The 56,558-nt window shown below is 33.1% G+C and carries 61 protein-coding genes and 2 pseudogenes; 20 read left to right on the top strand and 43 right to left on the bottom strand.

Annotated elements, in window-relative coordinates:
* Window positions 1-112: 112 nt before the first annotated feature.
* From EAI80_RS02425 to EAI80_RS02400, 6 genes are all read right to left on the bottom strand, one after another.
* Window positions 113-331: a DUF6465 family protein gene (locus tag EAI80_RS02425; RefSeq protein ID WP_022425172.1), complete on the bottom strand. Its 219-nt coding sequence runs from the start codon at window positions 329-331 to the stop codon at window positions 113-115.
* Between the two features lie 87 nt (window positions 332-418).
* Window positions 419-1,306 carry an FUSC family protein gene (locus tag EAI80_RS02420; protein ID WP_129980819.1) on the bottom strand — a complete coding sequence of 296 codons (888 nt, stop codon included), beginning with the start codon at window positions 1,304-1,306 and terminating at the stop codon, window positions 419-421.
* A gap of 46 nt (window positions 1,307-1,352) precedes the next feature.
* The gene (gene typA, locus EAI80_RS02415) at window positions 1,353-3,179 is read right to left on the bottom strand and encodes a translational GTPase TypA (RefSeq protein WP_129980818.1); all 1,827 of its coding nucleotides are present in this window, start codon (window positions 3,177-3,179) and stop codon (window positions 1,353-1,355) included.
* 126 nt (window positions 3,180-3,305) lie between these two features.
* Complete coding sequence (locus EAI80_RS02410; RefSeq protein ID WP_129980817.1) at window positions 3,306-4,049, bottom strand: alpha/beta fold hydrolase; 744 nt, start codon at window positions 4,047-4,049, stop codon at window positions 3,306-3,308.
* A 2-nt stretch (window positions 4,050-4,051) separates the two neighbouring features.
* Complete coding sequence (locus EAI80_RS02405; protein ID WP_129980816.1) at window positions 4,052-4,786, bottom strand: copper homeostasis protein CutC; 735 nt, start codon at window positions 4,784-4,786, stop codon at window positions 4,052-4,054.
* Complete coding sequence (locus EAI80_RS02400) at window positions 4,779-5,381, bottom strand: DUF4230 domain-containing protein (RefSeq protein ID WP_238634361.1); 603 nt, start codon at window positions 5,379-5,381, stop codon at window positions 4,779-4,781. Before EAI80_RS02400 ends, EAI80_RS02405 begins: the two co-directional genes overlap by 8 nt.
* A 114-nt stretch (window positions 5,382-5,495) precedes the next feature.
* Between EAI80_RS02400 and EAI80_RS02395 the strand changes: the two genes are divergently transcribed.
* A complete protein-coding gene (locus EAI80_RS02395) occupies window positions 5,496-5,975 on the top strand; it encodes a DUF1836 domain-containing protein (protein WP_238634359.1) in 480 nt (159 codons plus the stop codon).
* A 17-nt stretch (window positions 5,976-5,992) separates the two neighbouring features.
* On the opposite strand, the gene EAI80_RS02390 is transcribed toward EAI80_RS02395, so the two are convergent.
* From EAI80_RS02390 to EAI80_RS02305, 17 genes and pseudogenes are all read right to left on the bottom strand, one after another.
* Window positions 5,993-6,262, bottom strand: coding sequence for a type II toxin-antitoxin system RelE/ParE family toxin (locus EAI80_RS02390; protein WP_006505231.1), 270 nt, complete (start codon window positions 6,260-6,262; stop codon window positions 5,993-5,995).
* The gene (locus tag EAI80_RS02385; protein WP_022425189.1) at window positions 6,259-6,579 is read right to left on the bottom strand and encodes a type II toxin-antitoxin system RelB/DinJ family antitoxin; all 321 of its coding nucleotides are present in this window, start codon (window positions 6,577-6,579) and stop codon (window positions 6,259-6,261) included. Before EAI80_RS02385 ends, EAI80_RS02390 begins: the two co-directional genes overlap by 4 nt.
* 126 nt (window positions 6,580-6,705) lie before the next feature.
* Entirely contained in the window at window positions 6,706-8,217 is a 1,512-nt protein-coding gene (locus EAI80_RS02380) for a carbamoylphosphate synthase large subunit (RefSeq protein WP_129980813.1), read from the bottom strand.
* 14 nt (window positions 8,218-8,231) lie between these two features.
* Window positions 8,232-8,984: an alpha/beta hydrolase-fold protein gene (locus tag EAI80_RS02375; RefSeq protein ID WP_129980812.1), complete on the bottom strand. Its 753-nt coding sequence runs from the start codon at window positions 8,982-8,984 to the stop codon at window positions 8,232-8,234.
* Between the two features lie 54 nt (window positions 8,985-9,038).
* Entirely contained in the window at window positions 9,039-9,995 is a 957-nt protein-coding gene (locus EAI80_RS02370) for an MmcQ/YjbR family DNA-binding protein (protein ID WP_161220269.1), read from the bottom strand.
* Between the two features lie 21 nt (window positions 9,996-10,016).
* A pseudogene (locus EAI80_RS02365) lies at window positions 10,017-10,963 on the bottom strand (CapA family protein).
* Between the two features lie 135 nt (window positions 10,964-11,098).
* Entirely contained in the window at window positions 11,099-11,587 is a 489-nt protein-coding gene (locus EAI80_RS02360) for a deoxyuridine 5'-triphosphate nucleotidohydrolase (protein ID WP_129980810.1), read from the bottom strand.
* Window positions 11,588-11,641: 54 nt separating this feature from the next.
* A complete protein-coding gene (locus EAI80_RS02355; protein WP_129980809.1) occupies window positions 11,642-12,169 on the bottom strand; it encodes a hypothetical protein in 528 nt (175 codons plus the stop codon).
* Between the two features lie 104 nt (window positions 12,170-12,273).
* A complete protein-coding gene (locus tag EAI80_RS02350; protein WP_129980808.1) occupies window positions 12,274-12,426 on the bottom strand; it encodes an Ltp family lipoprotein in 153 nt (50 codons plus the stop codon).
* 132 nt (window positions 12,427-12,558) lie between these two features.
* Entirely contained in the window at window positions 12,559-12,999 is a 441-nt protein-coding gene (locus tag EAI80_RS02340; RefSeq protein ID WP_129980807.1) for a hypothetical protein, read from the bottom strand.
* Window positions 13,000-13,128: 129 nt separating this feature from the next.
* Window positions 13,129-14,811, bottom strand: a complete 1,683-nt coding sequence (locus tag EAI80_RS02335) for an ATP-binding protein (protein WP_129980806.1) — start codon at window positions 14,809-14,811, stop codon at window positions 13,129-13,131.
* Window positions 14,811-15,488 (bottom strand): response regulator transcription factor, encoded by a 678-nt coding sequence (locus EAI80_RS02330; protein ID WP_006507030.1) that lies wholly within the window; start codon window positions 15,486-15,488, stop codon window positions 14,811-14,813. Before EAI80_RS02330 ends, EAI80_RS02335 begins: the two co-directional genes overlap by 1 nt.
* 14 nt (window positions 15,489-15,502) lie before the next feature.
* Window positions 15,503-16,159, bottom strand: coding sequence for a phosphate signaling complex protein PhoU (phoU, locus tag EAI80_RS02325; protein ID WP_022425337.1), 657 nt, complete (start codon window positions 16,157-16,159; stop codon window positions 15,503-15,505).
* 46 nt (window positions 16,160-16,205) lie between these two features.
* Complete coding sequence (gene pstB, locus EAI80_RS02320) at window positions 16,206-16,958, bottom strand: phosphate ABC transporter ATP-binding protein PstB (protein WP_129980805.1); 753 nt, start codon at window positions 16,956-16,958, stop codon at window positions 16,206-16,208.
* A gap of 14 nt (window positions 16,959-16,972) precedes the next feature.
* Window positions 16,973-17,836, bottom strand: a complete 864-nt coding sequence (gene pstA, locus EAI80_RS02315; RefSeq protein WP_129980804.1) for a phosphate ABC transporter permease PstA — start codon at window positions 17,834-17,836, stop codon at window positions 16,973-16,975.
* Window positions 17,837-17,889: 53 nt separating this feature from the next.
* Complete coding sequence (gene pstC, locus EAI80_RS02310; protein WP_129980803.1) at window positions 17,890-18,807, bottom strand: phosphate ABC transporter permease subunit PstC; 918 nt, start codon at window positions 18,805-18,807, stop codon at window positions 17,890-17,892.
* On the bottom strand, window positions 18,797-19,633 hold the full coding sequence (locus tag EAI80_RS02305; RefSeq protein ID WP_129980802.1) for a phosphate ABC transporter substrate-binding protein: 837 nt from the start codon (window positions 19,631-19,633) through the stop codon (window positions 18,797-18,799). The genes pstC and EAI80_RS02305 overlap by 11 nt, the downstream gene beginning before the upstream one ends.
* Window positions 19,634-19,828: 195 nt before the next feature.
* Between EAI80_RS02305 and EAI80_RS02300 the strand changes: the two genes are divergently transcribed.
* The gene (locus tag EAI80_RS02300) at window positions 19,829-20,710 is read left to right on the top strand and encodes a YitT family protein (RefSeq protein WP_129980801.1); all 882 of its coding nucleotides are present in this window, start codon (window positions 19,829-19,831) and stop codon (window positions 20,708-20,710) included.
* 47 nt (window positions 20,711-20,757) lie between these two features.
* Here the strand turns inward: EAI80_RS02300 and EAI80_RS02295 are convergent, their stop codons facing one another.
* From EAI80_RS02295 to serC, 4 genes are all read right to left on the bottom strand, one after another.
* Complete coding sequence (locus tag EAI80_RS02295; protein WP_161220268.1) at window positions 20,758-21,537, bottom strand: inositol monophosphatase family protein; 780 nt, start codon at window positions 21,535-21,537, stop codon at window positions 20,758-20,760.
* A gap of 672 nt (window positions 21,538-22,209) precedes the next feature.
* Window positions 22,210-23,610, bottom strand: a complete 1,401-nt coding sequence (locus tag EAI80_RS02290) for a PTS transporter subunit EIIC (protein ID WP_238634356.1) — start codon at window positions 23,608-23,610, stop codon at window positions 22,210-22,212.
* A gap of 82 nt (window positions 23,611-23,692) precedes the next feature.
* Window positions 23,693-24,859, bottom strand: coding sequence for a phosphoglycerate dehydrogenase (locus EAI80_RS02285; protein ID WP_006507039.1), 1,167 nt, complete (start codon window positions 24,857-24,859; stop codon window positions 23,693-23,695).
* 1 nt (window position 24,860) lies between these two features.
* Window positions 24,861-25,946 carry a 3-phosphoserine/phosphohydroxythreonine transaminase gene (gene serC, locus EAI80_RS02280; RefSeq protein ID WP_129980798.1) on the bottom strand — a complete coding sequence of 362 codons (1,086 nt, stop codon included), beginning with the start codon at window positions 25,944-25,946 and terminating at the stop codon, window positions 24,861-24,863.
* A gap of 186 nt (window positions 25,947-26,132) precedes the next feature.
* Between serC and EAI80_RS02275 the strand changes: the two genes are divergently transcribed.
* Window positions 26,133-28,238, top strand: a complete 2,106-nt coding sequence (locus EAI80_RS02275; protein ID WP_129980797.1) for a SulP family inorganic anion transporter — start codon at window positions 26,133-26,135, stop codon at window positions 28,236-28,238.
* A gap of 52 nt (window positions 28,239-28,290) precedes the next feature.
* Here EAI80_RS02275 and EAI80_RS02270 read toward each other — a convergent pair whose 3' ends face one another.
* Together EAI80_RS02270 and EAI80_RS02265 are read right to left on the bottom strand one after the other, a co-directional pair.
* Window positions 28,291-28,587 (bottom strand): PTS sugar transporter subunit IIB, encoded by a 297-nt coding sequence (locus EAI80_RS02270; protein WP_022424927.1) that lies wholly within the window; start codon window positions 28,585-28,587, stop codon window positions 28,291-28,293.
* A gap of 147 nt (window positions 28,588-28,734) precedes the next feature.
* Window positions 28,735-29,526 carry a histidinol-phosphatase HisJ family protein gene (locus tag EAI80_RS02265; RefSeq protein ID WP_129980796.1) on the bottom strand — a complete coding sequence of 264 codons (792 nt, stop codon included), beginning with the start codon at window positions 29,524-29,526 and terminating at the stop codon, window positions 28,735-28,737.
* A 116-nt stretch (window positions 29,527-29,642) separates the two neighbouring features.
* Here EAI80_RS02265 and EAI80_RS02260 point away from each other — a divergent pair, with 116 nt between their 5' ends.
* From EAI80_RS02260 to EAI80_RS02225, 8 genes are all read left to right on the top strand, one after another.
* Window positions 29,643-30,062, top strand: coding sequence for a hypothetical protein (locus tag EAI80_RS02260; RefSeq protein WP_129980795.1), 420 nt, complete (start codon window positions 29,643-29,645; stop codon window positions 30,060-30,062).
* Between the two features lie 2 nt (window positions 30,063-30,064).
* The gene (locus EAI80_RS02255) at window positions 30,065-30,868 is read left to right on the top strand and encodes an HAD family hydrolase (RefSeq protein ID WP_129980794.1); all 804 of its coding nucleotides are present in this window, start codon (window positions 30,065-30,067) and stop codon (window positions 30,866-30,868) included.
* A gap of 75 nt (window positions 30,869-30,943) precedes the next feature.
* A complete protein-coding gene (locus EAI80_RS02250; RefSeq protein ID WP_129980793.1) occupies window positions 30,944-32,068 on the top strand; it encodes a GTP-binding protein in 1,125 nt (374 codons plus the stop codon).
* Between the two features lie 3 nt (window positions 32,069-32,071).
* The gene (locus tag EAI80_RS02245) at window positions 32,072-33,022 is read left to right on the top strand and encodes a GTP-binding protein (RefSeq protein ID WP_129980792.1); all 951 of its coding nucleotides are present in this window, start codon (window positions 32,072-32,074) and stop codon (window positions 33,020-33,022) included.
* A gap of 102 nt (window positions 33,023-33,124) precedes the next feature.
* A complete protein-coding gene (locus tag EAI80_RS02240) occupies window positions 33,125-33,322 on the top strand; it encodes a hypothetical protein (RefSeq protein ID WP_129980791.1) in 198 nt (65 codons plus the stop codon).
* 231 nt (window positions 33,323-33,553) lie between these two features.
* Window positions 33,554-34,687 (top strand): tRNA guanosine(34) transglycosylase Tgt, encoded by a 1,134-nt coding sequence (tgt, locus tag EAI80_RS02235; RefSeq protein ID WP_022424920.1) that lies wholly within the window; start codon window positions 33,554-33,556, stop codon window positions 34,685-34,687.
* Between the two features lie 4 nt (window positions 34,688-34,691).
* Window positions 34,692-35,717 carry a tRNA preQ1(34) S-adenosylmethionine ribosyltransferase-isomerase QueA gene (queA, locus tag EAI80_RS02230; protein WP_055234297.1) on the top strand — a complete coding sequence of 342 codons (1,026 nt, stop codon included), beginning with the start codon at window positions 34,692-34,694 and terminating at the stop codon, window positions 35,715-35,717.
* A complete protein-coding gene (locus tag EAI80_RS02225; protein WP_129980790.1) occupies window positions 35,717-36,346 on the top strand; it encodes an epoxyqueuosine reductase QueH in 630 nt (209 codons plus the stop codon). The genes queA and EAI80_RS02225 overlap by 1 nt, the downstream gene beginning before the upstream one ends.
* On the opposite strand, the gene EAI80_RS02220 is transcribed toward EAI80_RS02225, so the two are convergent.
* Both EAI80_RS02220 and EAI80_RS02215 read right to left on the bottom strand, forming a co-directional pair.
* On the bottom strand, window positions 36,343-37,521 hold the full coding sequence (locus EAI80_RS02220; RefSeq protein WP_022424917.1) for an aminotransferase class I/II-fold pyridoxal phosphate-dependent enzyme: 1,179 nt from the start codon (window positions 37,519-37,521) through the stop codon (window positions 36,343-36,345). The two genes, EAI80_RS02225 and EAI80_RS02220, sit on opposite strands and share 4 nt — an antisense overlap.
* 1 nt (window position 37,522) lies before the next feature.
* Window positions 37,523-38,014, bottom strand: a complete 492-nt coding sequence (locus EAI80_RS02215; RefSeq protein WP_006506908.1) for an Lrp/AsnC family transcriptional regulator — start codon at window positions 38,012-38,014, stop codon at window positions 37,523-37,525.
* Between the two features lie 127 nt (window positions 38,015-38,141).
* On the opposite strand from EAI80_RS02215, the gene EAI80_RS02210 reads away from it, so the two are divergent.
* The gene (locus tag EAI80_RS02210) at window positions 38,142-39,176 is read left to right on the top strand and encodes a lactonase family protein (RefSeq protein ID WP_129980789.1); all 1,035 of its coding nucleotides are present in this window, start codon (window positions 38,142-38,144) and stop codon (window positions 39,174-39,176) included.
* A 76-nt stretch (window positions 39,177-39,252) separates the two neighbouring features.
* Window positions 39,253-39,435, top strand: a complete 183-nt coding sequence (locus EAI80_RS02205) for a hypothetical protein (RefSeq protein ID WP_129980788.1) — start codon at window positions 39,253-39,255, stop codon at window positions 39,433-39,435.
* 3 nt (window positions 39,436-39,438) lie between these two features.
* On the opposite strand, the gene noc is transcribed toward EAI80_RS02205, so the two are convergent.
* The 3 genes from noc to mnmG are packed head-to-tail and all read right to left on the bottom strand — an operon-like array spanning window position 39,439 to window position 42,785.
* Window positions 39,439-40,248 (bottom strand): nucleoid occlusion protein, encoded by an 810-nt coding sequence (noc, locus tag EAI80_RS02200; RefSeq protein WP_129980787.1) that lies wholly within the window; start codon window positions 40,246-40,248, stop codon window positions 39,439-39,441.
* On the bottom strand, window positions 40,220-40,924 hold the full coding sequence (gene rsmG / locus EAI80_RS02195; RefSeq protein WP_006505089.1) for a 16S rRNA (guanine(527)-N(7))-methyltransferase RsmG: 705 nt from the start codon (window positions 40,922-40,924) through the stop codon (window positions 40,220-40,222). The genes noc and rsmG overlap by 29 nt, the downstream gene beginning before the upstream one ends.
* A gap of 1 nt (window position 40,925) precedes the next feature.
* The gene (gene mnmG, locus EAI80_RS02190) at window positions 40,926-42,785 is read right to left on the bottom strand and encodes a tRNA uridine-5-carboxymethylaminomethyl(34) synthesis enzyme MnmG (RefSeq protein ID WP_129980786.1); all 1,860 of its coding nucleotides are present in this window, start codon (window positions 42,783-42,785) and stop codon (window positions 40,926-40,928) included.
* A gap of 145 nt (window positions 42,786-42,930) precedes the next feature.
* Here mnmG and EAI80_RS02185 point away from each other — a divergent pair, with 145 nt between their 5' ends.
* Window positions 42,931-43,311 carry a CoA-binding protein gene (locus EAI80_RS02185; RefSeq protein WP_129980785.1) on the top strand — a complete coding sequence of 127 codons (381 nt, stop codon included), beginning with the start codon at window positions 42,931-42,933 and terminating at the stop codon, window positions 43,309-43,311.
* Here EAI80_RS02185 and EAI80_RS02180 read toward each other — a convergent pair.
* The gene (locus tag EAI80_RS02180; protein WP_022424909.1) at window positions 43,291-43,920 is read right to left on the bottom strand and encodes a hypothetical protein; all 630 of its coding nucleotides are present in this window, start codon (window positions 43,918-43,920) and stop codon (window positions 43,291-43,293) included. The genes EAI80_RS02185 and EAI80_RS02180 overlap by 21 nt on opposite strands.
* Window positions 43,921-44,081: 161 nt before the next feature.
* Here EAI80_RS02180 and EAI80_RS02175 point away from each other — a divergent pair, with 161 nt between their 5' ends.
* From EAI80_RS02175 to EAI80_RS02155, 6 genes are all read left to right on the top strand, one after another.
* Window positions 44,082-44,726, top strand: coding sequence for an ABC transporter ATP-binding protein (locus EAI80_RS02175; RefSeq protein WP_330041966.1), 645 nt, complete (start codon window positions 44,082-44,084; stop codon window positions 44,724-44,726).
* A 1-nt stretch (window position 44,727) separates the two neighbouring features.
* A complete protein-coding gene (locus tag EAI80_RS13735) occupies window positions 44,728-45,999 on the top strand; it encodes an ABC transporter permease (protein WP_238634352.1) in 1,272 nt (423 codons plus the stop codon).
* Window positions 45,903-47,018, top strand: coding sequence for an FtsX-like permease family protein (locus EAI80_RS13730; protein WP_238634350.1), 1,116 nt, complete (start codon window positions 45,903-45,905; stop codon window positions 47,016-47,018). Before EAI80_RS13735 ends, EAI80_RS13730 begins: the two co-directional genes overlap by 97 nt.
* Window positions 47,019-47,029: 11 nt before the next feature.
* Window positions 47,030-47,668, top strand: coding sequence for a hypothetical protein (locus EAI80_RS02165; protein WP_129980784.1), 639 nt, complete (start codon window positions 47,030-47,032; stop codon window positions 47,666-47,668).
* A 2-nt stretch (window positions 47,669-47,670) separates the two neighbouring features.
* On the top strand, window positions 47,671-48,387 hold the full coding sequence (locus EAI80_RS02160) for a hypothetical protein (protein WP_129980783.1): 717 nt from the start codon (window positions 47,671-47,673) through the stop codon (window positions 48,385-48,387).
* Window positions 48,388-48,523: 136 nt separating this feature from the next.
* Window positions 48,524-49,939 carry an ROK family protein gene (locus tag EAI80_RS02155; protein ID WP_161220267.1) on the top strand — a complete coding sequence of 472 codons (1,416 nt, stop codon included), beginning with the start codon at window positions 48,524-48,526 and terminating at the stop codon, window positions 49,937-49,939.
* Here EAI80_RS02155 and EAI80_RS02150 read toward each other — a convergent pair.
* The 8 genes and pseudogenes from EAI80_RS02150 to EAI80_RS02115 all read right to left on the bottom strand — a co-directional run.
* Window positions 49,921-50,328, bottom strand: a complete 408-nt coding sequence (locus EAI80_RS02150; RefSeq protein WP_161220266.1) for an SIS domain-containing protein — start codon at window positions 50,326-50,328, stop codon at window positions 49,921-49,923. The genes EAI80_RS02155 and EAI80_RS02150 overlap by 19 nt on opposite strands.
* Window positions 50,329-50,382: 54 nt before the next feature.
* The gene (locus EAI80_RS02145; RefSeq protein WP_129980780.1) at window positions 50,383-50,760 is read right to left on the bottom strand and encodes a MurR/RpiR family transcriptional regulator; all 378 of its coding nucleotides are present in this window, start codon (window positions 50,758-50,760) and stop codon (window positions 50,383-50,385) included.
* A gap of 42 nt (window positions 50,761-50,802) precedes the next feature.
* Entirely contained in the window at window positions 50,803-51,564 is a 762-nt protein-coding gene (locus EAI80_RS02140; RefSeq protein WP_129980779.1) for a TatD family hydrolase, read from the bottom strand.
* A 149-nt stretch (window positions 51,565-51,713) separates the two neighbouring features.
* Entirely contained in the window at window positions 51,714-52,091 is a 378-nt protein-coding gene (locus EAI80_RS02135) for a YcxB family protein (protein WP_129980778.1), read from the bottom strand.
* Between the two features lie 376 nt (window positions 52,092-52,467).
* The gene (locus tag EAI80_RS02130) at window positions 52,468-52,974 is read right to left on the bottom strand and encodes a hypothetical protein (protein ID WP_129980777.1); all 507 of its coding nucleotides are present in this window, start codon (window positions 52,972-52,974) and stop codon (window positions 52,468-52,470) included.
* Window positions 52,975-53,030: 56 nt separating this feature from the next.
* Window positions 53,031-55,307, bottom strand: coding sequence for a glycoside hydrolase domain-containing protein (locus EAI80_RS02125; protein WP_129980776.1), 2,277 nt, complete (start codon window positions 55,305-55,307; stop codon window positions 53,031-53,033).
* 112 nt (window positions 55,308-55,419) lie between these two features.
* The gene (locus EAI80_RS02120) at window positions 55,420-56,262 is read right to left on the bottom strand and encodes a GH25 family lysozyme (RefSeq protein ID WP_129980775.1); all 843 of its coding nucleotides are present in this window, start codon (window positions 56,260-56,262) and stop codon (window positions 55,420-55,422) included.
* Window positions 56,255-56,422 (bottom strand): annotated as a pseudogene (locus tag EAI80_RS02115) (phage holin family protein); the annotation flags it as partial. The gene EAI80_RS02120 and the pseudogene EAI80_RS02115, both read right to left, overlap by 8 nt.
* Window positions 56,423-56,558 lie beyond the last annotated feature (136 nt).

Genomic DNA, 56,558 nt, shown 5'->3' with positions numbered 1-56,558 from the left:
TGTGGTTCACTACACTTGGCGGTAAATACCTGTGGTCAGACTATCTCCGACTGAATTAGTGCCATGCCCGGCACACGCAACAAAAAAAGGCCTTATAAAGGCCTCTTTTACATTAAATATGTAATGGATCGTTGTTTACACCATAAACCTTTTTATCTTTTGTAGTTGCTACATAATACACTGCGCTATCTTCAGGTTTATAGTAAACTTCTAAAGTTTCAAGAGTGTTAAGCTTGATTCCGTTAGCTTTGATATCTTCTTTAACTAATTTTTCGATATCAGACACATTAACATCTTTATTCATGAACTGTACTTCAATTTTTGTTTTCATGTTTGTATCCTCCATTTCCTAGTATGATAAAAACCACCTTTAATATAACACTTTTCCTTTTACAATCAACCATTTTTCTTGAAAATATCAACTATTTTCACCATTTATACATTTATATGTAAAATAGTAACTGTTTTTACGCTTGTCATATATAAACAAAATAATCAAAGTAATGATCATCAAAATAAGACCATAAAGTAAATACACAAGAAGTAATCCTATCAGACTTGAATCAAACATCATCCCTGGTACAACAACTAATGCCTGAATAAATGAAACACTTGATGTACCAATACGTTTAAAGGCTGCCTGAACAGAGAATGCACATGAAGCATATTGCGCAAAGAATAATACAAGAATATCTATTAAAGAAATAATAATCTTTGCCTTTTGATCAATATAGTGTCCTAGCTTCTTATATCCAATAAAGCTAAGCAATGATAATAGTATGGCATCTAGACAGATGATATAACCTAGGTTATAACCAAAAGCCCATATAATACCTCCAATGACTGCACCAATAAAAGCACCAAGTATTCCAAGTGGTGAAGCAGTGTGTTTGGTAATACGTTCATGTTTTTTAAAGCAGTCAGAACATAATATATCTATTTCATCATCTAATAAATAGACATTTAATGATTTGCTTTGATGACAGTGATGACATTGTGGTGACTGATTAATTTCTTTCTTGAGTGTTAAGATAATATTCTCTAACTCTTCTTTTTTAATGCGCTTAGATAAAACAAGTCCTGCACCTTTCTCATTAGAATATATACGTTCTACATCATCTCTTTTAATAAAGAGTTGTTCTAGTATATCTCTTTGATGCTTACTATCTTCTGTAGTCAATAATAAAGCTATTTTATGATGAGGTAATACCTGTAATAATAAATAAAAATGATCTTGAATGTAGTAATAATAGTCTTTTTTAGGGGTTGGTTTAAAACCAATAGTTGTGAGTTCTTTAATTTTCATAACGTACTCCTGTTAAAAAAAGAGAGAGTAATTCTCATTACTCCCCTTATTCTGATGCTGAATTTTTAGATCTATAAGCTCTCTTACGATCAAGTTCAGAAAGATATTTCTTTCTTAAACGGATATTGTTTGGAGTGACTTCTACTAATTCATCTTCATTAATATAGTCAAGACAAGCTTCTAGGTTGAAGTGTCTAGGTCTCTTTAATACAACTGTTGTATCTTTTGTAGATGAACGTGTATTTGTCTGCTGTTTACCCTTAGTAACGTTTACTACTAAGTCATTGTCCTTTGCATGTTCCCCAACAATCATACCTTCATATACTTCTACACCTGGACCAACAAACATCACACCACGGCTTTCTACACCACCAAGTGCATAAGCAGTAGTCTGTCCTGTTTCAATAGAAATAAGAACACCTAACTGTCTTTCACCTACTGCTTCACCTTCTAATGGGCGATATTCTAAGAATGAGTGGTTAATAATACCATAACCCTTAGTCATTGTTAAGAAGTTAGTCATGAAACCAATTAAACCTCTAGAAGGTACAATATAATGAACCTTAGTCATACCTTCCATAGAATCCATGTTTTCCATGATACCTCTTCTTAAACCTAATGATTCAATAACTGAACCAATACAATCATCTGGTGCTTCGATTTCTACATCTTCATATGGTTCACATGTTACACCATCGATTTCCTTTAAGATAACATGAGGTCTAGATACCTGTAATTCATATCCTTCTCTTCTCATTGTTTCAATTAAGATAGATAAGTGTAATTCACCACGACCACTTACCATCCATTCTTCTTTATTCTGAATACGTTCTACTTTTAAAGATACATCCTTGTTTGTTTCTTTGAATAAACGTTCTTCAATCTTAGATGCAGTCACAAACTTACCATCCTGACCAGCAAATGGTGAAGTGTTTGTACCAAAAATCATCTGGATTGTTGGTTCATCTACATGAAGTAATGGTAATGCTTCTTCACAGCTTGGTTCACAGATTGTTTCACCAACACCAATGTCAGCTAAACCTGCAACAGCCACGATATCACCAGCACTTGCTTCTTCTACTTCAAATCTATGCATACCTAAATAACTGAATAACTTCTGAACACGGAACTGTGTCTTAGAACCATCTGCTCTTAAACATACAACATTTTCATTTACTTTAATAGAACCTCTCTGAATTCTACCAATACCAATTCTTCCTACATAATCATTGTAGTCTAATAAAGCTGGCTGTAACTGTAAACCACCTCCAACATCTACTGCTGGTGCAGGAATTTCATTGATAATCATATCAAATAAACAGTCCATATTAGGAACCTGAGTACTAATATCAGGATCTAATGAGCTTGTACCATTTAATGCTGAAACGAAAACAGTTGGGAAATCAAGCTGATTATCATCAGCACCTAATTCCATAAATAATTCAAGAACTTCATCCATAACTTCCTGAATTCTTACAACTGGACGGTCAACCTTGTTGATAACAACGATAGGTTTAACATGAGCAGCTAATGCCTTCTTTAATACGAAACGAGTCTGAGGCATTGTACCTTCATAAGCATCAACTACAAGTAAAACACCATCCACCATGTGCATGATACGTTCTACTTCTCCACCAAAGTCAGCATGGCCTGGTGTATCCATGATGTTGATCTTATAGTCTTTATAATGAATAGCTGTATTCTTTGCTAAAATAGTAATACCACGTTCTCTTTCTAAAGCGTTACTATCCATAGCACGTTCAGCTAGTTCTTCGTGTGCTTCAAGTGTTCCAGATTTCTTAATAAGCTGGTCAACCAATGTTGTTTTACCATGGTCAACATGAGCAATAATTGCTATATTTCTAATATTCATAATCGCACCTCTTTCAATTTTTAGATTATATCATAGTTCGTCTTCATTTCAATAAAGAATAGTTTTCAAGATGAGAAAATTTATTAAATATTGAATAACTCAACTCTTTTTCAAAAAAGAACAGGCTTACATAACCTGTTCTTTTAAGAATTTATAAGTTGTAGAAAGAACTTCATGAATATGATCCGCATTATCATAATTATGAGATGCACCAACAACTGGATGGAAAATCATCTGCTTACCAAATAGTTTTGTATATCTTTCACTGATTGCATAAGGTACTGTTTTATCTTCAGTTCCATGAATGACTAATAAATCATTCTTATATGTATCTAAGTTCTTATAGAAATCTCTTTGAAGCATATCCTTTACAAAAGCATCGCTGATTTCAAATCCATTATGATCATAAACAGGTGCTTCTTCTACTGATCCTGTAAGATAGTCTAAAGAATCTGGTAAACTGAAGGCAGGAGCCCATAATACAAGTTTTTTAATATCTTCAGGATAAATTTTAGCAAGTTCACTCGCAATTGCACCACCCATAGAATGTCCTAAGACATATATATCTGTTACTTGAGGCATCTTCTTTAATTCTTCTAATAGAATACGTGCACATGATAATTCATCATCAAATGTCATTTCTTTAAAGGTAAGATCTGATTCACCACTACCTAGAAAATCCATTCTTAAAGTACCGACACCCTGCGCTTCTAATAAACGTGATAAAGAAACATAGGAAAACTTAGTTCCTGTGCATTGTCCTGTAAAACCATGGAATATTAATAATACAGGGAATTCTTTTCTATGAGGCACATGGAAGAATCCTCTCATAACACCCTTAGGTGTCGCAATTTCACAATACTGCTGCATAATTAAGCCTCCTCTACAAGTGAAACCATTCTCTTCACTTTCTCTTTATCTACATAATCATAGTTAATACCATTATAGCTAAATGATACATAATCATTGGCTGTAGTAGGATCTGCTCTCCAATTCTTACATGAAGAATGAACCTGATGAATACCTGTATAGTGAATAATGTCTACGACATTTGTTTCATTAATTCCAGAACCTGCCAATATTTCTATTTGATTGCCATATTTCTCCTGCAGTTCCTTAATAAGCTGAACTCCTTCACTCACAGTAGACTTCATACCACTTGTAAGTACTCTATCCACACCTAATTCAATTAATCTATGAATTGTTGCATCTGGATTATCACATACATCAAAAGCTCTATGAAATACTGCAGTCTTACCATAACTATGAATAATAGAGACCATTTCACCTGTACGTGCACTATTGATTTTACCATCAGGATCCAAGAACCCAAACGCAATACCATCAGCCCCATGTTCTAATAGTTCTTCTGCTTCGATAATCATCTGTTCAGATTGTAATTCATTATATACAAATCCTGCACCTCTGGGTCTTACCATGCAAATAACTTCTAGATCTGTATTATTCTTAATAAGTTCTAATGATGCAATAGTAGGTGTTAATCCACCTAACGCTAACGCACTATTTAATTCAATTCTTTTCGCACCACCATGATATGCATTCATTGCATCCTCATAGCTGCCACAACATACTTCTAGCTTATTCACTCACTTCTACCTCTACTTCATACTGTTCTTGATCTACAGTCATATAAATAAGATCTTTAATGGCTTTCTTCACTTTAGTTTCAGTCTTTTCTAAGAACTGATTCTTAATCGCTTCTTTTTCTACTTTCTTCTTCTGTTCTTTCGCGAAAGTCTTATAGTCTGTAATAGAAATCTGATTAAAGATGTTCTTTGTTTCATCATAAACCTTAATAGAATTCTCATCGATTTCATTAGATAAGATCTTTACTGCAGATGTTTTCACGATAATCTTATTATTTGTTTTTTCTACCTGTACATCAGAAAGATCAACACCTGCTTTCATCTTACCTTCATAAGTAATTAAGAAAGACTTCTGTGTTAAAGGAACAGTCCAGCCATTAAACTTTAATGAATTAGAAAACTTCCCTACTTTTGTATAATCATATTCAGATACAGCTAATTCATTAATATCTCTTATTTTCTGTGTTAAAGCTGTTGAAGTGATTTCTTCTTTAGCTGGTGTACTACGTCCTCCAAAGTACATACCACCCACAAACACAACAATAACTAACACAATAATGACTATAATTGATCTTAAACTAAATTTGTTTTTCATTTTCATCACCAACCAAATTATAGCAGATAAAGAAAAATATATACAGTTCGTTTTATAGTCTAGATGATTTGACAACAAATACAATAAATGATAGTTTTTAAGTAGGTGATGAAAATGAATTACGATAATGTACATATTTCTAGATGGGAAGAAATACCAGATTTTCCACTCTATATAGATCAGGTTGTATCTATTATAGAAAAGAGTTTGTCTTTCTTAAAAAATGACAATGACGCTATTATCACAAAAACAATGATCAATAACTATGTCAAACATAAGCTAGTAAAAGCACCTATAAAGAAGAAATATGAAAGAGAACAGATTGCTTATTTCACATTAATTTGTTTATTAAAGTCGGTCTTCTCTTTAGATGAGATTTCTAAGCTTATTCAATTACAACAGAGTCAGAAAGAATTATCTGAATTCTATAATATGTATTGTGACGTATTTGAGCGTATCCTTAAGACAAATTATTTAGACTCAGAACTACCAGACATATATAATAAATGTATCTTAAGTTCTGTCTATAAGATCAAGGTATCTGATAATCTTCTTGGTGAAGAAACAATGGAAGAAGCACTAAAAAAGGATTGAGTTTATTCAATCCTTTTTTACTTATCACCAAAAATGACATTCATATATTTTTCTTCATTTGTTAGAATACGGATGATTGTTACTGTGTCATGATCATATTTATAAAAAATACTATATTTTCCTGCAATGACATAATAAAGATCTGTTGTCCATCCAGTTCTATTAGATAGCTGACCACCTATTTCAGGGTGTGTTTTTAATACAGCACATAGTTTCACTATCTTTGGATTCAAACGCATAGGGTTTCTTAAATCAGCACGTGCTTGTCTTGTATATCTTAGATTCATAGTTCAATTCCAAATTCTTTTAAGATATCTTCTTCAGAAATACTATCATCTGCAGGTGCTTTTTCACCTTTATCTAATTCAATCATTAACTGAGAGATTGCCTGTTCTCTTAATGCCTGTTTACTATTTGCGGTTACTAAGAAAGGCATTCCTTCTACATTAATAGACTGCTGAATAAATGCATTAATAGCATCAGTAAGTGTCATACCACATTGTGCATAGATTCCTTCTACCTGTGCTTTGATTTCTGGATTAATACGCATCTGAAAAGTGCTTGTTTTGGGTGCTGTCGCCACTGTTAGTGTTGTTTTTTTCATAGTTCATAAACTCCTTCTCAACTATTATAAACATCACTCAATTAACAGTCAACACATTGTATATACAGAAAACAAATAAAGAAAAAAACTGATCAGAAATGAAATCATTTCATCACAGTTTCTTAATTAACGCTTTTTAGATTTATGTCTAGGTTTCTTAACAGCTTTTCTAGCACGAGGAGATTTCTTAACTACTTCTTTTAGTTCTTCTTTCTTCTCTTCTACTACCTTTACTGTATCTTCTACAGCTGCTTTTACTTCTGCTTTCTTTGTTTCCACAACTGCTTTAACTGGTTCTTTAGTTTCTTCAACCTTCTTAGTCACAGCTTTTACGGTCTTTTTAACCGGTTCCTTCACTACTTCCTTTACAGGCTCTTTAACTTCTTCTACCTTTTTAGCCACAGCTTTCACTGTCTTCTTGACTGCTTTCTTAGATGCAGCCTTTTTCTTCTTATGTGCAATAATCGCCTTAGTAATTTCATTTAACTTTGCTTTAGTTTTAGCACGGAAAACAAATATATGGTTACCTTCAGCCTGTGCAAGAACCTGAGGAATATCTGCTTCAATCTTGATATATTCTCTATACTTATCAGCAACTTCTGCATCAGATAATTCATAATCAATACCAAGACGTCTTCCTACATAACCTACATAATACTTTCTTTCAATTTCATAGAAACAAGTATTATAGATCATCATATCTGCCCAAATAGTATATGTATCTACATCATAAGCATAGTTCATCATATCAGGAATAAAAGCACCTGGTGCTCTCATATTCACTTCTAGAGGAACTAAATCACCTTTTCTACCTAATCCTGGTTTATCTTCAGATAATTTAATGAATTCAAAATGGAAGAAACGGCTTCTTGTATCAAATGCTTTAACAACCTTTTCACCAATTTCATAAATAGGTTTACCTTCTACAGGTTCAGAATGGAAATAGATATCAGATGCATCATTGACTGTATCCATAATAGAAGTATCCATATAATGACTTGTAGAGAATAAAATATTCTTATCCTTATCAGTCACACCTTCGAATGTTACAACATCACCAGGCACAAAATCTTCTAGAATATAATCAATATAATCCTGTTTATGATTATAGAAGTCTTTTAATTCTTCATCATCTTTCAATTTATAAGTATGAGTTGCTCCTACACCATTATCAGGCTTTACAATCACTGGATAACCATTCTTTTTAGTAAACTCTAAAGCTTCATCAAGTGTATCTAACTTAATATAGTCAGCCACCTTTAAATCAGCACTCTTATATACTTCCTTCATAGCTGATTTAAATTTCATCCAGCGCATATCCTGAATCTGTGGACCAGTAGTCACATTAAAGTCTCTTCTTAATGTTGCTTCTAATTCTAGCCAGTATTCATTTTCAGATTCAATCCAGTCAATCTTTCCATAATGACTAGAGAAATAAGCACATGCACGATATACTTCATCATAATTCTCTAAAGAACCTACATAGTAATATTCAGTCAATGAATTCTTTGTGTCATCACTGATTATATCATATGGGCAATCTCCAACACCTAATACATTCACACCACGATCTTTTAAACGCGAACAGAAATTATGATAATATTCTGGAAAATGTGGTGATATAAATACGACGTTCATCTATTCTTCTCCTCCTAGATTACTCTCTTTACAAAATATGGGAACTGTACTCTCCACCAATCCCAATCATGGTTTACATCATATCCCCAGAAATCAATCCATGCTGGAATATTCTTATATTCCAATAGTTCTTTCATTCTACTAGTTGAACGAACCATTTCGTCTTCCCAAGCACCCTGGCCGCAACATAATACGATACGACATTTTCTATACATTTCTACATATGGGTGATCATAACTCATACCTTCAATATATTTAATAGGACTATTACGATAAACATTATCATCCACATACTCATGAAAGAATAAATCACTATCATAATATCCACTTAATGCGATACATCCACTAAAAATATCCGGTCTTCTAAATAAGAAATTAGCTGCATGTGATGCACCTAATGAACATCCTGTAGTATAAATACCCTTTGCATGTGTACCACACATCGCATTAATATCAATAATTCTAGGTACTAATTCATCTACAATATAATGATAATATTGTTCTAACATATGTGAACGAGATCCAACATCATGACCGCCTTCTTCACTCCATGTTTCTAGATCAATACTATCACAGCAGAATAATTGTATATTCCCATTATCAATAAGGTCTTCTACTGTAGCGACCATGCCATTGTTTTCAAAATCAAAAAATCTACCGTTCTGTGATGGAAATACAAGTATAGGTGTTCCCGCATGTCCATACACCTTATATTCCATATCTCTTTCAAGACATGGACTGTACTCTTTATAATATTCTACTTTCATTCCCAAAGCCCCCTTTGCCTTTGCCTATTATATCATATTTACTAGATAATTCACTTATTTATCGGTATTTCCTATATACTCATTTAATTCTTTAGGAATATGCCTAGCACTTCTTATAGTTCTTAATTGATATGTCTTAAGTACTTCCAATGGATAAAGAGTAGGATCATATGTTTTTAGACGTTTAAGAAGCATACTTGTTTCATTACTTTCTACTACCTGACACTTATACATAATTGCAGAATAAGGAGCACCATAATAGATATATACATTCGCATCTTGATGAATATTCCCTTTCTGATGCCATCTTATATAATCGCTTTGATGAAATGCCTTTATTAAATCAAAACGTTTAGGAGAAGCAGGAATAACCCAATCTTCACATATCACAGTAGTATGATAGCTTTGATCAACAAGAGACATGATATCTTCATCACTCAATGTTTCATCTAATAGTATACTGATCCAATGTTTCTTATTCATATGAAAAGCTGGATAGATAGAAGGATGATTCACTGTATCCATAGAAATCTTAATATTCAAACATTCTATTTCTCCTTGTTTATCACAAAACTTAGAATAGTCTGTATGCATAATAAGTCCAAACCACTTATCATTATTTCTAAATACAAATGAATCACCATTAGTAAAAGGACAATCTGGAAGAACATGATACTTTTCTTCAATAAGATGCATCAAACGTTTAGATTGAGGAAAAATAAAATAATCATATACAAAACAATGATTCAATATATCCTCTATACAGTCTTCATATGCAGTTCTCACTTTTTGTACAAACTTTCCCTGCTTACCTACCAGATGAATATTTGTATATTCTTCATCTGTATCAGTATCATAAACCTTTGCATCTAAAATACTATTTATAATGACTTCTATCCTGAAATCACCATCTAGTATATCTTTCTTATATATATAATTATGCTCCTGTTTCTTAAATCCATAATCAATAAGTTTATTCTCATCACAGTGATAACGTCTATAATCCTTCATCATAAACCTCCAAAGAATGCCTTACATATCAATTTTGATATTCTTTACTTTCTGTTTTGCTTCTTCTTTCATATGAGGAATAGTCAGATTAGGAAAACCATGCTTCTCTACTAACTCATTCGTATAATCCTTCAAACGATAAACAGAAAAATCATGTCTTTCTTTTTTGCCTGTTAAAGTATAGTAATTCACAAGTGGTGTGAATACCACATTCTTAATTTTCTTTTTTTCTATATCAAAAGAAAGCATACCTTCTAATTGACATGATTCTTCCAACATGCCATTTACAAAATCACCTAAACTATAAGCAACTAATGTACGCTTACCATCCGCTCTTTGAATATATTCTACATCCTGTAATGTATGTGTATGTGTTCCAATAATCACATCTGCACCTGCATCTGCAAGCTGCTTAGCCATATTCTTCTGGAATGTATTAGGATGATAATCATACTCAATAACCCAATGACAGGATACTATCACAATATCCGCATTTTCTCTTGCTTACTTTATATTCTCCATCATAGTGGATTCCTGAAAATTAATCATATAAGGTAACTGTTTCTGATAAGTCACACCATTCACATATTGATTAAAAGATAGAAATGCAATCCTAATACCATTCTTTTCTACTATCTTTATATTTTGTTTCTCTTCCTCATTCTCATAGAGTCCTAAATAAGTCATCTGAGGATGTCTATTAAATACCTGAATGGAATGTAATATGCCAGATGCCCCTTGATCATATGCATGATTGGTAGCACCATTCACTATATTAAATCCTACCTTTTCTAAATCATCTGCCACACTATCAGGTGCATTAAAGAGAGGATAACCAGAAGGTTTTCCTCCCCCCCTAATATTGTTTCCTGATTCACAAAACAATAATCTGCCTGGATATACTTCTTAATATTCTTATAATAGTTTGAAAAGTCATAACCCCTAGAAGTCTTGGCTTCATCAAGCATACATTGATGATAGAGATTATCTCCTACAGCAACAAAAGAAACACTTGGTGTCTCTTTCTTTACTTCTTCTTTAGGAGGTGTACTACATCCTGAAAGAAGTAACATAATTGCAAGAAGAAATTTATATTTCATAAATTATTTAGTTGTTGATCCAAATCCACCATTACGTGTTTCAATGGCATCATCATCTTCAGTAATACCATATGTCATGAAGATTCCCTGGGCAATACCCTGGCCAGCCTGAACATCAACTACTTTTCCTTCATTTGAATCATTTGTCATCTTAATAAAGATATGGCCTTCATTATCTGAATAGAAGTAATCACTATCAATTACACCGACAGTATTATTTAACTGTAGACGATATTTAAATCCCAAACCACTTCTAGGATAAATCATTAATACCCATCTTTCATTCATTTCACAACGGATTCCTGTAGGAATCTTTACTGTTTCTCCAGGCTCTAAATGTATATCAATAGGTGTATAAAAATCATATCCTGCAGATCCTTTAGTTGCACGACGTGGAAGCTTAATCGCATCATAGATGTCCTTTACATCTTCCTTTTCCATTCCTGTTTGAAATTGTTCATAAGATACTTTATAAAATTTAGCGCTATTCATTTCAATCTCCTTTCGCTCTTATATATATTATACACAAAAAGCCTAGATTTTACTCTAGACTTGTGAGTCAAAACGATATTTAAATTCTTTATAAGTTTTCTCAGTTTTTGTATCCTTCACTACAGCATTACAATAATGATCACCCTGGTTTACTTCTATACTTATCGCAACATTTCGCTTATCTGAAAAAGTAAATGTAGACTTTTCTACACGTGGACTATTTAAATCATTATTAGGAACTGAAATTGTAAGAAAATACTTAAGAGAAGAATTCTCTCCTGTCTTCATATTTCCATGATAACAACGCACAATCTTATTATCCTTCTTCATTGTATAAGCAATATCTAAATTCTTTTTTACTACATAAGAATCAATATCCTTAAATTCCTTCTTATGTAGGTTCTTATTCATTTCTTTAAAGAAAGCTGTCTTATAATCTCTATCTTCACATGTAATAGAAATTTCTTCCCCATTCAACATACCTGAATAGAATGTTCTTACTTCCTGTGCAATATAATTTGAATTGGCACGTGTTGAACACCCACCTGTCAACAAAAGTGCGATTAACCAGAGTATCTTCATGCTTTATCACCTGTAAGCATTATACATATTTATTATGGAATAACTGTGTATTTTCAAAAAATGAAGCACTTATTTGTGCTTCATTCATACTTTTATTAAAAGAGTTACTGTGGTAGGTGATCAACCGCATATTGTGCTTCTTCAGCAGTGAATTTTTCTCCATAGCTTGAAGTTAACTGTTCATAGATAGCCGCCTTAGACATATGCATCATAGATGAGTAAGATTCTGCTTTTGCGAGTGCATTCTTATCTTCCATAGTAGGTTCTTTACCTTTTGAATAATGAACAGTGACAGTACTTCCCTTTTCTAATTGTGTACCTGCCTGAGGTGATTGACTAATAAATCCTCCCTGTGCAATACTATCAGAGAAATCTTCTTCTTTACTTAACTAGAATCCATTTTGATCACACCAAGCCTGTGCATCTGTTTGACTCAAATCAGCAACTTCTACTTTCTCTACTTTCTTTTTCTTCTTAGCTTCCTTTGTAGTAGCTACTTCAGGTGAAGATTCAATTGGTTCTGGATCACTGATACTGCCTGCATATGCAAAAACCAAGAAACCTGCAAGAATCATACATAATGCTTTTTTCTTAGGCTGTTTCTTAAACAAGTAATATACAAGATAACCGATGCCTAATACAAAAGCGATGAAGCCAAGCATCACAAATGCATCCACTGATACACAGCGAATCACAAATAATACAAAGAAAACAAGTGAAGCCAGTAATGTCTTTTTCGCCTTATCTTTTGGTTCATTGTTTTTCTTTAATTTAATGAAATACACAATGCCTAGTACAAGTAAAACTAAAAATAATAGAAATAAAATCATATCAACATACCCTTCCTTGGACAACTATATTGTAGTACTATCCATCAAAAGATGTATTGAGTAAGTGCTGGAGAACAACTATTAATAGATGTCTAGAAAAATTAATTAAAAAAGCTGTACGATGACAGCTTATGATTTGTTAGGAAGAGTAATCGTAATACAAGTCCCCTCTCCTAATTGACTATGTAATTTCACTGTTCCTTTATTATAAGAAACAATATGCTTAACGATGGCAAGACCTAAACCTGTACCACCTTTGATTCTACTACGTCCCTTATCAACACGGTAGAATCTTTCAAAAATACGGCCTTGGTCTGCAAGAGGTATACCAATACCTGTATCCTTGACTTCAATGATCATGTTATCTTTCTTACTATAAATATGAACATAAACATGACCATCTTCTTTGTTGTACTTAATAGCGTTACTTACAAGATTAGAAATCAATGTTTCTATTTGAGATCCATTTCCAATATAAGTAATGGGTTCTACATCTATATGAAGCTCTACATTATATTTTATTAATAGACCTTCATAATCTTCAGAAATATCTTTCATTAATGCCTGCATCTTAACAGGAACTTTTTCAACAATCAAATCATCACTATCTAGTCTAGATAACATCAAGATATCATTAATTAAAGAAGACATATTAGTCACTTCGGTTTGAATCTTAGAAAGCATCATCTTCTTCTGATTTTCATCATTGATGAATCCTTGTGATAATAATTCACTATAACCTCTAATAGCTGTAATAGGTGTTTTTAATTCATGAGATACACTAGAGAAGAATTCTTCTCTCATCTTCTGTGAATTCTTCATTGCAGTAATATCTACAAAGAAGAGTGCTGTACCAAATGGAAGGCAGGAGATTGCACATTGGTAATCAAAATCATGAATCTTTAATTCTATACGCTGTTTCTTAGGTGCACTATTTAACGCATTTATAAGATTAGGATAAGTAATATGATCTATTAAGTTATCCTTTTCTTTTAAAGGTCCTAGAATCTTTATAGCACTATCATTGACACTTAAGATCATGCCATTCTCATCAAGTAAGATGAAGCCTTCCTCCATCTTTCTTAATATCGCATTGATCTTATCTTGTTCAAATCTTGTTTCTCTCATAGATTTTCTTAATCGATGAGAAAGTTTTTCTATTGTATCAATAATAGGTGTAAATTCTTCATAATCTGTTGTTGGGAGTTCAAAACGATAGTCTTCAGTCATGTTATTAAGAGACTCACTGATTTCTGTCAAAGGCTGAGTGACTCTCTTAGAGAGTTTACGTGCAACTATGTATGAAAATAATATACTAATCAGTATAGAAATCGCAAATGCAGGAGCAAGTTCTGGAAAATAACCCCATACCCCTGAATAAGGGATGGACAATCTTATAATGTGGGTATCTTTATAATATGCAGCATAGAGAAGTGGCTGATTGGTTGTCTCAGAACGTCTCATTGCATACCCTTCATGATTTGAAGAATGAAGTGCCTGTTGTACTTCTTCTCTTTTCAAATGATTAGAAGAGATGTCATTCTTATATGTATCTGCAAGAACTTTACCTTTTTCATCTATGATAGATATTCTTGTATCATCAGAGAAAGCAAGTGGATTAAGTGTTTCTATCTGTGTATTGAGATCCTTAGAGTAGTCTAGATTATATTCTATAAGTTTTACAGAATACATCATTTCTCTTTCGGAATCTTCTTTCATTGAACCAGAAATAATAAATATACTCGTTGCACTACAGATACATAGAGATACTAATAAAAGTGAGATAAAATACCTCAATATAGATTGTCTCATTATTGACCATCCTCAATAAAACGATAACCTACACTTCTGATTGTCTTAATATAATGATGTCCATCATCACCAAGTTTTGCACGTAAAGAACGAATATGAACATCTAAGGCTCTTGATTCGCCTACAAAATCATAACCCCAGATATTATTTAAAAGTTCTTCTCTTTCTACAACACGTTCTTTATTTTCTACTAAATAGAGTAATAACTGATACTCTTTATGAGTTAATTCAAGTTTTTCACCCTGCTTTAAAATAATATGCTTAGACTTATCAATTTCTAAAGATGTTGTCTTAATAACCTTTGAATGATGCTGGCTTCTTCTAAGTAATGAGCGAACACGTGCAGCAAGTTCCAGCACTCCAAATGGTTTCGTCATATAATCATCACAGCCTGAATCTAAACCTCTTACCTTATCTATTTCACGATCCTTTGCAGAAAGAATTAAGATAGGTAAAGTTGTATTAGTCTTTCTAATCTGTTTAATGGCTGAAATACCATCTAATTCTGGTAGCATGACATCAAATATTGCAAGATCAGGTGTATCTTCATGAATTGCGACAATAGCATCTATCGCATTATTAAAGAGGGTAATTTGATACCCACTTGATTCAAGAGATAACTTGATAATTTCCTGAATATTCTCATCATCTTCTATTACATATATACGTTCGCTCATTGGTTATATCCCCCTTAAATAATACGCTGCTGGTTGATAGATCCTGTTTCCATGAAGTCTAACCATTCACAGATATTAGATGCATGATCACCAATTCTTTCAAGATATTTAGCAATCATGAAGTAATCTAAACAGTCATCTGCATTTTCACTATTTTCTTTCATAATCTGGATGATTTCATTCTTAATATCCAAGAATAATGCATCAATATCATCATCCATTCTAGAAATGTTATGGGCTTTATCTACATCACCTTCTACAAAGGCTTCAATAGACTTATGCACCATTTCTTTTGCAGTCTTTAACATTTCTGGAATATGTTCTACTGTTCTATAAATATGATCACCAGATAAATCCAAGATAATTTCACAAATATCAGAACACTGGTCACCAATTCTTTCTAGATCAGTCACAATCTTTAATGCAGTAGTTACAATACGTAAATCTCTTGCCACTGGCTGCTGTCTTAACATTAATTTAAAACAAATAGATTCAATAGAACGTTCCATATCATTGATCATACGATCATTTTCCATAACTTCTTTCGCAAGCTTAGTGTTCTTGTTTTTAAATGCAGCAATAGTATTTTCTAACGCATTTTCTACAAGACCACTCATCTTTTGAAGATCTACATTAAGCGTATCTAATTCTCTATCAAAACGACTTCTCATAATATTTACCCCTTCATTATAATATATTGATTTAGATTATTAAATATTAACCGAATCTACCAGTGATATAATCCTCTGTTCTCTTATCCTGAGGGAATGAGAAGATCTTTTCTGTATCACCAGTTTCGATAATTTCACCCTGTAAGAAGAATGCTGTATTGTCTGCAATACGTGAAGCCTGCTGCATGTTATGAGTCACAATCACAATTGTATAATCTTTCTTAAGATCCATTAATAAGTCTTCAATCTTAGATGTAGAGATTGGATCTAAGGCACTTGTAGGTTCATCTAATAAGATAACATCTGGGTTAACAGCTAAACATCTCGCAATACATAATCTCTGCTGCTGACCACCAGATAAACCTAATGCACTTGTATCTAGACGATCTGCAATTTCATCATATAAAGCAGCCTGCTTTAATGATCTAATCACAATTTTTTCTAATTCAGCATGATTCTTAATCCCATGAATTCTAGGTCCATAAGCAATGTTATCAAAGATACTCATTGGGAATGGGTTAGGCTGTTGGAATACCATCCCTACTTTCTTTCTCAATAAAGTTGTATCTACTCTAGGATCAAAGATGTCTTCACTATCCAATGTCACCTGACCAGTAATCTTTACCCCTTTTACATAATCCTGCATACGGTTTAATGTTTTAAGGAATGTAGATTTACCACATCCAGAAGGACCGATGAACGCTGTGATCTTATGTTCTGGGATATCTAGACTTGTATCCTTTAAGGCATGCTTTTCACCATACCATAAGTTTAAATTCCTAATTTCCATTTTATTCATATATATTTACCTCATTATTTTGCTTTTTCTACATTAAACTTACTTGATAGCCACTTAGCGATAAAGTTCATGATTAATACAAGAATAATTAAAATCATCGCAATCACAAAGGCCTGTCCATATTCTGCGTTACTCATTGCCATATAAAGCTGGATAGTAAGTGTTCCACCACTTTCCATTAAGTGAGTGAAAAATCCTCTTGGCATAAAATAACCACTACCTGCTGTAAATAATAAGGCAGCTGATTCAGCCACAATACGCCCCATACCAAGAATCACACCAGTTAAGATACCAGGCATAGCACTTGGAAGAATAACAGTACGAATCATATACCACTTAGTTGAACCAATACCTAATGCGGCTTCACGATATGAAGAAGGAACTGATTCTAAGGCAACCTGAGTGTTTCTAATAATAATTGGTAAGATAAGAATAGTTAATGTGAGGCATCCATTTAAAACTGAATAACCAAGTCCTAACATTTCACCAAAGAAGATCATACCAAATAGTCCAAAGATAATAGATGGAATACCTGATAATACTTCTGTTGTAAATGAGACAGCTGCAACGAACTTCTTATTCTTTGCATATTCATTTAAGTAAATGGCTGCACCAATACCAATTGGGCAGGCAAATAATAATGTACCTACGACAATATAAAGAGTATTGATGATGTTACCTAATAAACCTTCAGGGTTCATTAACTGACTCATTGGTTCAATTAAATTCTTGAAATGGAAATGGGGGATGGCTTTAGAGAATACATAACCAATGATGACAAGAATTAAGATACTAGAGAAACCAGCACATAGGTAAATAAGTCCACGTAGTATAGTGTCTCCTATTCTTTTCTTTTTATGATATAACGTTCTATCCACAGCATTCACTTCCTTTAATGGGGATGTAGCTGACACTTTTTTTAGAATCTGCTTTATCCATTTTCTTCACCCTTCTTTAGAATCTTCATTAATATGATATTGATAATCATAATGAAGATGAATAATACTAAACCGATTGTAAATAATACTTGTCTATGTACACCACTTGAGTAAGACATTTCAGATACGATAGCTGTTGTTAAGAAACGTACTGAGTTGAATGGTGCAGGTAAATTAACTGCGTTACCAGCAACAAGTAAGATAGCCATTGCTTCACCAATAGCACGTCCAACACCTAACACAATAGCACTCATGATTCCATTCTTAGCGGCTGGAATAACTACTTTAAAGATTGTCTGAATTTTAGTTGCACCAAGTGCATAAGAACTTAATCTTAAATGATTTGGAACAGTTTCTAGAGCTGTTTCAGAGACATTGATTAATGTTGGTAAAATCATGATCACTAATACAATAATTGCGGCAATGAGGTTTGCCCCACCAGTGAACTGATGTGAATGAGATGTATGATAAAAAAACTTTTCTAACTTATACATCTGTGGGTTAATGATTAAGATACCAAGTAACCCATAAACAACGGATGGAATACCAGCTAATAATTCAATAGCTGCTTTCATAATCTTCTTTGGAGTACCAGTGACCATTTCACTTAATGCGGCTGCAGTAAATAAACCAACAGGTATTGCGATTAAGACTGCAAGTAAAGTACCAACAATAGAAGTTAAGATAATGTAAAGAATACCAAACTTTCCTTGAGAAGGAACCCATTCTGTTTTAAATAAGATATTTCCGATACCAACCTTAGCAAGTGCAGGTGTGCCGCTATAGATCATGTAGGCAGTAATAGCGACGACTGCAACTATTGAAAAAGCAGCACATACACTAACGATTAATGCGGCTGCCTTTTCTGATGCTTGTCTACTTTTATTGGTACCGACAATGCTATTTAGCACTGATTAGACCTACTTTTTTAATGATAGCCTGCCCTTCATCACTATCAATGTAATCGAATAATGCCTGAACTAATTTAGACTGCTTTTCAATTTTACCTTTAGTAGCCATTACGAATGGTCTCTGTAATGCATATTTACCAGCTTTGATGTTCTTAACTGTACAATCAACACCGTCTAACTGTAATGTGTCGATTGATTTATCAACTGCATCTAGTGATACATAACCAATAGCACCTTCAATAGAAGCACATTTCGCAACAACTGCACCAGTATTATCTAATTCCTGTGCATATTTACATTTATCTTTTACTTCTAATAATTCTTCGAAAGCACCTCTCGTACCAGAAGCAGCTTCTCTACCAATAACAACGATCTTTTCGTCTTTACCACCAAGTTCTTTCCAGTTAGTGATTTCACCAGTATAGATCTTAGTTAACTGTTCTTTAGTTACATTCTTAACAGTATTATTTTTATTAACCGCAACTGCGATACCATCAATAGCTACGATGTTTTCTTCAAGACCCTGGCTCTTTTCTTCATCTGTTAATGCTCTTGAAGAATCACCGATATCAGCCTTACCACTTAATACTGAAGCAATACCAGCAGATGAACCTGTAAACTGAGATTCAACTGTAACGTTAGGGTTCTTTTCTTTGAAAGATTCGCCTAAGGCAGTTACAAATTTTTCCATTGATGTAGAACCATCAAGTGAGATCTTTCCTGATAAATCTCCTGAACCAGCAGTTGAAGAATCTTTAGATCCTCCACAACCAGCAAGTGAGAATGCAAGTACACATGTAAGTACAAGCGTTAATATTTTTTTCATATTTACTTTTTTCCTCCCGTCTTCTTAAGACACCTACATCATAAATTTTTCTCCTTAACAAAAAAATCATATTTGTGTATGTATTATCTTAAGATTATGTAAATGTGTTTTTTCACTTTTTACATAATTACGGTTGTTTTATAGTATAAACAATAGTACAATTTGGTCGAATTTTCGGAGGTAAATGTTAAATTTATGTTATATGAAAAGGAAATACAACAAAAAAAATCAATAAAAGCCCTCAAATCATTCGTATGCGTCATTCTTGCGTCATGTTTAATGGCCTTTAATATTAAGACGTTTGTACGTGCTGGTGAATTAGTCCCTGGTGGTATTACCGGTATGACTCTATTAATACAGAGAATAATGTTAAAGTATGCTAACATTTCTGTACCTTATTCTGTGCTTAATATTTCATTAAATGCGATACCAGCTATCATTGGTTTTAAACTTATTTCAAAACGTTTTACTGGTTATAGTGTATTAATGATTGTTTTAAACTCATTCTTAGTTGATTTGATTCCTTCTTATAAGGTGACAACTGATCCATTATTAATTGCTTTATTTGGTGGTTTATTAAATGGTTTGGCTATTTCTATTGCTTTATATGGTAAAGCAAGTTCTGGAGGAACAGACTTTATTGCAGTCTATATTCATCGTAAGTGGAATATCTCTTCTTGGAATATCATTTTAGGTTTTAATATTATTCTATTATTAACTTCTGGAATGTTATTTGGATTTGAAGCATCTCTTTATTCTATTGTCTTCCAGTTCGTATCTACTCAGGCAATAGATACTTTCCACAAATCAGATCAGCAGATGACTTTATTCATCATATCTAATAAAGCAGATGAATTAGAAAGAGAATTATTAGTTAAGACACATCATGGTATGACTCGTTTTACTGGCGAAGGATCTCATACACATGAAGATCGTGTCATGCTTTATACAGTTGTCAGTGCTGCAGAAGTCAATGATGTTTATGAAATTATTAAAAGTATTGATAACCAGGCTTTTGTGAATATAGTCAAAACAAATGCTGTTAAAGGAAGGTTCTATCAGGAACCTATTGATTAACCTGGATTTATTCCAGGTTTTTTAAATGCAAAAATAAGTAGGTCACCCTACTTATTAATACATTGAGATATCAGATCGTGAACAACGTTTTCTTTGCCTACAACTAAATTTGTGATTAATTGGTTTTTAATTGGATGTCCACGATAATCACATAGTATACCGCCAGCTTCTTCTAATATCACCTTACCAGCAGCATAGTCCCATAATTTGACACGACGTTCTAAATAAGCCTCTACACGCCCACACGCTGTCCATGCAATATCTAATGCACAAGAACCACTACGACGTATATCAGAACAATGTTTCATAACTTCCTTAATCGTATAGAAGTTCTTGTCCAGCATTTCATCATCTTTATAATAAGGACTTGTCCCTACAGATACTAAGCTTAATGAGAGGTTCTCTTGATGGCTTACATGAATACGATGTTCATTCAGATACGCACCTTGTCCTTTAATACCATAAAACAGTTCACCCATATAAAGGTTATAAATCAACCCTATTGTTGGTTCACCATTTTCCAACAATGCTAACGAGATAACACTGCAATGGTAATCATGAATAAGATTTGTTGTACCATCTATTGGATCTAATACCCAGCATGGTTGACTGAAATCCACTTCATTGATCTGTTCTTCGCTCATGAACTGTACATCAGGATATTTATCCATTAAACATGTCTTAATCTGATCCTGTACAATGAGGTCTATTTCGGTTACATAATCATCTTTCCCTTTAGAATAGATTGAATCATCCCTTAACTGCCCCATAATATATTCACCAGCATGATAAAGCACTTCTTTTATATAATTGACATCATAATTCATATAATTTCCTCTCTGTGCACAAGTATAGCACCTTATACAATAAGTATGGTTATCATCGAGTGAAGAGTATATTAATAATTGGTTAAAAAAAGAATCCTCCATAAGGAGGATCATGCACTACATAAATATTCTATTGGCTTGATATGGATGAAATATGAATGCAGTGGCTGTTTTTCAATCAATGCCCTAATGATTAAAAGGATCAGCGTTCCTGGGAAAATCAAAGTTATAATGAGTTAAAAGTATGAGGGTTTCATTAATTACTCACTTTATATCCATGTTCAATAAGGGATTTAATTATTAGCAATACTCTTACGAGCAGTGATCATTCTTATCCTCGCACCCGAATAAGAATGTACAGGAGATGCAGATATATCTGCACAAGATCATGAGGTCCCTATACCTCACGATATGTATAACTAGATTTTCCTATCTTAAGACCTTAATCTTAAGATGATAATATATTATCATCTTATCGGTATTTTATCAATGATAATAATAAAAAATGTCATGAGCTGGACATCTCATGACGATTTAGGAAGCAAAAATTTATTTTCTTTTTGCATCTTTATAATAATCTAACAAAATGATTAAACAAGTATTCTTAAGGATGTTGTATAGTTGTTACAAAAAAAGCGAATTTGTATGCATAAATCCACTCTTTTTGTCACTTTAATAGATATATTCTTCTTTCTTTTGTTTTCTCTCATATATATAAATAAATGGCGCATACACAAGTACTGAGATACATATACATATGAGATGTGATATTGCCCCATAGATACTTCCTCCAGTAACTAAGAAGCCCATTAAAATAGGTGGCATAACCCAAGGTACTTCCATGATCACATGTGGACAGAATCCTATTGAAATAAGGAAATAACCCGCTGTAAGAGAGACAAGTGGTGCAAGAATAAATGGAATAGATAATAGAGGATTAAGCACAATGGGCATACCAAAGATGACTGTTTCGTTGATATTCGCTAAACTTGGGAATAAAGAAATATTTGCTATTAGACGATTATCATGTCTTTGAGAAAAAACAAGAATATATATCACAACCCCTAATGTACATCCTGAGCCACCAACTTCTCCAAACATCTGAAACATCGTTGAATTGAATACATATGGTATATCTTTTCCTCTTAACCCCGCATTAAATGCTGCCATATTAATATAGAGTAATGGTCTATACAAAGATTCAACGATAGGCAACATAAGATTCTTCCCATGGAATCCAACAGTCCAAAACAATAAGATAATAAAATACAAAACAAGAACCGCAATTAAATTATCCCCTGCCATCAGCTGTAACGGAAGCTGTATAAGACTATATATATTTGTATTAAGTGTATGACCTGTGCTTAGAATACAAAGATAAGAGACAGAACTCATAATTAAGCATGTCAAGAACGTAGGAACAATATTCATGAATGATAATACCTGATTGGTAGAAACCTGACTAGGAAGCTTAATTAAGAGACAATCGCAGTTTCTTAATAAATGATAGAGTTCTGTCGCAAATATAGCGACAAACATTGCGGTAAAGAGTCCTGATAAAGATGTATAAATTGAGCCTATTCCCTGCGTAGTAAAATCTTTCAAAGTGATTCCTATAGAAGGTGGTATATGCACAAAGGTGGATAGTTTTGTATGTATAATAGCACCACCACCTGTATGTAATAGCACATTAATATGAAGACCATCAATAATATGTGGTGTGACAATCAACCAGCATATAAAACTAACAATCACAGGATAAATATCATAATCCCCATTCGCCTGAGCAATTTCACTAGATAATAATAATACAATTATGATAGAGATACATGAAATAGCTGCATAATTCAATGCTTCAAAGATTGGATTAAAAATTTTTAAATCCATAATAAGTGGAAAAACAGTACCTAATCCCCCATGATCATTGACTAGTACATTTATCCAAAATATTCCAACAGCACCTGTAAGGGATATTGGCATATAATTCTGGAAGGTATTTTTAATTGCATTTAAATATTTATTCTGAGTACATTTCATAGCCACCCAGGATAAAGCATCTACTAATTTATTCATCCCATCACCCCTTCGCACTCCCATCTTACATTTTTCAATAGAAAAAGTCCATCACTAAGATGGACTATTCAAAAAGAAGGATTTAGAAAACAATCTTCGCAATAATTCTAGCTTTAATAACACCTTCATGATTTTCAATCACTTTGGTGATATCTTCTGATAAATCATTTGTATCAATGACAGTATATGCATATTCACCACGTGCTTTATTGACCATGTTTTCAATGTTCATGCTCTTTTTCGCAAATGCGTTCGCAAATACAGCTAACATGTTAGGAATATTCTTATGAATAATACATACACGATATGTTGTAGTACGTGGTTCTACAACTGTAGGCAAGTTAACAGAGTTCTGAATATTACCATTTTCTAAGTAATCAATCATTTCTTTTACAGCCATAGTTGCACAGTTATCTTCTGATTCTGGAGTAGAAGCACCTAAGTGTGGCAATACAACTGTATTTTCAGTTTCTACAAGTTCTTTAGAACCAAAGTCTGTAATATAACGTGCCACTTTTCCTGACTTTAATGCTTTAATGATATCTTCAGTATTTACTAATGTATCACGTGCAAAGTTCAAGATACGTACACCGTCTTTCATCATTGCAAGTGACTTCTTGTTGATCATATTCTTTGTATCAGGAGTTGCTGGTACATGGATAGTAATATAGTCACATTCCTTGAATAATTCTTCTACAGTAGCTGCTTTATGAACCCATTTAGATAGTTTCCATGCTGCATTGACACTGATATATGGATCATAACCATATACTTCCATACCTAATTTAACAGCTGCATTGGCTACATTCACACCAATTGCCCCTAAACCAATAACACCAAGCTTCTTACCATCAATTTCAGGACCAACAAACTGGCTCTTACCTTTTTCTACAGCTTTTCCAAAATCATCAGCTGGTAATGTCTTTACCCATTCAATACCAGGAATCACCTGTCTTGAACTTAAGATTAAAGCACATAATACTAATTCTTTAACCGCATTCGCATTAGCCCCTGGTGTATTAAATACACAGATCCCTTTTTCAGTACATGTATCTACAGGAATATTGTTGACACCTGCACCTGCTCTTGCAATAGCCTTTAATTCAGCTGGAAAATCATAGTCATGTAATTTAGCTGATCTAACTAAGATCCCATCTTCATGTTCTAAATTATCACCGACTTCATAATTATCGTCAAAGATTTCTAAGCCCTGTTCAGAAATCTTATTTAAAGTTTTAATCTTATACATACTATTTATGTTTCTCCTCGAATTCTTTCATGAAATTAACTAAATATTCTACACCTTCATAAGGCATTGCATTGTAGATAGATGCTCTAATACCACCTACACTACGATGTCCTTTTAAGTTTGTCATACCTGCTGCAATAGATTCCTTTACAAATTCAGCATCTAATTCCTTAGATGGTGTTGTGAAAGTCACATTCATATTAGAACGTGCATCTTTCTTTGCATGTGGTTTATAGAAATCAGACTGATCTAAGTAGTCATAAAGAAGTTTAGCTTTCTTTTCATTCTTTTCCTTCATCACTTCTAGTCCACCCTGTTCATCAATCCATTTCACTACAAGACCTAACATATAAATAGCCCAGCATGGTGGTGTGTTATACATAGAATCCTTTTCTAACATAGTATCTAATTCAGAAAGAACTGGAATATTAGCTGGATGTGGTTTTACTAGATCTTCTCTAATAATCACAACACCGAGTCCGGCAATCCCCATATTCTTTTGTGCACCGGCATAAATAACACCATATTTAGAAACATCTACAGGTCTTGATAAGATATCAGAAGACATATCTACTACAAGTGGTGCACCCTTTGTATCTGGTACATAGTTCCACTCTGTACCATAGATAGTGTTGTTGTTACAAAGATGTACATAATCAACACCTTCACGAATATCTAACTGATCCTGTGTAGGAATTTCTGTAAAATCGTTGTCCTTACCGTTATAGGCAATATGAACATCCCCAAACTTGGCCGCTTCTTTTGCAGCTTTGCCAGAGAAGCTTCCTGTAACGATATAATCTGATTTACCATTCACCATAAGATTTAAGGCAATGTTTGTGAATTCCTGTGTTGCCCCTCCTTGTAATAATAGAATCTTATAGTTATCTGGAATATTTAAAACTTTCTTTAAAGTTGCTTTTGTATCATCAAAAATCTTTTGGTATGTTGAGGAACGATGACTCATCTCCATTACGCTCATTCCTGAGCCTTTATAATTCAGCATCTGATCTGCTGCTTCCTTTAATACCTCTACAGGTAACTGAGATGGTCCTGCAGAAAAATTATAAACTCTCTTATCTGTCATTTTCGACGTCCTCCTTTTTAATTTATATGCATTATATTAGTTTATTACAAATTTGTCCACTGATATTATTAAAAAATACAAATAATTTAAAAATTATTTCAGATTGTATACAATATAGGCGCATTTTGATAGAGATAGACTCATTTTGATAAATCATTATAATTAGAATTAAGAAAGAGGTGGCGTATGAAGAAATTTAAGAATGCGACAATGAATGATATTTTTGCAGGTATTATTGTTGCTTTTATATCTATTCCTATATCCATGGGTTATGCTCAGGTAGCAGGTCTGCCAATGGTCTATGGTTTATATGGTTCTTTGGTTCCTATTCTCGTATTTAGTTTTTTTACTACGAGTCATGATTTTGTATTTGGTGTAGATGCAGCCCCTGCAGCTCTTACTGGAAGTGCTCTTGCATCTCTTGGTATTACTGCAGGAACTAAAGAAGCAATGCAGGTGGTCCCTGTTATTGCACTCATGGTTGCTTTATGGTTGATCTTCTTTTCAATTATTAAAGCAGGACGTGCTGTTAAGTATATTTCTACACCTGTCATGGGTGGATTCGTAACAGGTATCTGTTTATCTATTATTATGATGCTTGTTCCTAAACTCTTTGGTGGGACAACAGGAACAGGTGAAATATTCGAACTAGTCAATCATATTATTAAAGAGTTACCACTCTTTAATGGTTTATCTTTTGTATTAGGTATTAGTACCCTTGTCATTATTCTTGTCGTAAAGAGAATAAATAAGAAGATTCCTATGCCTATTCTTATGATGTTTATAGGGGCTTTATTGACTGCCGTATTCCCTTTAGAAAAATATGGAGTAAAACTGTTACCTCATGTTGATTCAGGTTTACCAAAACTTGTGATCCCTTCTATTGCCCATGTAGATATTTCTGCTTTATTCTTTACTACATTATCTATTGCGATAGTTGTACTCGCACAGACTTTATTATCTGCACAGGGTAATGCAATGAAAGATGGCTATAAATTAGATGGAAATAAAGAAATATTTGCCTATGGTATGGCTGAACTGGCTACTTCACTTGTAGGATGCTGTCCAACGAATGGTTCTGTTTCTAGAACTGGTCTCGCAAGACAGTATGGATGTAAGACTCAGGCGATGAGCTTATCAGCTGCTGCAACTATGGCACTTCTTCTATTATTTGGTACAGGGTTCATTGAATATCTTCCTGTTCCTATTTTAACTGCGATTGTGATTACTGCCTTACTTGGTGCCTGTCACTTTGCGTTAGGTAAACGTTTATTTAAAGAAAGTAGAAATGAGTTCTATATCTTTATGGCAGCATGTTGTGGAGTACTTATCTTTGGAACTATTTATGGTGTAGTAATCGGTATTGTCTTATCATTCCTCGCTGTAGTTATTAAGGCTGTCACTCCACCAGCCCATTTCTTAGGTGTTATTCCCGGACAGACAGGTTTCTTTAACCTAGAGAAGAATGCGAATGCAAGACCAATTAAACATACTATTATTTATCGTTTCCCAGGAAATCTATTTTTTGCGAATATTGATAAGTTCCAGGAAGATATAGAAAAAGCGATTAAAGAAGATACTGAGCAGGTTATTGTAGATGCATCTGGTATTAGTAATATTGATTTTACTGCAATTGATCGTTTGGTTATCTTCTATAATGATCTACAGAAAAGAAATATAGATTTCTATCTAACACGTCATATGGATCATCTTAATCAGGCATTAAGAGAAAATGGTGGTATAGAAATAATTACAAGTGGTCATGTAAGACGTACAATGCAGCAGGCTTTATTAGATTGTGGGCTTGTACCTCCTTATCCATTAGAAGATTTAGAAACATCTCATATCTCATTTATACAACCTGAATTAGAATGGGCCTTTGGAAATGAAGCTGAAAAGTATAAACAGAAGATGACTCAAGAAATGTTGGATAAGATTCATTCTAAAACAGACTTATCTCCTGATCTATTAAAGGATATTGAAAATCATACAAACTTTGGTGAACTAGGTTTGATTGAAGCGGATGAATTCTTATCAAGACTAGAAATGCATATTCCAGAAATCATGGAAAAGATTCATGAAAATGAGCAGTATGTAGAAGAACGACTCGAACAATATCGTGATCGTATTGAAGAAAAGTTACAGGAAATGAATCCTGAAACATTACGTGTATTAAAACAGTACCGTAGCAAATATGAAAAGAAGCTGCAGGAATTAAATCCTCATGCTTTTAATCATTATAAAGAGCTCCATCAGAAACATTTAGAAAGACTGGAGAAAAATAAAAAGTGAAGATGAACCCATCTTCACTTTTCACATTAAGGAATAATACAATTATCAAATATTATCCGAGGATTTTCAGAGCAGCATCTAAAACCTTTTCACCATTCATCATACCATAGTCACGCATATTGATAACTTCAATAGGTGTAGATGTTAATTCTCTTAATCTCTTTTCCATATGACGAACTTGTGGACCTAACATAATGACATCCCAGTCATTGAGTTCTTTTTCTGCATCTGTTACTGGGAGAGCCTTTACTTCCATTTCAATACCTTTATCCTGTGCTGCTTTTTCCATCTTGAGTACAAGCATACTTGTTGACATACCAGCATTACACACCAATAAAATCTTCTTCATAAGTTTCTCTCCTTCCTCTATATTTATTATATATTCATTAAATTCCAGTGAATCATTCAATATAAAATTAGAAACAAACTTATCAATATTTGTATATCATTCAAGTACTATTATGATAAAAATATATCAAAAAAGTGAAGATAGTCTTCACTTCATTGTTTTATCCCAGACATCCGCTATATTACGACCTACATCTTCTGGATGATGCGCATCACTTGCAGTAATCATCTGGACATGATGTTTTTTAAAGGTCTGTAATAACTGATCGGATAAGCCTATATCAAGTGTATGATAACGATAGTAACATCCTACATTGTTTTCTGCTTTCATATGATGTTCATTTAATAATTCAGCAAGTTCATCATATGTAGGCTGTAAGTCATAAGTAGGATAATGGCCAAACATCTTAATCGTATCTGGATGTGCAAGCTGTGTAAATAAATCAGATTTTACAAGTGAGAAAACACATTCATAGTATCTCTTATAGATTTTATCCACAGGATACTTGTTCCATAAGATTTCTTCTGACCATTTCATATCATAGAGTTTACCGTCGATAGAATGAATGGCTCCTACTAAGAAATCAAAATGATAAGGTTTTAATATTTCTCGAATTGTTTCTTCATATTCAGGTACATAACATACCTCTAAACCAAAAGACACCTTAATAGGTAAATCCATTGCCTTGATTTCTTTAATCAAAGCACAATATTCATCTAAAGTACTATGAAACTTCATTTCTTTATTGTTTAACCATTCTTCTTGATAAGGAGATGCTTTTCTTACGCCTTCATAAACAGGTCTAAATTCATTAAAACGATGTGTGTGATCAAGAATCTGTATTTCATCCATACCATTCTTTACTGCACTTTCCACAAACTGTAGTATATATTCTTTTGAGAGATCCCCATATTCTAGATGCATATGTCCATCTATCATAAATATCACCTTCCTTTTTTTGGGATTATAACACATACATATATATAGTTGTAGAAATATGATAAATATTTTAGATAATTCTAAGAAAGTGATTCATATGTCTAACCAGGAAATAAGTGAAGCATGTTTTGGTGATTTCTATTTATCACTTAGCGACTAAAAGTAATACATCAGAATATAAAAGGAAGATTGAATTCTTAAAAGAAGAATATCAATCACAATTATTTTTTTCATCAAATGATTCTTCTCGCCTTGCAATAGTCACTACATTTAATGGACGTGGGATGTTATCAGATAAGATTCCTTCAATTTTGCATAAGAATCATGTCCCTATTCTACTGATTTCTTCTACTGAATATGATCCTGAAATTGAGATTACGTTAAAAGAAAATCACTATAAGAAAATATCTTCCTATAACACAAAATTAAGTCTATTATTTGTATTAGATACTCTTTATACAGCTTATTTAGGAGACATTATGAAGAGAATATTGAAAAGAAGACAAAGTACTATAATAAAAATGACGGGGGAATAAATATGGATATACGTGCTATTGTATGTGATGTAGATGGAACATTACTGACTAGTAAACAGGTCGTAGATGAAAGAACTGTTGCAGCTATCAAGAAAGCAAGAAGTAAAGGTATATTATTTGGAATATGTACAGGTAGAGATGCAGATAGTGTAAGAAATCATATGAAATCATGGGGTATTGAAGGATGTATTGATTTTGTAGTGGGTTCTGGAGGTTCTGAGATTGATGATTATATTCTTGATATATATCAGGAGAATCATACTTTGAGTCCTGAATTGATTAAAGAAATCATGAATCATTACAAAGATATGGATTGTAACTTTACAATCTGTCATGAAGGTATTCTATATGCACCTAAGGATGATGACTATATTAGAAATATGGCTGAGGGTGATGGAATTGAATATAGAGTTGTAGATTTTGATACATTCTTAACACGTCCTTATCGTAAATTGATGATTATATGTAATCCAAGCTATATGCCTCAGATAGTAGAACGTTCTAAATCATTTAAGAATAAAGAATATAAAGCGTCTGCCTTAGTGACTACCAGTTTCTTATATGAATATATGAATCCTCATGTGTCTAAGTCTAATGGTTTGAAAGAGGCTTTAGCCCTTCATGATATTTCTATATCTCAATGTATGGCTTTTGGTGATGAAGATAATGATATAGATATGTTGGAAGAAGCAGGTGTTGGTGTAGTAATGGAAAACGGGTCTATTCATGCGAAAGCTGTCGCTAACTATGTCACAGAGGATAAAGATTCTAATGGAATAGGCTTATTTATTGAAAAGTTTATATAAGCTTTTTTATCATTTTATGAGCGTTTTTTAAGAAAAATGATATAATGTGAGATGGTTAAGAAAGGAGTCAATAAAATGGCAAAAGTTGATATTATTTCTGGATTCTTAGGTGCTGGTAAAACAACACTTATTAAAAAATTATTAAATGAATCTTTAAAAGATGAAAAGTTAGTACTCATTGAAAATGAGTTTGGTGAAATTGGAATTGATGGTGGTTTTATGCGTGATGCAGGTATTACTGTCAATGAATTAAGTCAGGGTTGTATTTGTTGCAGTCTTGCAGGGGACTTCGAAACAGCTTTAAAGGAAGTTGTAGATACATATCATCCTGATCGTATTATTATTGAACCAACAGGTGTTGGTAAGTTATCTGATATTATTGCGGCTGTACAGAAGGTACATGGTGCTGATTTAACACTTGATCGTTTCTTTACTGTAGTAGATGCAAAGAAATGTAAGATGTATCATAAGAACTTTGGTGAGTTCTTTAATAACCAAATTGGAGCAGCAAGCTGTGTAATCTTAAGCCGTTCACAGGATGTGTCTGAAGAAAAGATTGCGGAATGTTTAGATATTATTAGAGAATTAAATCCTCATGCACCAGTCGTTACTACTCCATGGGATCAGATTACAGGTGATATGATTCTTGAAGCAAGTAATCATAAGGATGCTTTAGAAAAGGCATTGATTGCGGCTGAAAAGGAACATCAGGAAAGTGTTCATGGACATCATCATGAACATCATCATCACCACGATCATGACCATGAATGTGGTCACCATCATGATCATGACCACGAATGCGAATGTGGACATCACCATGAACATGATCATGAATGTGAATGTGGTCATCATCACGATCATGAACATCATCACCATGATGGAGAAAGCACATTATACTATGATGAAGAAGATATGCATGATGCAGATGAAGTATTCAATAGTATTGGTATTGAAACAGCACATCCATTTACTAAAGAAGAACTTGATGATAAGTTAAAGACTTTAGGTACTGACGAATCTTTAGGTCATATTCTTCGTTCTAAGGGTATTGTGAAGGGTACTGATGGTAAGTGGTTTGAGTTTGACTTTGTAAGTGGTGATTATGAAATCCGTGAATGTACACCAGATGTTGGTGGAAGAATGTGTGTGATTGGTGAAAAGCTTGATGCACATAAAATCTATGATTTAATGAAAGGTTAATGTATGGATAATTTAGAAACAAGAATTTATCTATTTACTGGCTTTTTAGAAAGTGGTAAAACAACATTTATCAACGATACAATTATTAATACTGACTTCTGTGATTATGAGACATCTGTGCTTATTGTGACAGAAGAAGGTGAAGTAGAATATAATGAAGCAGCTATTAAGGAACATAACTGTGAAATCGTTTATGTAGAGAATGAAGAAGACTTAACTGCCGATTTCTTTAAGGATTTAAAGAAGAAATATCATCCTACACAGGTTCTTGTAGAATTTAATGGTATGTGGAATGTAGATCAGTTTGTAGAATCACCATTCCCTGAAAACTGGGATGTTGTACAGATTCTAACTACTATTAATGCCTCTACTTTCCAGCTTTATGTGAATAACATGCGTGCACTCTTATTCCAACATTGTGCTAAGAGTGACTTAGTCATCTTTAACCGTATTGAAGATGGTATGAAGAAGTCTACTTTAAGAAACAACATCAAGGCAATGAATCCTGTATGTCAGATCATCTATGAAAATAAAGATGGTTCTGTAAATACTATGCAGGATGATGAATTACCATATGATTATACACAGGATCATTTAGAAGTTGCTGATCATGATTTTGGTATCTTCTGTTATGATGCGATGGAACATCCAGAACGTTATGATCAAAAGACAATTAAAATTAAAGGTAAATTCATAGGTCGTGATAAAGTGATTCCTAATGGTTTTATTCTTGGTCGTTATGCAATGGTATGTTGTGAACAGGATACTTCATTAATTGGTATGCTTTGTGTAAGTGAATATGCCTCTAAATTCATACCTAATGAATGGCTTCTATTAGAAGGTCATACACATATTGAATATGACCCATCTATGAATGCGAATATCTGTGTTCTTGATGTAGATCATGTTGAAGGGGCTAAACCTTTAGATAACGAATATGTCACATTTGATTAATCCAGGATTATTTCCTGGATTTTTTTGTTTTACTTTTTCAAAGGAGAGGATAATGATAAAATATATATGTAAGAAATAATACTTCAATTTGGAGGAACATATATGAAGAACAGTCTTGTAGTAAAATTTTTCATTTGGTTTATTTCATCACTTTTTGCTTTAGTTTGTGTCGAACAAATAGTGTATATTATATCCCCTTATGATATAAATATCAGAGCCTATGGCGTAATGATTATTGGACTGATTATTATCTTTGGTCTTCTAATCCTTAAAAAACTGGATGACTTAAAAAACAGATAATATTCCGTCATTTAAAACTAACTAGAGGGGTTATATTTTCTGTATAGAGTAAAACGTTAACACCTAAATGCTATTGTCAGGAGTTTTATACTCCTGACATTTTTTATAGTTTGAGTAAATTCCAAATCTATTGAGTTACCCTAATATGCTTAACGTTAGGGAGCTTTCCCCTTTTTTATTGATTTAATGCGTATTTTTTCGTATAATATCCAAGGTTATCGAGGTGATTAAATGAAAGATTTTTGGTATGAATGTAAACACGTATGTAAACAGACAGGCGCAAGATATGGGATTCTTCATACACCACATGGTGATGTAGAAACACCTATGTTCATGCCTGTAGGAACACTGGCAACAGTAAAAGGTATTTCTCCTGAACAGCTTAAAGAAATGGGCTCTCAGGTTGTACTTGCGAATACTTATCATTTATGGTTAAGACCAGGAAGTGATATTGTAAGAGATGCAGGAGGGCTTCATCAGTTCATGAACTATGATGGGCCTATTCTTACAGACTCTGGAGGATTCCAGGTATTCTCATTAGGTAAGACACGTAAGATTGAAGAAGAAGGTGTTACCTTCAAGAGTATTGTAGATGGTTCTAAGCTATTCTTATCTCCTGAGAAGTCTATCGCAATTCAGGAAGATTTAGGGGCTGATATTATTATGAGTTTTGATGAATGTGCACCTTATCCATGTACTCATGATTATATGAAGAATTCTGTAGAAAGAACATTAAGATGGGCTAAGAGAGGTCAGGAAGCACATAAGAGAGAAGACCAGGCTTTATTTGGTATTGTCCAGGGTGGTGAGTTTGCGGATTTACGTGAACTAAGTGCTAAGACTTTAGTTGATATGGATTTCCCTGGTTATTCTATTGGTGGTACTTCTGTAGGTGAACCTAAACCAATCATGTATAAAATGATTGAAGATAGTGTCAAGTGGTTACCTGAAGATAAGCCTAGATATTTAATGGGCGTAGGTAATCCTATTGATTTAATCGAAGGTGCTATGAGAGGTATTGATATGTTTGACTGTGTACTTCCTACACGTGTCGCAAGACATGGTGCACTTATGACACATCATGGACGTATGAATATCAATAATGAAAAGTATAAACGTGACTTTACTCCTATTGATGATAAGTGTCATTGTTATGCATGTAGAAATTATACAAGAGCTTATTTAAGACATCTTCACAAGTGTGATGAAATCTTTGGTAAGTCTTTATTATCTATTCACAATGTTGCATTCTTATTAGATCTTGCAGCAGATATTAGAAAAGCAATTCAAGAAGACCGTTTAGCTGATTTTAAGGAAGAATTCTTAGAACAGTATGGTCGTGATGTTTATGAAAGGGCGTTTTAGTTTTATGGATATTGAATTATTTGATTATGATCTTCCAGAAGAATTAATTGCACAGACACCATTAAAGAAACGTGATACTTCACGTTTAATGGTTCTAGATAAAGAAACAGGAGATGTTGAACATAAACATTTCTATGATATTTTAGATTATCTAAAGCCTGGTGATGTGCTTGTAAGGAATAATACAAAGGTTATTCCAGCACGTCTTTATGGTCTTAAGGAAGAAACTGGTGGACATGTAGAAGTTCTTTTATTAAAGGATCTTCATGATGATTTATGGGAATGTTTAGTAGGTAATGCGAAGATTGTAAAACTAGGTACTGTGATTACTTTTGGTGATGGTCGTTTAAAGGCTCAGTGTACTGAAATCAGAGAAGAAGGTATTCGTATCTTCAAGATGATTTATGATGGAATTTTCTATGAAATTCTTGATCAGTTAGGTATTATGCCTTTACCACCATATATTAAAGAAAAGTTAAATGATCCTGATCGTTATCAGACAGTCTATGCAAAGGTAGAAGGTAGTGCTGCTGCCCCTACTGCAGGCTTACATTTTACTGAAGAATTACTTCAGAAAGTAAGAGAAAAAGGGGTTGAAATCCTAGATGTGACTTTACATGTTGGTTTAGGTACATTTAGACCTGTTAAGGTAGAAAATGTATTAGAACATCATATGCATAGTGAATATTATGAAATTAGTGAAGAAGTAGCTGAAAAATTAAATCAGGCTAAAAAAGAAGGTAGACGTATTATTGCGGTAGGTACTACTTCTTGTCGTACACTAGAAGCTAACCATTCTAAATATGGATGCTTCAAAGCAGCTCATGAAAATACAAATATCTTTATTTATCCTGGTTATACATTTACTGGTATTGATGCATTGATCACAAACTTCCATCTTCCTAAATCTACATTAGTGATGCTTGTAAGTGCTCTTGCAGGTAGAGAACATATCTTAAATGCCTATAAGATTGCAGTAAATGAGAAGTATCGTTTCTTCTCATTTGGTGATGCAATGTTTATTCACTAATGAAACAGAATTATCGTTTAGTGATGTTGGAGACTCTTAAACATTTAGAAGGACGTCCAAAGTTATTGCTTCATGCATGTTGTGGTCCTTGTTCTTCTAATGTAATTAAAGAGTTATGTCAGTACTTTGATATTACTATTTATTATACAAATAGTAATATCTACCCTGCTGATGAGTATCATCGTCGTGAATCTGAGTTAGAAAGATTTGTGAAAGAGTTCAATGATAAAGAGAACCAGAATGTGCAGGTGGTAGAAGATACCTATAATCCTGAAGAATATTTAACGCATATTGCGCCATATAAGGATACTGGAGAAAAGGGCTATCGCTGTTATGTGTGTTATAAAGTAAGAATGAAGAAAGCAAGAGATTATGCTAGAATGCATGGTTTTGATTATTGGACAACTGTGTTGTCTGTTTCTCCTCATAAGAATAGCCAATGGATCAATGAGATTGGTGATGATTTAGATCTAGAAGCACCAAAATTCCTTCATAGTGATTTTAAGAAGGATAATGGTTATTTGAAATCAACACGTATGAGTGATGAATATCATATGTATAGACAGAACTACTGTGGCTGTGTTTATAGCTATCAGGAGATGCAGGAAAGAGAAAAAACAGACCTCTAATGAGATCTGTTTTTTAAGTTATCTAAGAATAGTTTAATCTTCTCAGTCGCAATTTTTAATTCTTCTAGTGAGTATGCATAAGAGACACGAATAAATCCTTCTCCAGCATCACCAAAGGCTGTACCTGGTACACAGGCTACCTTCTGATCATTTAATAGTTCTTCACAGAATTCTTCAGATGTAAGTCCTGTAGAACGGATACATGGGAATACATAGAAAGCACCCATTGGGTTAAATGTATGAAGTCCCATATCATTAAATGTTTTTACAAGGAAGTTTCTACGTGAGAGATAAGAAGCTCTCATTTCTTCTACTTCTTTATCACAATGTCTCAGGCCATCTATTGCACCATATTGTGCACCAGTAGGTGCTGACATGATAATATACTGATGAATCTTACACATTGCCTTAGAGAGTACTGGGTTTGCAAGGACATAACCTAATCTCCAGCCTGTCATAGCATAAGCTTTAGAGAAACCATTGATGACAACAATCTGATCTCTGATTTCTGGGAATGAAGCCAATGTACTAAATGGTTCTTCATAACTTAATTCTGCATAGATTTCATCTGATATAACAATAATACCTGATTCTTTAATAATAGGTACAAGTTTCTCATAGTCTTCTCTTGTCATTGCCCCACCTGTTGGATTTGATGGGAAATTGATCAACATGACCTTTGTCTTTGGTGTAATAGCTGCTTTGAGCTTTTCAGGTGTTAATTTGAATTCATCTTTTTCTTCTAGGTGAATTCTTACAGGTACTCCTCCTGAAAGAATAACACTTGGTTCATAAGCAACATATCCTGGGTCTAAGATAATCATTTCATCACCTGGATTCATTAAGGCTCTTACTGCGATATCGATACCTTCTGAACCGCCTACAGTCACAATAATTTCATTTTCAGGATCATAATGTACACCAAAACGACGATAATAATAATTACTAATTTCCTGACGTAATTCTAATAAACCTCTGTTTGCAGTATAGAAAGTACGTCCTTTTTCAATTGAATAGATTGCAGCTTCTCTAATCTTCCAAGGTGTCGCAAAATCAGGTTCCCCTACACCTAATGAAATAACACCTTCCATCTGGTTTGCAAGATCAAAGAACTTACGAATACCACTTGGTTTAATAGTTTGTGCTGCGGTACTTAATTTCTTCTCATAATCCATTTTATGGAGTCACCACCAGTCGCGTATTTTTACCATCTTCATCATCTACTAGGACATGTCCATCTGTCTTATATGGCTTTAACACAAATGTTGTTTTTGTTCCTGTAACACCAGGAATACATGCTAATTTAGATGCAACAAAGTGCGCGACTTCCTGCATAGTACGACCCTTCACAATGCACATAAAATCATAATCACCTGATAATAAATACATTGTTTCAATTTCTTCATACTTATAAATATGTGACGCAATACGATCATAACCATATTCTCTTTCAGGAATAGCATTAATCTCAATCATCGCAGTCACAAGTTCAGTATTTGTCTTGTCCCAGTTGACAATAGTATGGTAACCACAAATAATCTTCTCTTTTTCTAGTCTATTTAATCTTTCTACAATGCTGTCTTTAGATTCTGCTAGCGCAGCGGCTAGGTCAGAAACCTTATATCTTGCATTTTTCTGTAATAATTGAATTAAAAGACCATCACTCATAGATAAAAGTTCCTTATTATCCAACCTTTTGTCCTCCTTTGACTATTGTACAATCATTTTATAATAATGAAACTCATTAGTAAATAGAGAATAATTGTGATAAAATATTTTCATGTGGAGGTGTCCTATGAAAACGTTTTATGTTGCAAGTTACGGTAAAGGTAACGATAAAGGAATCTATATCGTTTCTTTTAATGAAGAAACATTAGAATTAAAGAAAATACAACAGATTTTAACTCAAGATTTTCCATCATATCTGATTGCGAAAAATAAAGAACTTTATGTATCTTATAAGAATGCAAAATCTAATAATGAAGGTGGAGGATTAGGAAGTTTTAGTATTCATAAGAATGAATTGATTCTTAATAATAACTATTCTTCTTCTGGTAGAAGTTATACACATTTATGTATCTCTGATGATAATAAGTATATCTTTGCAGCTAATTATCATGTTGGTGCAACAGCTGCCTATAAACTAGAAAATTATCGTATTGATCATAAGATTGGTGCTGTGAGACATACTGGTATGGGGCCTGATTTATTAAAGAGACAGACTGCACCTCATGTACATAATGTTGGTTTTACACCTGACAGACGTTTCTTATATGCTGTAGATTTAGGGGCTGATAAGATTGTAATGTACAATTATAAAGATGGTGTTCTTAAAGAGAATACAGATTATACAGTAAATGTTGTACCTGGTTCTGGTCCTAGACATTTGATTTTCTCACAGGATGGGCGTTATGGTTATCTCATTAATGAGATTGCAAATAAGATCATGGTCTTTAAATATAATGAGGGTCGTATGAGTTTAGTTCAGGCCATTCATTGTGTTCCACGTCATTTTAAGGGATTTAATGCAGCTGCCGCAATTCATCTCACAAAGAGTGGAGAACATCTACTTATTTCTAATAGAGGTCATAATTCTATTGCCTTATATAGAGTCAATAAAGAGAATGGTAAGATTTCTTTACTTTATATGGTACATACTGGTAAAGAACCTAGAGACTTTAATATTATTGACGATAAGTATGTTATTGTAGGTGCACAGGAAGATAATAAGCTTCAGGTACTTACTTTTGATGAAGAGAATGAAAAGCTATTGATGACAGATTCTGAATTAGAGATTCCAGCACCCGTATGCGTATGTGTTGAAGATTGAGCTTAGCTCAATCTTTTTTATTATATCATTAAGTAATTTAAAGTTTCTTTGAGAATAAATATATAGGAGGTACCCTATGGAAGAATTAATGAAAAATTTATATTTATTCTTAACAGAAGCAGAAAGAGGTGATGTATTAAGAATACATGTGACTGAAACAGATGAATGTTATGAATTTAGTTATGATGAAGTTATGGATATTGTGTTCCATAATAGAATTCCAGAAAGATTTAAAAAAGAAGTAGGTCCTAATAATTAGGATCTACTTCTTTACTTTTAGAGTAATGATGACTTCGTCATCTGTTTCATCGATGTTTTCTTCTACATCAGTTCCTGCATCAGTGACCATCTTTACTGCCTGATTGATTGTATTGATTGCGATTTTAACACTTCTAGAAAATTTACGTACACGTGGTTTTTCTTTTTTAGGTGTTAATAGTTTCGCAATTCTTTTTTCTGTTTCATCGACAGTTAAATTCTGTTCAAGAATCTCCTTCAACATATTATTTTGTTGTGCTGTATCTTCTAGTTTTAATAAAGCACGGGCATGTCTTTCAGAGATTTCTTTTTTCTTAACTGATTCCTGTACTGTCATAGGAAGCTTTAAGAGTCTAAGTTTATTAGCTACTGTAGACTGTTTCTTACCTACTTTTTCAGCGAGCTGGGCTTGAGTTAAACCCTGTGTATCTAGAATCTGCTGGTAAGCTAAGGCTTCTTCTATTGCTGAAAGATTTTCTCTTTGAATATTTTCTACTAATGCGGCATTGGCTGTCTGATTGTCATCAAGTTCCTGAATGATACATGGCACTTCTGTAATACCTGCTAGTTTGCAGGCACGGTATCTTCTTTCCCCTACAACAATCTGATATTTACCTTCATATTCTCTGACTACGATAGGCTGTAAGAGACCATTCTGCATAATAGATTCAGCGAGTTCCTGGATCTTCTCATCTTCAAAATGAGTTCTTGGCTGTTCCTTATTCGCAACAATATCATTGATGTCTAAGAAACAATAAGCATCTTTAATAACGTTCTTTTTCTTTCTATAAAGGCTTCTTCTTAATTTGTCCATAGTTTCTTGGGTACTTTGCAGGTGTTGATTTCACTTTCTTGATCACGATGTTATGACGATGATCATTCTGATCACTTAAAGTAAAAGTAAAATCATCCATCACTTCTCCTCCAAGTACCTTTATGCCTCCCTTCGCATCTTTTAATTCTTCAGGGGCTTTGAGTCCTTTTAATGAAAGGAAGTAACCATCTTTCTTCACTAATGGGAGACAAAGTTCATCTAAGATATTTAATCTTGCAACTGCACGTGCCATGACAATATCAAATGATTCACGATGATCTTTACAGAAATCTTCAGCACGTGATGCAACTGCTTGAATATGATCTAATTCTAATTCTTTAAATAAGTGATTCAAGAATGTGATTCTCTTATTCAAAGAATCTACAATAGTGACATTTAATTCTGGATAAACGATTTTAAGTGGAACTGAAGGGAATCCAGCACCTGCACCTACATCACAGATTGTTTGATTAGAGAATGGGAAATCAAACGCAATTGTAAGAGAATCATAGAAGTGTTTTAAATAAACACCTTCTCTATCTGTAATAGCGGTTAAATTCATCTTTTCATTCCATTCTACGAGTATTTCATAATACTTTTCAAACTGTTCAATCTGTTTCTCTGAAAGCACAATGCCTTTTTCTTCTAAGCTCACAATAAATTCTTGTTGTGTCATATTAATCTCCGTATTGTGTTTTTAAGTGAATAAGTAAAACAGAAATATCTGCAGGATTAATACCAGAAATACGTGTTGCCTGACCAATAGTTACAGGTCTGACCTTCTTTAGTTTCTGTCTTGCTTCTAATGATAAGTTTAATACATCATCATAGTCTAAGTCTGCAGGAATCTGCTTTTCTTCCATATTCTTTACTTTTTCTACTTGTCTTAATGTTTTTTCAATATATCCCTTATATTTAATAAGAATAGTGACTCTTCTCATTTCTTCTTCAGTTAAGTCAACATGTTCAATATAAGGTAATAAGTCTTCATAGACTAATTCTGGTCTTTGAAGAATAGAACGGGCAGTTACACCTTCTTTTAAACGTGTTGAGCCCTTCTCTTCTAAGAGGTCATTGATTTCACTCTTAGGTGAGAAATGAATGGTATCTAGACGTTCTATTTCAGCATGAATACGATTCATTTTATCTAGATAAAGTGAGTAGACTTCATCATTTACAAGACCTGCATCATGGCCATATTTTCTTAATCTTTCATCCGCATTATCATGTCTTAATAATAATCTATATTCAGCACGACTTGTTAACATACGATATGGTTCTTTAGTACCTTTAGTCACTAAGTCATCAATCAATACACCAATATAGGCTTCATCACGTTTCAAGATTAAAGGTTTATTACCCTTTACCTTCTTAGACGCATTAATACCGGCAATAAGACCCTGACCTGCTGCTTCTTCATAACCTGAAGTACCATTGATCTGACCTGCAGTAAAGAGATTCTTTAAAACCTTTGTTTCTAGACTAGGCCACAACTGTAATGGATCAATCGCATCATATTCAATCGCATATGCATATTTTAAAATAGTACAGTTTTCAAGTCCTGGTAATGAATGTACCATCTTTTCCTGAATATCATGAGGCATTGATGTAGAGAATCCCTGTACATAGATTGTATTCATTTCCTTAGATTCTGGTTCTAGGAAGATCTGATGTCTTTCCTTATCCGCAAACTTAACAACCTTATCCTCAATAGATGGACAATAACGTGGTCCAATACCTTTAATAAGTCCTGAGAACATCGCACATTTATCTAGATTATCTCTAATAAGTTTATGTGTTTCTGCCGTTGTATATGTTAAGTAACATACAGTCTGATCTTCTACTGGTGTGAAATGTGTTGTTTCATATGAGAATGAAAGTTTCGCATCTGTACCCGGCTGTACTGTTGTTTTTGAATAATCAATAGAATTAATTTCTACACGAGGTGGTGTACCTGTCTTTAATCTTTGGATTCTAAATCCATAATCCTTTAACTTACTTGATAAATATAAGCTTTCCTTCTGTTTATCTGGTCCACTAGGAGTCTTAGAATGACCGACAAGGACTTCAGCCTTTAAATAAGTTCCTGTAGTAAGAATTGTAGTATGAGATTCATAGCATGTACCATCTGCAAGGATAACACCCTTACACTCATCACCTTCTACAATCAAATCCTCTACCATTGCTTCTACAATATCAAGATTTTCTTGTTCCTTTAATACTTTCTGCATATAGCGTGGATAAGCTTTCTTATCTGCCTGTGCACGAAGAGACTGAACACCTGGTCCTTTTGCAGTATTCAACATCTTCATCTGAAGGTAAGTCGCATCTGTAGTTTTACCCATCTGTCCCCCAAGTGCATCTATTTCTCTTACAATAATGCCCTTTGCAGGTCCTCCAATGGATGTATTACAAGGCATGCTTCCTGCATTAGAGAAGTTGCTTGTAATAAGTAATGTTTTATTTCCTGTTCTTGCACCAGCAAGACATGCCTCAATACCTGCATGGCCAGCACCTACAACTATAATATCGTACACTATAAACGACCTTCCTTTCTTATTTAATACGTGTCTATATTAACATATCAATTCGCGTTTGTCATTATACCACAAATGCATTATTATGGTGTAAAATTCAATCAAAAATGTTGGTGGTATGATATAATGAAAACGGTGATGAACGATGAAAGAAAGAGATATTTTAAAGATCTATAATAATTATTGTATCATTGGGATGAGTCCTGATCCCAAGAAGTATAGCTATCAATTATATCAGTGCTTAAAGAATGCAGGTAAGCATGTCTATGGTATATCTCCTAAGTATGACACAATAGACAATGATAAGATGTATACATCTCTGATAGATATAGAGTATCCTGTAGATGTTGTTGTTTTTGTCGTCAATAAAACAATTGGTATGACTTATATCAGAGAGATGAGAGAGCTTGGTATTAAGTATGCCTGGATGCAGCCAGGAACTTATGATGAAGATTTACTTCATGCTTTTCATGATCAGGGAATAGAAACAATAGAAAATTGTGTATTACAAGTCATGAATGGTTAAATCAAATATAGATTCATGTAATGGGAAGGTGATATCGACTTGGATATCATCTTTTTTAGTATCCTTTAAATCTACTGTACCTAATGTTTCTTTTCTATCTGATATCACTTGATAACCAAAATCATATTGTTGGGATAAAGAGAAACCAATAGAACTCATAATCACAGGATCACCGTGTAATTGAATCATCTGCTCTGTCTGTAGTCTAAAGAAATTCTGATAAGGAATCTGGTCAATGCCCGTTTCTAATGCCTGTTCAACAGCCATAAAGAAATAAGAAGAGAACTTCCCATAAGGGAATCCTACAACATAAGGTGTGCCATACTTCTCTTTTAATAATTCAGCAATCTTTAACCCTTTGACTGATACTACAATATTTACATCTGCATAACCGGCCATATCAAGTGATGTATCATGATATAAGAATGTTGTAAGGACATTGTATTTCTGCTCAGTAAAATAATCCTTTAATATTTCATAGACTTCTTCATCAAATAAATCAGGTGTTAAGCCTAATAGATTAATAGAAGTCACAGGCATTTGTAAGTTATATTGAATATCCGGTAATTGATCTACTAATGTGCATAATTCTTCTTCTGTATAATTCATATATGTACCTCATTTTTTCTTCATTATATCATAGTTTTTAGTTTGCACGAGCTAACTATTTGGCTATAATATAGTTAGGTAAGACTAACATAGGAGGAGATGTTATGATTTTTTTAGAGATTAAGGGGTTAAAAAAGTCTTTTGGATAAGGAGAAAGCCATATTGATGTATTAAAGGGGATTAATATGACTATTAATAAAGGAGAATTCTGTGTATTGCTTGGTCCTTCTGGTTCTGGTAAATCTACACTACTTAATATTATTGGGGGTATTGATAGTTTAGATGAGGGAGAACTTATTATTAATAAACATCATTTAAAGACAATGAAAGAGAAGAAATTAAGTCAATATAGACGTGATCATTTAGGTTATATATTCCAGATGTATAATTTAATTCCTAACTTAACAGTGAGAGAGAATATCAAAGTAGGTGCTTATTTAAGTAAGAAGCCTTTGGATATTGATGATTTATTACATACACTTGGTTTATATGAGCATCAAAATAAATTACCTAATCAATTATCTGGTGGACAACAACAGCGTACTGCAATTGGACGTGCAGTCATAAAGAATCTAGATATACTTCTTTGTGATGAACCGACTGGCGCACTCGATTATCGTACTTCACAGGATATATTACAGTTAATCTGTGATATTAATGAAAGATTTGGAAATACAATCATCATGGTGACACATAATGAATCTATTAAGTATATTGCGAATCATATCTTTGTATTACATGATGGAAGAATTAAAGAAGACTATATCAATACAGATCGTAAACGAGTCAATGAGGTAGATTGGTAATATGAAGAATCCATTAAATAAACGTTTCATACGTGAATTAAAAGAAGACTGGAGTAAGTATCTTGTCATCTTCTTATTGATGACAGGTATGATTGGTCTTGTATCGGGTTTTATTGTGGCAGATGAGAGTATGATCAAAGCTGATAATGAAAGTTTTGAGAAGTATACAATTGAAGATGGTCACTTTAATGTAGATAAGAAACTAAATAATCAGTCTTTGATCAATATTTCTAAAGCCGGTGTACATCTCTATGATCATTCTTATGTAGAAGAAACATTGATCAATGGAAATAAATTACGTATCTTTGCGACACCTCAAAGCGTAAATAAAGTATGTGTCATGAAAGGAAGACTTCCTCAAAATGATAAAGAAATTGCGATAGATCGCATGTATGCCGTCAATAACAAGTTATCTATCGGGGATACTATTAAGAGTCAGAATCATTCATTAAAGATCTGTGGTTTAGTGGCTTTACCAGATTATTCCGCATTATTTGAGAATAACAGCGATACGATGTTTGATGCCATCAAGTTTGGTGTGGCTGTTGTACAACCTTCTTTATTTAATCAATGGGATACAGCACATATGACCTATAACTATTCATGGCTTTATGCAAATAAGACAAAGAATGAAGAAAAGAAATCTGAATCATTCTTAAAGTTATTAAATAAAGAAGTACATCTAGAAGAATATATTCCTCAATATGAGAATCAGACCATTCATTTTACTGGTGATGATATGGGTAGTGATGGCGTGATGGTCAGACTTCTCTTATATATCATGATTGTGATTATTGCATTTGTATTTGCGGTCACTATGACCAATACAATCCAGAAAGAAGCCAATGTGATTGGGACATTACTTGCATCTGGTTATACAAAGAAAGAATTGATCAGTCACTATATGACACTTCCTATTATTGTGACACTTATGAGTGCCTTAATAGGTAATATTCTAGGCTATACCTATTTTAGAACGACTATGGCGAATTTATATTATCCCAGTTATAGTTTAACGACTTATCAAACAGTATGGAGTGCAAGTGCTTTTATTCAGACAACAGTTGTACCTGTTATACTCATGTTTATTATTAATCTCTTTATATTAAATAGACAGTTGTCTCTATCTCCTCTTAAATTCTTAAGAAGAGATAGAGACATAAACAGTCACATGTCATGCCTTTGTCCACACGTATTCCTTTTATTACACGTTTTAGAACACGTATTATTCTTCAGAATAAAGCCCATTATCTTGTCATGTTTATTGGATTAATGTTTGCGAATATGATCTTATTATTTGGACTTGCGATGCCAGATATTATTAATTCCTATGGAACCAATATTAAACAGAATATGTTTGCGGATTATCAATATATTCTTAAAGTACCAGCAAGCTTGCAGTCTAGTGAAAAGAGCTTTTCTAATATGATAGAAGCTTATACTTTCACAAAGGGAATAGAAACAGAAGAAAAGACATCTGAGAAGTTTAGTGCTTTTAGCTTAAAGATAGAAGACAATACTTTGGATACGGTGACTGTATATGGAGTAAAAAAGAACAGTTGTTATGTTTCTATTAGTGATGGTGTTTATGTATCAAGTGCTTATGCAGATAAATATCATATCCATAAGGGCGATGTACTTCACTTAAGGACAGAGTATACAGATAAGAAGTATACATTAAAGGTCAGTGGTGAATATAACTATCCAGGTGCGATTGCGATATTCATGAATCAGAAAAAAATGAATCAGTTATTTGATTTAGATGATGATTATTTTTCTGGTTATTTCTCAAAGAATCCTATTACTGATATCAATGAAAAGTATATAGGCACAACTATTGATTATGATTCATTAAGTAAAGTATCTCGACAATTGAATGTATCAATGGGCGGTATGGCTTATTTACTTTATGGAATGGCTGTCATCATGTTTATTGTGCTTATTTATCTTCTTACAAAAACAATTATAGAAAAGAATGCACAGTCTATTTCTATGACTAAGATTCTTGGTTATACCAATCATGAAGTAAGTTCTATTTATATTGTATCGACATCTATTATTGTATCTTTGTTTATTCTTCTCACTGTGCCACTCGATTATGTGATATTAAAGCCTATATTTGAGGCAATGATGAAAGAAGAGATGGCAGGATGGATGCCTCTAACTGTAAGTAACCTTACTTTCTTAAAGACAATTGTTATTGGTTTTATAAGTTATTTTATAGTGATGTTGATTGAGTATAAGAAGATTAAGAAGATTCCAATGCAGGATGCATTGAAGAATGTGGAATAGGAGGTACTTGCATGAATAAGAAGTTAATAGCGATACTATGTTGTATCATGCTTACAGGATGTACAACAGAGACAAAAACTAATAAAACAAAGACTATTAAAGAAGAAACACCTGTTGTCTTAACCACAAAAGGACATGATGTAAAGGAAGCCGTGAATAAGAGTGAAACAATTACTGTAAAGACAAAAGCATCTGGTGAAATAAAAAGTACTAAATCCGAAGTAACTATTCCTTCTATAAATGAAGGTGATCTTATTCAAGATACAACTATATTAAAGGATATCAGTAATAAGGGTGATGAAAATATCACCTTGAATGATCATCAATTATTGATAGAGAATAATAAGAATAGTATTCAGTATGAAGGTACTTTAGATGCAGCACTTCCTGTTGGTGTAGATGTGACTTATTATTTGGATGGACAGAAAGTGACAGATATCAAAGGTAAAACAGGGACATTAAAGGCTGTATTTAAATATAAGAATAGTACTGAGACTCCTTTCGTAGCAACTACTATTATGCTTCTTCCTCAAGAAACAGTGAGTGATATTGAAGTGAAGAATGGGAAGAGTATGTTGATGGATGATTATCAAGCCATTATTGGATTAGTTTTCCTGGTTATGAACCATTTAAGGATTCTATGGAAGTGACTATGAAGATCAAGAACTTCCAATGTGACTATATGAGTACCGTATTTACTAATGGTATCTTTAAAGATTTAGACTTAAGTGAACTCACAAAGACAACGAATCAATTAAATCAATCAGCCCAGAAGTTAGTAGAAGGTTCAGCACAATTACTCGCAGGATGTACAACGTATGGACAATACCTTCATACATATATGTCCAATGTGTCTAAAGTGAGTGATGGAGCCAATGCATTATTAAAGGGTTCTAAACAATATGATGCGTCTACACAGGCACTGATTAAAAACTTAATATCTTCTATGAAGGATCCTACAGAACTGATTCAATCTAAAATAAATAAGATTGATCTCACTGATGAACAGCATGCTGCAGTAAACAGAGCGATCAGTGAAGGTGTTCAGGAAAGCTTAATACAAAATAAGAAGAGTTTAGAACAACTCTCAGAGTTACTCTCTCAAAGTCCTGTATCAAAACAATTAGAGACATTATCTTCTAGCTTATCAGAGTTGAGTCAGGCTGGGAATGAACTGTCTCAACAATACCAGACACTTGTAACTGGATCAAAAAGCTTATCTGAAGGAATGAGTCTATTTGATCAGGAAGGTATTCAAAAGATCACTGATATGACTACAATTAAGAAGTTAAAAGAAAAAGACCAGTATAGTGGTCTATCAGGAAACAATATCACAAATACAAAATTCATCTTTGAGATGGCTATCTAGAACCTTGCATTCGCAAGGTTCTTTTCATTTCTATCACCGTTAATTTAGTTTGTATGATATATATTTTTCATTTTTCAGGCGTTACTGTATTTAAGGATTGAGAGTATGTTAAAATATGGACATGGAGGTGATATTCATGGATGATTTCTTAAGTGATATTTATACAATACTCTTTGCGAAATGGATTCTATTGCAGGAAGTGCCTGACTTTGAAACAAAAGTGAATGAAGACTATACAGAGATTCATTTCTATAATAAGCATGCCGATATTGAAATTGTCTTTAATCCATTGAATATCATAGAGTTTAAAGCAACCAATACACAATCTGGTGAGACTGAATATTATCTACATTTCCAGATGAAAACATTGAATTATGCAATGAAGTTATTTAGAGAACTCACTCATTATATGAAGCATATTGGTGATACACCTACTGTTAAGATATTGTTGTGCTGTAGTGGTGGTTTAACAACTAGCTATTTTGCGATGAAGATGAATGAAGCCTCTAAATTAATGAGTCTTCCTTATGTAACAGAAGCAAGTGGTTATAATAATTTATACTATGTAGCACAGGATTATGATGTAGTTCTCTTAGCACCACAGATTTCTTATTTACATGCTAAAGCATGTGATATTCTTAAAGATAAAATTGTCTTGAATGTACCACCTGAAGTATTTGCGAAATATGATGTAAAAGCCATCTTTACACTTGTGAAAGAATCATTAGAGATTAAAAAGAACCAATCTGATCAGAAGATTCCTTTACCTGTTATGTTGGATGTAGAAATTAAACATAAGACATTGGCTCTCTCTATTTTCCGTAATAAACAATCCATTCATGTTGCTTATCGTGTATATGATAAGAATCAAGAAATACTATTAGATAACGAAGTAATCAAACCTGTAGTTAATCTTCAAGATGTTTGTGACATTATAGATATTGCCCGTCTTCATTATCCACGTATTCGTTATATTGGTATTGCGACTCCAGGTATTATTGATGATGGTTATGTGTCTTCTACAAGTTTAGTCGGATGGGAAACACCAGAGAGATTAGAAGACGTCCTCACTGAACGTTATCATTTGCCTGTATGTATATGTAATGATGTCAATGCAGCAGCTGTAGGTTATTATTCTTCACAGGATCAAGTAAGTTCACTGGCTTTCTTATTCCAGCCTGTACATGCAATAAGTGGTGCAGGTATTATTGTGGATAACTGCCTACTACATGGTATGCATAACTTGGTAGGAGAAGTACAATTTCTTCCTTTAGATTTAACAGAAGATAAAATGACACTCAGTATGTCTCCTGAAGGATGTATTGAGGTTGTCGCCCGTTATTTAGTATCTATTATCAGTTTATTAAGTCCTGAGGAACTTGTATTCTATTGTGACTTTATTCCTCATGTACTCCCATTATATGAAGAAATGGCTACTCTTATACCAAAAAAATATATTCCGCCTATTGCCAAAGTAGATAACATGCAGGAATATATTCTTCTTGGGACTATGATATTAAGTACAACACAGAACTATGAGAGTTCTATATAGTGTTCAATACGATAGTCTATATTCTTTTCATAATCTTTATTAAAATAGCATGCATATAAACAGTCTAATAAGAATTGTAATGAAGCTCTTGAAGAAAAAGAGGCAATCTTTTCTTCTGAATCTTCATACGATGCAAAATAGAGATGATAATCAACGAGTTTAGATAATTCACTCTCTTTAGTAGAAGAAATAAGAACAGTTGTCACCTGGTTCTTATTCATCACACGGATGAAGTCTTCTACATGAGGTGTTCTATCAGCATAGGAGATCACGATTGCGAGGTCTCCTTTTTTTAATGTTTCAGCAACCTTTGTTTGATAGAAAATCTGTTTTTCTACTATGACATCCTTACCTATTTCTAACATGTTCTGTCTAAAACACTCAGCCATGAAGAAATTACCTATAGAAGGAAATAATGCGATAACATTTGCATCATACATCTTCTAGACAATTTTACCAAATTCATCTAGATTCACTAGGTTTAATGTAGAGTGAAGTGTCTGGTCATAGAGATTCAACATTTTAGTCATAATTTCATGGTTCGTATTATTGATCCTGAAAGGATAGTTATAGTCCACTGAAATAAGTTCTTTCTGGTATCTTTCACGATCAAAGTGAATATGGGATTTAAATGCCTGTAAACCTGAAAGTTCTAGTTTGTCAATAATTCGATAAATAGTAGAAACAGACACATAGCTATTCTTAGAAATATCTGATGCAGACATATTCATAATATCTTCTGAATGTTCTATAACATAGTCTATAAGTATTTTTTCACTTTCTGTAAGGGATAATTGTTCGAGCTTATCATAAATGTTCATAAAAAGCCTCCTGATAGACTATATTATACTCTATTTTAATTACTATTTCTTTAACTGGAATACTTTAAGTGCATTCTCTGTTGTCTGTTTTGCGACTTCTTCGTAGCTTAATCCTTTTAGTTCAGCAATCTTCTGTGCAACAAAATAGACATTACCTGGTTCATTCTGTTTTCCTCTATAAGGTGCTGGTGTGAGATAAGGGTCATCTGTTTCTACAAGTAGATAGTTTAAATCTACGCCTTCAGCGACTCTTTTAGGAACCTTCGCATTCTTAAAAGTAACAGGACCTGCCAAAGAAATATAATAACCAATCTTAATGAATCTTAAAGCCATCTCATAACTTCCACTATAACAATGCATAATACCCTTTACACCTGACTTAGAAAGAATATCCAATGTATCTTCATAAGCATCTCTGGCATGAATAGTAACAGGTAAAGATAATCTCTTGGCTATTTCTAACTGTTTCTTAAAACAGTCAATCTGTTTTTCTTTAGATGCTTCATCCCAATAGTAATCTAATCCTATTTCACCCACAGCAACAACCTTAGGATCTTTTGCAAGTGATTCTATTGCCTCTAAATCCTCATCTGTTGTCTCTTTACAATCATTAGGACTAATACCTACTGCAGCATAAATAAAGTCATACTCATGCGCTATCTGTACTGCAAGACGTGAAGACTCTAAATCATAACCTACAACAGTAAAGTACTTCACACCTCTATCTATTGCATTCTGAATATATAAATCACGATTTTCAAATAATTGTTCACTATTTAAATGTGTATGTGTATTAAATAACATTTTTCTTATTACCTCGCTTTTAAACAAGTATACATAAAAAAAACAGGGGAATAAACCCCCTATTAGTAAAGGGCTGTCAGTAATGAACAGCCCATCTTGCATCATTTACTGTCCTACTTATAGTTATTTCAGAAGTCAAACTATCAAGTTTAAAATATATTTAATATTGATTTTTCCCATAAAATATTCTGTTTATCAAAGAATTGTTTTAATTTTTCGAGATCACTTGATTCCACATTTTTTCTTTCAAAAAATGTTGTATATCCAGCTTTACTTATAATTAATATAATTTCTTTTGTTTCTATAACTTGTTTAATATCCTTATACATGATTTTACTCTTATTTTGAGTAGATTGTTCAACTGAAATAATTCCATCATTATCAAATATTAAATCGATACTTACCTGATCTGATCCATATTTTTCTTTTTGAAGTTTTATGAATCTTTTCAACATAACTTCTGATTGAACAAAAGGTAATATACACACAATAACTAATACTAGAGAAGATTTAATAAAATCAAACATATCACCATTAAATACGCTAATCAATGCGGCTAATAATCCTAAGACTGCTCCGCATAGAACAAATAATTTGTATATAAAATGAAAAAAGAAGAATCTTACTTTTTTAAATTTGAATAATTTATTATGTTATTTTTAACAGTTAATAGTTCGATTCTATCTAACCTCACAAACCAAGAATATTTACAACTATAGATATTCTAACATAATAAATAATAATTATATATTATCAATTAAATCTTGTTGCTTTGTTCAACAAAAAAGCTACCAGTTTATTATATTCTTTGGTAGCTTCCCATGTACTCTTATTCTATTAGTAAAAAGAAAAAGTATTACTATCTTCCAGTCACTCGCTATCAAATAAAAATAGATTGATCATTTAGAATTCTTTCATATTACAAAGTATATTATTCTTTTCGAAGATATTCCTTATTTCCTCATATTGATCTTTTGTAGCGTTCTTCTTTTCAAAATAAATAGGTGCATCTTCTTTAACTTGAATCACAATAAGTGTTCCTGAATCTATTACTTCTTTTATACTTTTATATTCCGTTAAATAATGTTTTGTTTCTTCTACTACATCTATGCCGTTATCTAAAAACACTAAATCAAAAGAGGTTTCTTCTTTATTAAATAATTCCTTGTGAATATCTATTAATTTTCTAGCAAAATAATTGATCAGTATTTTAACAATGATAATTGCTAACGGTACAATAAATATTGTCCATAGCTTAAATCGATTCCTAAAAATGCTTATTAATATCAATACAATATAATATAATGAAACCAGTTTGAAAATTAATACAAAACTCGATGGGAAAAAATATTGGCCATTCTTCTTTAATATCTCATAATTTAGCTTATTATTTTTTATTGTAATTTCCATACTTATCCCTCTCATATGTATTACATTATAGCATATCATATTTTAATACAGAAATATTAATTGCTTGCAGAAACGAAAATTTTTCTTTTTAACAAATAGGCAATTATAGCAAGCAAGCATACAGTAGTTCCATTTGCTAATGATAACATTAAAGTAGCAGTTTCACCTGGATCTACTTCTAATGCTCTTTCCCAATTGATTTCGTATTTTGGCTGCTTCCCACCATCTGAAATACTAGGCATAATTTTAAAATTAATTTCAGTTGTCATTTCATAATCTACTGTATCTATATCAGGAAGAATATCTTTTGTTGTGAAGATAATTGTATATACAGGCAAATTATCTTTTACTCCAATCTTCATACCTATTTTCCCAGCCTTCATAGAGATTGCCACTTCCCTTAGGCCATCTACTGTTCCATTTAGTATTCTTACGATGTCTTTTTCCTGAATCTCCAAGCCAGCAGTTAAATTCTTAATTTGATTATCGCATGTTGTAGTTAACAATCCTGTATTATCCATTTCAATATAAATAGGTTTTTTACCAAGCTCATTATCAGGTGTAAAAGTATGGGAACTTTTATAAGATACAAAAATTGTACATCCATCTGTAGGAATTGCAGCAACTGTGGACTCTTTCTCGTATACAATGTTTGACTTCACAACTTTATTTAAATATCCTAATTTTTCTAGAATATTACAAACGAATTGATCTTTTTGTTCTTCTATCATCTGATCTGAGTTTTTCTCTGCCAGTTCATCCGGTGACATATAATCCACTTTATCAAATGTTGTAATACCCTTATCACTACCCGAATAGCCTACCTTATCTAAATCAAATGAAGGACTTGAAGGGAATTGCCCACCTGTTCTCTCATTAAATTCAAAGAACTGATCAAATGCCCAGTTCTTCGGAATACGATAACCTAAATTGCAACTGTATCCGCTTGACATATCAGCTACAAATGAATATTCCGCTAAGCCTTCTTTACTGATATAAGAACAGATATATCTTGGTGCATAAATTCCTACCTTATACTTTTTATTATTTGTTTCACTCTTAAATACATAATTCAGTTTCTCGAAGTATGGGACAATAAATGATTTCATCTGATAATCATAGCAGTCAAAGTCTACTGCAAAATAGATGGTTGTTCCTTTAGGAACACCGATTCTCTTAGCTGCTGTAATTGCTGTATGTGCATCTACAATGCCCTGTCTAAGATTCTGAAAATACTGTACTTTATATCCTCCATCCTGATAGATAGGGAATACTCTTAATCCAGCACTTTCAATGTTTTTGATTTCTTCAAATGTGATGAACTTTCTCTTTCCATTTGCTGTTCCTGTCAGATATCTACCTACCACCTGATATCCCGCATTCTTAATATCTAGTGCCTGCTGCTTATTTAATACTGTTGAGCAGTCACATGCCTTTGCTTTTCTTCCTGTATCACCTTTACTTGTTAAAAGTGATTTCATTGTTGCACAGTTTACTTCTCCAGATGTCACTAGTCCAATTCCAGTTAATGCATAGAACTCCTGGAATGCTTCAACCTTAGACTTAGTGCTACTGTCAAAGTTACCATCAAATCTTCCAGCATCATATCCATTCAAGTACAAGCCGTATTGAACAAGCTTATTATACTTTACATAACTTCCATTCTTTCCCTGTTTTAATACACCAGGAAATTTTGCCACTGTCTGATCACCAAAATTTCTTTTGTCAATACTGCCAATAAAGCTTGTATAAATACCTTCAGCAGCCTGTAGTGCTGCAATTAATGCATAAGAAGTAAATCTTGAGACAATACCATCACATGGACCTACACCAATGATATCAGACCAGTCTGCATTCAACTGCTGCTGGATTTTTACAATCATCTTGTCTCCATCATTTGTCTTTTTAAACCAGTTGATTGATACTAGTCCCATCCAAACTTTCCAGTCAATGATGCCTGTTACTGGAAGTCCTGCATCACTCTGGTACTGCTTTACAGCATTCACTCCAGTCGTATAATAAACTCCTGTAATTCCTCCAGCATTATACCCCTTTACAAACAATGCGCACTGCAGAATGCATACATTTGGATTTCCTGGATCATTAGCATTCATTTTTGAAATATCACTTAAAGATCTCATTTTATTTAAAGTGATATTTCCTACTGTTCCTGTTACTGGAGAGATTCCATTTTCAATCTGAAAGGCTCTGATAATCCCCTTACATGTACCTGTACCAGTCATACCGTCCTCATCCAGCTTTACCCATTCGGAACGATGACCATACATACTGTTTAAATATTTCTGTGCCTTTCTAACATTTTCATCTGCCATTATTACTATCCTCCTATTTTGATAACTACTTTACGTAGAATTCATACCGGTATTCTTTCTACATTTTTATCATACATTCATTCAGAAGCACCATTGTGCCTTTCGCATCTCATTAATATAAACTTTCTAATGAAATTGCTCCTGTTACTTTACCGTTTACCCCAATTACTACTCTATCACCTTTGATTTGAATTACTTCATATTGATTTTTAAATACACAATTTGCGATTGACTGACCATCATACCACTTTGAACCAGCCTTAACACGCACACTATCTCCAACGTTTAAATTACTAGCTTTGTTTTTTACCTTATAAAAAGTATTAATCAGACCATGATCATAACTACAGTCCAAAAACTTTGAATCTATTCCTTTTATATTTCTTAAAACACCTTTTCTGGCATTCGAAGTGAACTGATGCAATAATACATTTCCAAAAGGATTGTATTGAATCTTATTGTCCCAATTATTATACCCATTGTTAAGCCCATAATTAGCAATCCATAACGTCCATGCAGAAAAGCCATTATTTGTAAGCTTGTTTTTAAACCAGTCCTGATTGGCATATATTCCAGCAGAATAACCTGCTCCTTCAATAACATCACAAAATGCTTTAGCAATCTTATAATACATGTCATTACTCAAACTGCCCTGATAATCAGAATACTCAATATCATAATAAATAACACATACCTGATATTTACTGCATGCCTGCAAAGCTAAATATGCTTCTCTTTTAGCTTCATATTCGTTTCTAGCATAGCAAAAATGATAAGCAAATAATGGAATGCCTAACTCATTTGCTTGTTTCGCATTATTGTTCCACTGCTTGTCAATATTTCTAGAACTCCATCCATAAGAGCATCTAGCTACAACACCAGAAATAGATTCCTTTGCTTTGCTTAAATCTACTTTCCCGTTATGATATGAAATATCTATAATATAATTACTCATTGTTTTCTACCATGCTTTCTATGTTTTGAGAAGCTACTTCTAAACCTTTAACAAGAATCTGTGGCACATCAAATCCAGCTTCTACAAGATTTTCTAAAATACTACGATACTCATTAATGATTAACGAAATTAAAACATACCAGCCTAAAAACGTTAAGATAGTGTCAAGAATCTTGTGTAAATTCTTATTTCCTGTAAATTAAGTTTTCAGTAGATAAGGTTAGTTGTTATCTATTAATTTGGAAACCATTGATCACGACCAACTAAACCAAAACCTTTGTGAATTCTATTCATAA

It is taken from the genome of Catenibacterium sp. co_0103 (genome assembly GCF_004168205.1).
GTDB lineage: Bacteria > Bacillota_I > Bacilli_A > Erysipelotrichales > Coprobacillaceae > Catenibacterium > Catenibacterium mitsuoka_A.
The sequence above is the reverse complement of the archived record's forward strand: the minus strand, read 5'-3'. Positions and strand labels throughout refer to the sequence as shown.

What these genes read in the sequence shown, in the direction of transcription:
- EAI80_RS02160 (WP_129980783.1), top strand. Translation starts at nt 47,671, where the DNA reads ATGAAGATCAAGAACTTCCAATGTGACTATATGAGTACCGTATTTACT.
- EAI80_RS02385 (WP_022425189.1), bottom strand. Translation starts at nt 6,579, where the DNA reads ATGAAAAAAACAACACTAACAGTGGCGACAGCACCCAAAACAAGCACT.
- EAI80_RS02390 (WP_006505231.1), bottom strand. Translation starts at nt 6,262, where the DNA reads ATGAATCTAAGATATACAAGACAAGCACGTGCTGATTTAAGAAACCCT.
- EAI80_RS02120 (WP_129980775.1), bottom strand. Translation starts at nt 56,262, where the DNA reads ATGAGTAATTATATTATAGATATTTCATATCATAACGGGAAAGTAGAT.
- EAI80_RS02140 (WP_129980779.1), bottom strand. Translation starts at nt 51,564, where the DNA reads ATGTTATTTAATACACATACACATTTAAATAGTGAACAATTATTTGAA.
- EAI80_RS02425 (WP_022425172.1), bottom strand. Translation starts at nt 331, where the DNA reads ATGAAAACAAAAATTGAAGTACAGTTCATGAATAAAGATGTTAATGTG.
- EAI80_RS02150 (WP_161220266.1), bottom strand. Translation starts at nt 50,328, where the DNA reads ATGGCTGAGTGTTTTAGACAGAACATGTTAGAAATAGGTAAGGATGTC.
- EAI80_RS13730 (WP_238634350.1), top strand. Translation starts at nt 45,903, where the DNA reads ATGCCTTTGTCCACACGTATTCCTTTTATTACACGTTTTAGAACACGT.
- EAI80_RS02400 (WP_238634361.1), bottom strand. Translation starts at nt 5,381, where the DNA reads ATGAAAAACAAATTTAGTTTAAGATCAATTATAGTCATTATTGTGTTA.
- EAI80_RS02220 (WP_022424917.1), bottom strand. Translation starts at nt 37,521, where the DNA reads ATGGATTATGAGAAGAAATTAAGTACCGCAGCACAAACTATTAAACCA.
- EAI80_RS02335 (WP_129980806.1), bottom strand. Translation starts at nt 14,811, where the DNA reads ATGAGACAATCTATATTGAGGTATTTTATCTCACTTTTATTAGTATCT.
- EAI80_RS02240 (WP_129980791.1), top strand. Translation starts at nt 33,125, where the DNA reads ATGAAGAACAGTCTTGTAGTAAAATTTTTCATTTGGTTTATTTCATCA.
- tgt (WP_022424920.1), top strand. Translation starts at nt 33,554, where the DNA reads ATGAAAGATTTTTGGTATGAATGTAAACACGTATGTAAACAGACAGGC.
- EAI80_RS02210 (WP_129980789.1), top strand. Translation starts at nt 38,142, where the DNA reads ATGAAAACGTTTTATGTTGCAAGTTACGGTAAAGGTAACGATAAAGGA.
- EAI80_RS02370 (WP_161220269.1), bottom strand. Translation starts at nt 9,995, where the DNA reads ATGAAGGATTATAGACGTTATCACTGTGATGAGAATAAACTTATTGAT.
- EAI80_RS02145 (WP_129980780.1), bottom strand. Translation starts at nt 50,760, where the DNA reads ATGAACATTTATGATAAGCTCGAACAATTATCCCTTACAGAAAGTGAA.
- EAI80_RS02255 (WP_129980794.1), top strand. Translation starts at nt 30,065, where the DNA reads ATGGATATACGTGCTATTGTATGTGATGTAGATGGAACATTACTGACT.
- noc (WP_129980787.1), bottom strand. Translation starts at nt 40,248, where the DNA reads ATGGACAAATTAAGAAGAAGCCTTTATAGAAAGAAAAAGAACGTTATT.
- rsmG (WP_006505089.1), bottom strand. Translation starts at nt 40,924, where the DNA reads ATGACACAACAAGAATTTATTGTGAGCTTAGAAGAAAAAGGCATTGTG.
- EAI80_RS02340 (WP_129980807.1), bottom strand. Translation starts at nt 12,999, where the DNA reads ATGATTTTATTTCTATTATTTTTAGTTTTACTTGTACTAGGCATTGTG.
- EAI80_RS02180 (WP_022424909.1), bottom strand. Translation starts at nt 43,920, where the DNA reads ATGAATTATACAGAAGAAGAATTATGCACATTAGTAGATCAATTACCG.
- EAI80_RS02330 (WP_006507030.1), bottom strand. Translation starts at nt 15,488, where the DNA reads ATGAGCGAACGTATATATGTAATAGAAGATGATGAGAATATTCAGGAA.
- EAI80_RS02270 (WP_022424927.1), bottom strand. Translation starts at nt 28,587, where the DNA reads ATGAAGAAGATTTTATTGGTGTGTAATGCTGGTATGTCAACAAGTATG.
- EAI80_RS02420 (WP_129980819.1), bottom strand. Translation starts at nt 1,306, where the DNA reads ATGAAAATTAAAGAACTCACAACTATTGGTTTTAAACCAACCCCTAAA.
- EAI80_RS02130 (WP_129980777.1), bottom strand. Translation starts at nt 52,974, where the DNA reads ATGGAAATTACAATAAAAAATAATAAGCTAAATTATGAGATATTAAAG.
- EAI80_RS02265 (WP_129980796.1), bottom strand. Translation starts at nt 29,526, where the DNA reads ATGATAGATGGACATATGCATCTAGAATATGGGGATCTCTCAAAAGAA.
- phoU (WP_022425337.1), bottom strand. Translation starts at nt 16,159, where the DNA reads ATGAGAAGTCGTTTTGATAGAGAATTAGATACGCTTAATGTAGATCTT.
- EAI80_RS02410 (WP_129980817.1), bottom strand. Translation starts at nt 4,049, where the DNA reads ATGCAGCAGTATTGTGAAATTGCGACACCTAAGGGTGTTATGAGAGGA.
- EAI80_RS02245 (WP_129980792.1), top strand. Translation starts at nt 32,072, where the DNA reads ATGGATAATTTAGAAACAAGAATTTATCTATTTACTGGCTTTTTAGAA.
- EAI80_RS02215 (WP_006506908.1), bottom strand. Translation starts at nt 38,014, where the DNA reads ATGAGTGATGGTCTTTTAATTCAATTATTACAGAAAAATGCAAGATAT.
- EAI80_RS02290 (WP_238634356.1), bottom strand. Translation starts at nt 23,610, where the DNA reads ATGAATAAATTAGTAGATGCTTTATCCTGGGTGGCTATGAAATGTACT.
- EAI80_RS02305 (WP_129980802.1), bottom strand. Translation starts at nt 19,633, where the DNA reads ATGAAAAAAATATTAACGCTTGTACTTACATGTGTACTTGCATTCTCA.
- EAI80_RS02135 (WP_129980778.1), bottom strand. Translation starts at nt 52,091, where the DNA reads ATGTTTGATTTTATTAAATCTTCTCTAGTATTAGTTATTGTGTGTATA.
- EAI80_RS02395 (WP_238634359.1), top strand. Translation starts at nt 5,496, where the DNA reads ATGAATTACGATAATGTACATATTTCTAGATGGGAAGAAATACCAGAT.
- EAI80_RS02380 (WP_129980813.1), bottom strand. Translation starts at nt 8,217, where the DNA reads ATGAACGTCGTATTTATATCACCACATTTTCCAGAATATTATCATAAT.
- EAI80_RS02275 (WP_129980797.1), top strand. Translation starts at nt 26,133, where the DNA reads ATGAAGAAATTTAAGAATGCGACAATGAATGATATTTTTGCAGGTATT.
- typA (WP_129980818.1), bottom strand. Translation starts at nt 3,179, where the DNA reads ATGAATATTAGAAATATAGCAATTATTGCTCATGTTGACCATGGTAAA.
- EAI80_RS02300 (WP_129980801.1), top strand. Translation starts at nt 19,829, where the DNA reads ATGTTATATGAAAAGGAAATACAACAAAAAAAATCAATAAAAGCCCTC.
- EAI80_RS02155 (WP_161220267.1), top strand. Translation starts at nt 48,524, where the DNA reads ATGGATGATTTCTTAAGTGATATTTATACAATACTCTTTGCGAAATGG.
- queA (WP_055234297.1), top strand. Translation starts at nt 34,692, where the DNA reads ATGGATATTGAATTATTTGATTATGATCTTCCAGAAGAATTAATTGCA.
- EAI80_RS02225 (WP_129980790.1), top strand. Translation starts at nt 35,717, where the DNA reads ATGAAACAGAATTATCGTTTAGTGATGTTGGAGACTCTTAAACATTTA.
- serC (WP_129980798.1), bottom strand. Translation starts at nt 25,946, where the DNA reads ATGACAGATAAGAGAGTTTATAATTTTTCTGCAGGACCATCTCAGTTA.
- EAI80_RS02375 (WP_129980812.1), bottom strand. Translation starts at nt 8,984, where the DNA reads ATGAAAGTAGAATATTATAAAGAGTACAGTCCATGTCTTGAAAGAGAT.
- EAI80_RS02350 (WP_129980808.1), bottom strand. Translation starts at nt 12,426, where the DNA reads ATGGAAGATAAGAATGCACTCGCAAAAGCAGAATCTTACTCATCTATG.
- EAI80_RS13735 (WP_238634352.1), top strand. Translation starts at nt 44,728, where the DNA reads ATGAAGAATCCATTAAATAAACGTTTCATACGTGAATTAAAAGAAGAC.
- pstB (WP_129980805.1), bottom strand. Translation starts at nt 16,958, where the DNA reads ATGAATAAAATGGAAATTAGGAATTTAAACTTATGGTATGGTGAAAAG.
- EAI80_RS02185 (WP_129980785.1), top strand. Translation starts at nt 42,931, where the DNA reads ATGAAAGAAAGAGATATTTTAAAGATCTATAATAATTATTGTATCATT.
- EAI80_RS02285 (WP_006507039.1), bottom strand. Translation starts at nt 24,859, where the DNA reads ATGTATAAGATTAAAACTTTAAATAAGATTTCTGAACAGGGCTTAGAA.
- EAI80_RS02250 (WP_129980793.1), top strand. Translation starts at nt 30,944, where the DNA reads ATGGCAAAAGTTGATATTATTTCTGGATTCTTAGGTGCTGGTAAAACA.
- EAI80_RS02205 (WP_129980788.1), top strand. Translation starts at nt 39,253, where the DNA reads ATGGAAGAATTAATGAAAAATTTATATTTATTCTTAACAGAAGCAGAA.
- EAI80_RS02360 (WP_129980810.1), bottom strand. Translation starts at nt 11,587, where the DNA reads ATGAATAGCGCTAAATTTTATAAAGTATCTTATGAACAATTTCAAACA.
- EAI80_RS02355 (WP_129980809.1), bottom strand. Translation starts at nt 12,169, where the DNA reads ATGAAGATACTCTGGTTAATCGCACTTTTGTTGACAGGTGGGTGTTCA.
- EAI80_RS02125 (WP_129980776.1), bottom strand. Translation starts at nt 55,307, where the DNA reads ATGGCAGATGAAAATGTTAGAAAGGCACAGAAATATTTAAACAGTATG.
- EAI80_RS02165 (WP_129980784.1), top strand. Translation starts at nt 47,030, where the DNA reads ATGAATAAGAAGTTAATAGCGATACTATGTTGTATCATGCTTACAGGA.
- EAI80_RS02295 (WP_161220268.1), bottom strand. Translation starts at nt 21,537, where the DNA reads ATGAATTATGATGTCAATTATATAAAAGAAGTGCTTTATCATGCTGGT.